Raw genomic sequence first — 57,671 nt, forward strand, 5'->3', positions numbered from 1 at the left:
AGCCCATCCGCTGCTGATCCGTCGGCCCGACTGACCCGTGCCCCCCGCCTGCGCATCGAGCTGCAGTCGCTCTTGCTGGGTGAGCGCCCGGTGCTGCAGCCGCTGAGCCTTTCGCCCGCCCCGCAGGAATGGACGGCCGTGGTGGGCCCCAACGGCGCGGGCAAGTCCACCCTGCTGCGTGCCATGGCCGGCCTGCTGCGCTTCCAGGGCAGCCTGACCCTGGACGATCGTGACTGGTCCTCCTGGCCCGCGCGTGAACGGGCCCGCCACCTGGCATGGCTGGGCCAGCACGAGACCACCGCCGAAGAGCTGACGGCCCTGGATGTGGTCATGCTGGGCCGCCTGCCGCATCAGCCCTGGCTCGCCCCTGCGAGCGAGGCCGACCATGCCGCCGTGTGGCACGCCATGCAGCAGACCCAAAGCTGGGAATGGCGACACCGTCCCTTGGGTCGCCTCTCCGGGGGCGAGCGTCAACGGGTGCTGCTGGCGCGTGCGCTGGCGGTGCAGTCCGGTGTGCTGCTGATGGACGAACCGCTGGCCCATCTGGACCCGCCGCATCAGAGCGACTGGGTGCAACTGGTGCGCGCACGTGTGGCCGAAGGGGCGGCCATCGTCAGCGTGCTGCATGAACTCAACATCGCCCTGCAGGCCGATCGCCTCGTGGTGATGGACCAGGGGCGCATCGTCCACCAGGGCGCTCCTCACGACCCCGCCACCCATGCTGCCCTGCAGACCGTGTTCCACCACCGGCTGCACATCCTGCAGGTGCAGGGCCGCTGGATCGCGCTCAACGCCTGAAGACCTGACCATGAGCTGCTCCATGCTTTTCATCAGTGCTCCGGCCTCCGGCCAGGGCAAGACCAGCATCACCGCCGCCATCGCGCGTTCGGCCGTGCGGCGCGGCCAGCGCGTGCGTGTCTTCAAGACCGGGCCGGACTATCTGGACCCGATGGTGCTGGCACGCGCCAGTGGACACCCGGTGTATCAGTTGGACCTGTTCATGGGCGGCGAGGACCACTGCCGCAGCCTGCTCACAACTGCCGCCGCGCAGGCTGACCTGGTCCTGGTGGAAGGGGTCATGGGCCTGTTTGACGGCGCCCCCAGCAGTGCCGACCTGGCGGCGCGTTTCGGGCTGCCCGTGCTGGTGGTGCTGGATGCTTCGGGCATGGCCCAGACCTTTGCCGCCGTGGCCACCGGCTTGGCCCGCTACCGCAGTGACATCCACGTGGCGGGCGTGGTGGCCAACCGGGTGGGTAGCCCGCACCATGCCCGCATGGTGGCGGAAGGCTTGCCGCCGGATCTGCCGCTGGTGGCCGCCCTGCAACGCCAGGAAGCACTGAGCCTGCCGGAGCGGCATCTGGGCCTGGTGCAGGCCCTGGAGCTGCCGGACATCGACGCCCGGCTGGACGCCTGGGCCGATGCCTGGGAGGCAGGCGAGGCGCTGGGCGTGGGGCTGAGCGCCATCCCTCACAGCCAGATCACCCAGTGCGCCGCCCCGCAGACGGATCCCTCGATCAACACCCGGTTCAGCAGCCCGTCCAGCGCCTCGTCCAGCGCCGCATTCAGCGACCGATTCAGCGCCCCATTCAGCGATCACCCGCTCGCGGAGACACCGCTGAGCGGCCTCCGCATCGCCGTCGCCCAGGACGCCTGCTTCTCCTTCATCTATCCCGCCAACCTCGACACCTTGCGCGCGCTCGGCGCAGAGGTGCTGTGCTTCTCTCCGCTGGCCGGGGAGTCGCTGCCGGCCTGCGATGGGCTGTGGCTGCCTGGCGGTTATCCGGAACTGCATGCAGCAGCCCTGCAGCAGCATGTCACCTTGTTCCCCAGCCTGCGCCAGCATCTGGAAGCCGGCAAGCCGCTGCTGGCCGAATGCGGCGGCATGCTGGTGCTGCTGGACACGCTCACCGATGCCGAGGGCCAGACGCATTCCATGGCCGGCCTGATGCCTGGCAGCGCGCGGTTGCAGCCCCGGCTGGCCGCGCTTGGCCTGCAGTCGGTGGACTGGCCCGAAGGCGCACTGCGCGGCCACAGTTTCCACTACTCCACCATGGAGACCCCGCTCACGCCCGTGGCTCGCGCCAGCAATCCCAATGGGGGCCGCACGGCCGAACCGCTCTATCAGCAGGGCGCGCTGCGGGCGAGCTACCTGCACCATTACTTCCCGTCCAACCCGGCCGCTGTGGCAGCCTTCTTCCAGTCGGTGGATGGCCACCGCGTCCGCCCGGCCTGATCCGGACGCGTTCTTTCAACCCCCTCTGCAACCCCTGCACCCCGCCCCCCCATGGAAATCGAACAACCGCCCGTCGATCGCGAACGCATCATCCCGTCCGGCGAGCGCCGGGGTCTGATCCTGGTTCACACCGGCAACGGCAAGGGCAAGAGCACGGCCGCCTTCGGCCTGGCCTTGCGGGCCCATGGGCGCGGCAAGCTGGTGAAGATCTACCAGTTCATGAAGGTGCCCAGCGCCCGCTTTGGAGAACATCGGATGTTCGAGACCCTCGGCATTCCCATCGAAGGCCTGGGTGACGGTTTCTCCTGGAAGAGCAAGGACCTGGAGCATTCGGCTCAGTTGGCGCGGGACGGCTGGGAACGCGCCAAGGCCACCATCGACGCGGGTGAGCACTTTCTGGTGGTGCTGGACGAGATCATGTACCCGCTCCGGTATGGCTGGCTGCCACTGGAGCCGGTGCTGCAGACGCTGAAGGATCGCCCCTCGCATGTGCATGTGGTGCTGACCGGCCGCAATGCGCCGCAGGAACTGGTCGACCTGGCGGACACGGTCACCGAGATGACCCAGGTGAAGCATCACTTCACCGCAGGCGTGCCCGCGCAGCGCGGCATCGAAGATTGACGCGGAGCAGATGATGACCTCCACCCCCGTGTGGCTCCCGTTGCTGTTGCCCCTGGCCATGCTGGTGGCGATGGCAGTGGACCGCCTGTGGGGCGAGCCGCCAGTGCGGCTCCATCCGGTGGTGGCCATGGGCCGATATCTGGGCCTGTGGCGGCAGTGGCTGCAGTCACGCTCGCCAGGTGGCGCCTTTGTGGGCGGCGCCGTCGCCTGGCTGCTGGGCGCTGCCGTGGTGGTGGGCCTGGCGCTGGGCGCGGAATGGCTGGTCTGGCACCTGATCGCCCCCTGGTCCGGCATGGGGCCGATGCTGCTGGCGGCGGGGGTGCTGGGCCTGCTGCTCAAGCCCATGCTGGCCTGGCGCATGCTGCGAGAGGAAGTGGCGGCGGTGGAAACCGCGCTGGCGCAGTCGTTGGACGCAGGCCAACAGCAGCTCTCGCGCTTGGTGAGCCGGGACACTACGGTGCTGACCGCCACCGAAGTGCGTGAAACCGCCATCGAGACCCTCGCGGAAAACCTCAACGATTCGGTGGTGGCCCCGCTGTTCTGGTTTGCGGTGGCGGGCCTGCCGGGAGCAGCGCTCTATCGCTTTGCCAACACCGCCGATGCGATGTGGGGCTATCGGGGCCCGTGGGAATGGGCCGGCAAATGGGCGGCGCGCGTGGACGACCTCTTGTCCTATCTGCCTGCCCGGCTGACCGGCCTGATGCTGGTGGCTTGGCGGCCCGGCCTGCTGCGCCCGCTGTGGCGGGAAGCCGGGCAGACGCCGTCGCCCAATGGCGGCTGGCCGATGGGCGCCATGGCGCTGCGCCTGGATCGGCGTTTGACCAAGCCGGGGCACTATCAACTCCATGCGGCAGGCGCAGCGGTCCAGGCAGCGGACATGGCCGCCGCCCAGCGCCTGGCCAGCGGGGCCCTGGTGGGTTGTGTGAGTGTCCTGGCCGTCTGGGCGGCCGGCATGAGGGGCCTGACACCATGGTGACCGACGCCACACGCCCTTCCGACCATGGCGGCACCGATGCTGGCCCGCCGGTGCACTACGACTTCTCGACCAATGCGCATCCGCTGGGCCCGCCCCCGGCGGTGCTGGATGCCGTGCTGGCGGCAGACCGTCAGCGGTATCCCGACCCGACCTACACCGCACTGCGGGCCCATCTGGCCGACTGGCATGCGGTGAGCGCGGACCGTGTCCTGCCGACCGCTGGCGGCGCGGAAGCCATCCGCCGGATCAGCCTGGCCGCCCTGCTGGCGGGTGTGACACGTGTGTGTGTGCCACAACCGGGTTTCGGCGACTACCAGGTGGCCGCACTGACACTGGGACTGGCGGTGGTGGGCTACCGGAATCGCCAGGAGCTGGTTCAGACGATGGACCGCCCCTGCCTGGTCTGGATCTGCGACCCCTGCAATCCCACCGGCAGCACCCTGAATGCGGCCGACTGGGCCGCCCTCGACGAGGCGCAGCGTGCCTCCGGCAGCCATGTGGTGGTGGACCAGGCGTATGAGCCGCTGCGGCTGCGGGGTGCTTCGTCCCTGCCGCCGTCGCAGGCGGACCGGCTCTGGCGCCTGATCTGCCCCAACAAGGCGCTGGGCCTGACCGGCGTGCGGGCGGCCTATCTGCTGGCACCGGTCGTCGACGACTGGCGCCCGCGTGTGCAATCGCTGGCGGCCAGCTGGGTGCTGTCAGCCGAGGGGGAAGCCCTGCTGCGCGCCTGGGCCCAGTCGGAGGTTCAAGAGGAACTGGCCGAGTCCCACCGCGTGTTGCTCGAATGGGTGCAGGACCAGCAGTTGCGGCTGGCCACCTGGGGCTTTGAGGCCCTGGCCGGCAGCGTGACGCCGTTCTGGATGGCGCGTCTGCCGGAGTTGGATGCGAGAACAGACCTGGACCTCGATCCGGCGCTGGATCTGAACCTGGACCTGGGGGCGGTGCGGCAGCTGGTGCTGCCGACGCCCCCTCCGTCTGCCACGCCCCCCAGCCCACCCTCGCCCTCACCTTCACCTTCACCCATCGCCCCACCGCCCCCCGCTGCGATCCCTGCGATGCAACCCGCTCGCCTGCTACCGACCACACCAGCCGCTCTGCTGCAGGCCCTGCGCCTGCACGGCATCAAGCTGCGTGACGCCAGTTCCTTCGGCTACCCGGGTTGGGTGCGGCTGTCAGTGCAGACGCCCCAGGCGCTGCTGGCCCTGATGAGTGCGCTGCATCAGGTGCTGGGCCCTCACCATGTTTCCCGTCGGCGCAGTGAAGCCCCTTCGCTGCCGCCCACCCTTGATTCCCCGGAGGATCCCGCGTGACCGTCCCCCCCGACACCTGCACCGCAGGCGCTGGTGATTCAGCCCACCACGCTGGCATGGACACACCCGCCCCCATTCGCCCGGGCACCCGTGGCCGCGCGGTGATGGTGCTGGGCACGACCAGTGGCGCTGGCAAGAGCTTCCTGACGACCGCGCTGTGCCGCTGGTATGCCCGCCAGGGTCTGCGGGTGGCGCCGTTCAAGGCGCAGAACATGAGCAACAACGCCCGTGTGGTGCCCGGTCTGAACGGGCGCATGGGAGAAATCGGATCCGCTCAGTATTTCCAGGCCCTGGCGGCACGTGCCCGTCCGGACGTACACATGAACCCGGTGCTGCTCAAGCCGGAAAAGGACACCACTTCGCAAGTGGTGGTGATGGGCGAGGTGGACGAGGCGCTGACCCGGGCGCCATGGCGCGCCCGCAGCGAATCCCTGTGGGCCCATGCCCGCACAGCGCTGCAGGCACTGCTGGCACAGAACGATGTGGTGGTGATTGAAGGGGCTGGTTCACCGGCCGAGATCAACCTGCATGCCAGCGATTACGTGAACATGCGCACCGCCCTGGCCGCCGATGCCGCCTGCCTGCTGGTGAGCGACATCGATCGCGGCGGAGCCTTTGCCCATCTGTTCGGCACGCACCAATTGCTGCCGGTGCATGAGCGTGCCTTGATCCGGGGCTTTGTGCTGAACCGATTCCGGGGCGATGCCACCTTGCTGGCCCCCGGCCCGGAGATGCTGCAATCCCTCACCGGCGTGCCGACCGTGGCCACGCTGCCGATGTGGCGCGGCCATGGCCTGCCGGAAGAGGACGGCGTCTTTGACGACCGCAGCACCGGCACCGGCAGTCATTGCCGGGTGGCAGTGGTGGCCTATCCACGCCTGTCCAACCTGGACGAATTCCAGCCGCTGCGCCAGTTGGACGGGGTGCGCCTGGTGTGGGCCCGCACGCCAGCGGATCTGATGGATGCCGACTGGATCATCCTGCCCGGCTCCAAGGCGGTGGCGGCGGATCTGGCCTGGCTGCGCGAGCAGCGCCTGGACCGCCGCATTGCCGACCATGCGGCCGCCGGCCGTCCGGTGCTGGGCATCTGCGGCGGGCTGCAGATGCTGGGCGAGGCCCTGATCGATCCCCACGGCCTGGACGGGAATGCGCCCGGCCTGGGCCTGCTGCCGCTGGTGACGCAATTCGAGCGCGACAAGCTGCTGCGCGACACCCAGGCGCAATTCGTCGCTTCGATGACCGGCCCGTGGGCCGCCCTGAGCGGCCTTCAGGCACAGGGTTATGAGATTCACCATGGCCGCACGGCTCAGCACCCCTCGCTCGCGGCGGCCACGCCGGTGCTGCAAGATGACCGTGGCGAGGTCATCGGCTGGCAGCAGGGCCCTGTGCTGGGCCATTACCTGCACGGCATGTTTGAAGACGAGCGCCTGCTCACGGCGCTGTTCCAGCGTCCGGTCCGGCCTCTGGAGCAGGTGTTTGATGAACTGGCCGACTATGTGGACCAGCATTTCGCGCCCGGAGTTCTGGCGGGCTTGCTCAACCCTGTGCCCCCCTCCAACGCCCCACCGCCCCTGCCCCTTCTGCCCCTCCTGCCGGAATGTCCCGCCCCCCATGACATTCCTGCGGCTCCCGATTCCTTACTTCGTCACCGTCATGACCACCGCTGAAGAACTGATTCCCACCATTGCGTCGCTGCAGGACAGTGCCCTGGCCGCCCGGCTGCAGCACCGCATCGATCGCAAGACCAAGCCGCTGGGCTCGCTCGGCCGCCTGGAAGACCTGATGCTGCGGCTGGGGGTGATCCTGGGCACCGAGACACCCGCGCTGGTGGAGCCGCAGATGATGGTGTTTGCGGCCGACCACGGCATTGCCGCCCACGGGGTGTCTGCCTTTCCGCCGGAGGTGACCTGGCAGATGGTGGAGAACTTCCTGTCCGGAGGCGCCGCCGTGTCGGTGCTGGCCCACCAGCATGGGCTGGCGCTGAGCGTGGTGGATGCAGGCGTGAAGCATTTGTTCCAACCGCGCGCCGGCCTGCTGATCGCCAAGATCGCCATGGGCTCAGGGGACATGCTGGCCGGCCCGGCCATGACCACCGACCAATGCGCCACCGCCGTGGCCGCCGGCAAGACCTTGCTGCAGAAGCGTCCCGGCAATGTGCTGCTGCTGGGTGAAATGGGCATTGGCAATACCTCGTCGGCGGCGCTGCTGTTGTCGCGTCTGGGGGGATATCCGCTGGTCGATTGCGTGGGCCGCGGTACAGGGCTGGATGATGCGCAGCTCAAGCACAAGCTGGACGTGCTGACACGCGCCCTGCAGCGCCATCCTCGCGCCACCGAGCCGCTGGCGGCACTGGCTGCGCTGGGCGGCCTGGAGATCGCGATGATGGTGGGGGCGGTCCTGCAGGCGGCGCTGGAACGGCGTGTGATCGTGGTGGACGGCTTCATCACCGGTGCCGCCGTGCTGGTGGCCTCGCGGCTGCAACCGGCGGTGCTGGAGCGTTGCGTGTTTGCCCATCGCTCGCAGGAGGTGGGCCACCGGCTGATGCTGGAATCGCTCAAAGCGCAACCGCTGCTGGATCTGGGCCTGCGCCTGGGCGAAGGCTCCGGCGCCGCACTGGCCTGGCCGCTGCTGGTGTCGGCCTGCCAGGTGCTGTCCGACATGGCCAGCTTTGACAGCGCCGGGGTGAGCGACAGGCACTGACACCGTCATCCTCAACATTGAGGATGCCCTGAGCGTGGCGCGGGCCTCAGGCTTCTTGCTGTGCCGCACCGTACGTCGATACGGTGTGAAGCCATCTCAGGGAGTGTCATGAAGAGTTCCATCAGCAACCTGGTCCCACGGTTTGAACGGTGGGCTCGGCTCGCGCCGTTGGCCCTTGCGCTGACACTGGGCATGGGCTCCGCCCTGGCCCAATTCAACCGACCGCCGGATTCCTTCCAGAGCGTGACGGTGACGGCGGGCGGCAACAGCCAGAGTGATGGATCCACCGGCAGCGGCAGCGCACCGTCGTCGGCCTTTGCGGCGGTGATCGGCGGGGGCGCTGGGGAACCTTCCGTCTCCAGCGCCTTTGCCACCACCACCCTGGGGGTGGGGTCGGTGTCGGGGTCCCTGGGCACGGCCTTCGCCGGCCCGGGGTCCGCGTCCGCACGGGCCGAGGCCTATCTGGGCGACGGGCTGACCCTGAACGCCAACACCACCGAGGGTGTTGCACGGCTGCACTTCAGCGTGATGCTGCTGGGCACCAGCGAGACGTTCCTGGATTCGACCGCCGTGCCGGGGGGTGTGCAGGGCAAGGCGGGTGATCTGAACACGCTGTTTGTGCTGGGCATCGATGATCACTTCGCGTCCTGGGACACCTACAAGACACTGAATTACGACGGCTCGACCCTGCTGGAAAGTTATCAGACCGGCAGCGGGCCGAATGGCCGGACCTATGGGGTGTTCAATTTCGTCGCCGAGCTTCCGCTGGGTTATGAGGTGCCGCTGGACTTCTACATGCTGCTGACCAGCGATCTGAACGCTGCCGGCATCTCGACCAACGGCGCGGCCTACACCGATGAATCCCCCGGGCTCTATTGGAATGGCATCTCCCAGGTGACGGCGCGGGACGGCACGGTGCTGGATTACTCGGTGTCGTCGCGCACCGGGGTCAACTATCTGTTGTCGGTGGCCCCGTTGGTGACACCGGAACCAGCCACCTGGCTGCTGGCCCTGGCCGGATTGCTGCCCTTGATGCTCTGGCGGCAGCGGGCGGCACGTGATGCCGCGCAGGCAGCGGAATGGCCGCAGAACCCCTGACGAGGGGCGATCGATCGACCGGCGTCCGGACGATCGGCGCAATGACTGGGCACACTAGGTCGACAACCAGCGGCTAATCAGCCGGGTGTAGCGCGGCATGATCACGTAGGTCATCAAGCCCACCGTGATGGTGGCCACCGACAGGTTGCCGGCCAAGCGCCCCCAGGGGCTGGGCAGCCATTCATGGAACTGGGGCGCCAGCCACCCGCCCAGCAGGGACGTGAGCGGAAAGATGACCGACAGGGTCGCCAGCGCCTGCTTGAGTCGGCGTGGGGGCGGCACCGACGCGGGTGACTCAAACCAGAATTCGAGGCCGGTCACCGTTTTCACTTCCTCCGGCGCGTCCAGCAGCGGTTGCACCTGCTGCAGCAAGGCTTGCCGCGCTTCGGAGCCGAACCAGTCCTCGGCATGGGCCAGGGTGTCGAAGTGGATGGTGATGGTGTAGTCCAGCGCACCAGGCCCGGGCGGCACGATCTGCACACCACGATGGCCCGGAAAGCGGCCCGCAATCGGGATGACTTCACGCAGCCAGGCCTCGTAGGCGGGGCGGTGGTCGGCGCGCACCCGCTGGCGAATGACGGCAGTGATCATGTCCGGGCGCGGCAAGGCGCGGGCGGCCACTTGCGGCAGCGCGGCCGTCCGCAGCGACGGCTGGCGGTCGTCCGTGCCGTGGCCGTCGGCGTCAGGGAGAGTCGGGTTCATCGCCGGATCGTGCATCGGGATCGGCACATCGCCCACCCCAGGATGGAGGAGGCGGGTCTTCCACTGGCGGGGATGCCATTCACCCATCCCGCATGCGGCACAGGCCCCGACAACAAAACGGGGACGTCCCGGCTGGGCACGTCCCCGTGGGCTCCACAGTCGGGCACCTCATCGGCATGCCCCCTCACTGGCGGGCGATGCTGAATTCAGCGCCTGGTTGCAGCGCTGCGGCAACTCAACTGCAGCTCAGTTGCAGCTCAAGGTCGCCAGCGACTTGCCGGCGCCCGCCACGCTGGGCAGCTTGGCTTTCACACAAGCGGCATCATGCGGGGTGTAGCTGTAGGGAATGCCCACCGGGAAGGTGGCGGTGCTGACCCAGTCCGTGGCGTCGCGGGTGGGCGACGAATCGCTGGCCACCCACTTGATGCCGTAGGTGGCAAAGTCGGCCTTGGACTTGATGTTGTTGTTGCGCAGTTCCCAATAACCGATGGCCGAGCTGTCACGCGAGGTGACCGGGTTCTGCGAGTTCTCGAAGTAGTTGGCCTCGATCAGAGAATAACCACCCATGCGGATGTTGGCGCCGGAGGTGACGATGTTGGAGAACAGGTTGTTGTAGATGTGGGTGTAGCCGCCACGTTGCAGCGGCACGCGCGACCCGACGTTGTAGTAGTAGTTGTGGTGGAAGGTGATGTAGCGGTCGCTGGCATCACTGTCGCTGGAGCCGATGAGGCCGACCTTGTGGTGGTCGTGGATGTAGTTGTAGCTGTAGGTCAGGTGGTGTGCACCGGCCTTGTTGTCCACCAGGCCGTCAAACTCGAGGTCACCCGCACCGGAGCATTCGGCCAGCGAGCTGAACAAGGTGTTGTGGTCCACCCAGATGTAGCCCGGATACTTGCCGCTTTGGCCTTCGATGCCGATGGCATCGATGGAACCCGGCAGCAGGCCGATGGTCATGTTGCGGATGATGATGTTGCTGGCCGCCGCCTTGATCGCGAGGCCAAAGTTGGCCGCAGAACCGTCCACGCCCTGGATGGTGATGTCGCTCTTGTTCTTGATTTCAACAATCGCGCCAGCCGCCTTCTTCCACTGGGTGCAGGGGTCGGGGATGGTGTTGAAATCGAAGGTACCGCTGTAGTTGATCACCAGACCACCGGTACCGCTGTAGCTGTCGATGGCCGCCTGCATGGCGGCTGCGGTCGTCACGGTCACAGGCGTCTTGCTGCCACCACCGGTCACGGTGCCGGCAAAGCCGCCGCTGGCGCCCGAAGGGGCCGGAGCCGGAGCGGGAGCAGGCGACGGAGCCGGAGCCGGGGAAGGAGCGGGGGCCGGGGACGGTGCCGGAGCCGGAGAAGGTGCAGGAGCAGTGGTCTCAGGACCCACAGCGCATTTTTCAGCCTTGCCGCTGTTGGGATCCGCATTGCCAAAATTGGCACTGGTACAGGCAATGGAAGTGCCGGTGAAGGTCTTCAACACCCACTTGTCCTTCAGGCCAAACGACACCTGACGCGTGGTGCTGGTAGAGCCGAGCTTGCAGGTGCCGCCTTCATCAGCGCACTTGGAGAAACCAGACGGCCAGTCCGCCGCAAAGGCAGCAGGGGCCATGGCGCCACAGGCGATGGCGATCAGCGCCAGACGGTGGCGCGGTTGCATTGCTTTCATGAAAACTCCCAGAGTGCTTCGTTTCATTGATCCGCCCACGCTCGCGCCGACCCGAGCCATCAGGGATTCGCTCCAAGGCTCGCGTCAGACCAGGCGCCTGCCGCTCCAGACAGGTCAACCGGTTGCAATGTGGACAGGGAATGACCGGTTCCGTCAGCAAGTCATGCAAAGCGGCTCTGCAGGGGCCACCGGACTGCACTGAAAGGCGGGTCGGCCATGATTCGGTTGGCGACCTAAGGGTGCCTTGCCGAGATCGACGCGCAGGCTATCGGAGCAGACTGCGCGCGGCCAGTGTTTGTATCCCGACTGCTTCGGGTTTTACCGAAACTGACACTCGAAGTAGGGGCTTGGAGGAATGGGCGGGGGAGTGGTACGGCAGTGGACTGGGGGTGGGCTAATTTGAAGAATTCCGGGGCTGACTCAGCGAAGCACTGGAGGACGTGTGCGAATTGGATTCCACCATTTCCCAGCCACCACCCAATGCGCGAATCAATTGAATCGAGGCGCGCTGCTGGCGGGTTGCCAAGTCATTCGCGCTGCGCTTGGCAGTCAACCCCGCGGTTTGCGACGTCACCACTTCCAGATAATTCGCCGCCCCCGCCTTGTAGCGGTTGGTGGCCAGCGCCAGGGATCGGTCCGACGCCGCCACATTCGCGCGTTCGTTCTCCAATGCCTGACCATAGCGGTCCAGCAGCGCCAATTGGTCTTCCACTTGCTGGAAGGCTGTCAGCGCCGTGCTCCGATATCGCTGCGTGGTCTCATCCAATGCCGCCGTGGCACGCGCCTCCTCCGCCTTGCGCCGGCCTCCATCAAAGAAGTTGAAGGCCAAGGTCGGGCCCAGTGCCCAGAACAGGTTGGGCGCCTCCACAAACCGGCCCAGGTCGCTGGTCTGGAATCCGCCCTGGGCACTCAGGGTGAAAGACGGGTAATACGCCGTGCGCGCCACACCCAGGGTGGCCGTTGCGGCCTCCACCCGCCGCTGCGCCGCCGCAATGTCCGGGCGACGTTGCAGCAACGTGGAGGGCACCCCCGTCGGAATCACCGGAATGCCCAGGTCCATCACCTTCGGTTCCATCGAGAAGGTCGACGCATTGGCCCCCACCAGCGCGGCAATGGCGTGCTCCAGCACCGCCCGCTGCGCCTGAGACTGGCGGCGCTGGGAATGCGCGGCTTCCAGTTGCCCCTGCGCACGCGCCAGGTCCAGGCCCGAAGCAATACCGGCCCGATGCCGTCGCTGGATGAGGTCCAGCGCCCTCGCATAGGCCTCCTCGGCTTCCTTGAGCAGCGCATCGTCGCGGTCCAGGCCGCGCAGCGCCACAAGGCTGTCCGCCAATTGCGCCTGCAGTTGCAGCCGCGCAGCCGCCAGGTCGGCACGAGCCGCCTGTTCGGCCGCGACACCCGCCGCGACCTGCTGACGCACCCGCCCCCACAGATCCAGCTCATAGCTGGCATCCAGGCCCAGCGTCGCGCTGTTGTACCAATCCGGAGAGTTGGGGCCCAGCACCCGCAATGGACGCAATTCGGACTGGCGGTCCCGCTGGACATTCAGCGAGCTGTTGAACGTCGGTGATTGCGCAGCGCGCAATGTTTCCGTGGCGGCCCTCGCCTGGTCATAACGCGCCAGTGCCGCCGCCAGGTCCGGGCTGTTGTCGATCAGCCGTTGCTGCAGCCCATCCAGTTCGGCGTCCCCATACACCTTCCACCATCCGTCCCAGGCCAGCGGTGCTTCGGAGCCCGCGACCACCCAGGGGGACTGGGCTTCCTTGAAGGCCGTCGCCTGCGGCAATGCCGGCATATCCACCTGGGGCGCCTGCGCGCAGCCGGTGAGACCAGCCCCGACGACCAGCGCCGTCAGTGCCGCCAACACGGGCAACGCGGGCAACGCGGGCAGCAAGGCTGCAGTGATGCGGCGCGGCCTCACGTGCGCCCCTTGGCGGCAGGCACCGCTGCCTCGGCGTTCACCCGCACCGTGTCGCCATTGGAGATGCCATCCGGCGGGTTCTCGATGACGCGGTCCTGCGCGCTCAGGCCCGCACTGATTTCAATGACGTTGCCCAGGTCACGGGCCATGGTCACCTTGCGCAATTGCACCCGGTTCTGCGCATCGACCGTGGCGACCTGAACGCCGGCCTTGTTGATGATGACTGCGCCCGGCGGCAGGCTGACGCTGGGGGCGGTGCTGGACACTGCCGCCTGCGCATCACCCGCGAAGCGCACCGTGGCAAATCCGCCGGGCAGCAGCTCGCCCTTTGTGTTGTCGACCACCAGTTGCACCAGCATGGCGCCCGTGCCGGTGTTGATCGACCGGGACAAGGACTCCACCGTCGCGCTGAAGCTCTGCCCCGGCCGTTCCGGCACCATGAGCTGGGCGCGCGCGCCGGGTGTGACCAGGGTCACCTGGCGCTGCGGGACATTCACGTAGACCCGCAACTTGCGCACGTCCGACACCACAAACAGCTCGCTGCCGGGCGTGCCGCCCACGTTGATCAGCGCCCCCACGTCGGTGTTGCGCGCGGTGATGATGCCGTCGAAGGGGGCCGTGAGACGAGTGAACTGCTTGAGCGCCTGAATGCGGTCCACATTGGCCTGGAGCGCATTGGCGGTGGATTGTTTGGCGGCAAGGTCACCGCTGCGCTCATCCACTTCCTGTTTCGAGACGGAGTCCGATTCCAGCAGCGACTGCCACCGCTTGGCCGTACTGGCCGCCAGGGACGCGTTGCTGCGCGCCGTGGTGAGCTCGGCCCGTGCCTGCGCCAGTTGCTGGTCCAGATCCGGTGTCTCGATTTCCGCGAGCAGTTGGCCGGCCTTGACCGGCGCGCCGATGTCCGCATTCCAGCGCTTGAGGTAGCCGCTGACCCGGGCATAGATCGGCGCCCGGGACCAGGCTTCAATACGGGCCGGCAGTTCCAGCGTGCCCGCCGTCATCGGCTTGGGCGTGATGACGTTGACGCTGGGCTGGCCGCGTTCGTCGGCACTGGCTTGCAGCTGTTGCGCGCTGGACTGGCGCGCCCACAGCCCGCAAGCAACGATCAGCACCGCCACGGCGGCAGCAAGGGCAGCGGCCAGGGGCAGCCGGGAAGTAGTGGGGGCGTCAGTTCGCATGGGAAGCATCTCCTGCCGGCAGCATCGCGGCGGCTTCGGCGGACGGGTCGGAAGTCTTGGGACGGTGGTGGCGATGCACCAGGCTGAACACCACCGGCACAAACACCAGCGTGGCAAAGGTGGCCAACACGAGGCCGCCGATGACCGCGCGGCCCAGCGGAGCGTTCTGTTCACCGCCCTCACCCAGGCCCAGCGCCATCGGCAGCATGCCGATCACCATGGCCAGGGCCGTCATCAGCACCGGACGGAAGCGCACGAAACCCGCCTCCAGCGCCGCCGCCGTGGCGTCGCCCAGTTCGTCCAGCCGTTCTCGTGCAAAGCTGATGACCAGCACGCTGTTGGCGGTGGCCACGCCCATGCACATGATGGCCCCGGTAAGCGCCGGCACCGACAAGGTGGTGTGGGTGGCAAAGAGCATCCACACAATGCCGGCCAACGCCGCCGGCAGCGCGGAGACGATGACCGCCGGGTCCAGCCAGGACTGGAAGTTCACCACGATGAGCAGGTAGATCAGCACCACCGCACCCAGCAGGCCAAAGAGCAGGCCGGAGAAGGCCCGGTCCATGGTGCGGACCTGGCCCAGCAACTGCACATTCGACCCCTTGGGCACGTCAGCCGCGCTGTCCGCCAGCACCTTGCGGATGTCGCGGGCCACGGCGCCCAGGTCGCGGTCCTGCGTTGTGGCGTGGATCTGCACCATGGTCTGCACGTCGTATTGGCTGACCAGCGCACTGCTGGTGGTGCGTTGCAGCTCGGCCAGGCCGCCCAGCGTGGTCGTGGCCGCCGCACTGCCATTGCCCACCGGCAGGTTGCCCAGGGCCGCCAGCGAGTCCAGCTGATGCTGCGGTGTCTGCATGACGATGGCGTAGCTGACGCCATTGGCCGGATTGAGCCAGTAGGTCGGCGCCACCTGGCTGCTGCCGGCCAGGTTCACCACCAGGCTGTTGGCCACATCACGGGTGCTCAGGCCCAGCAGTTGGGCCTGGGTGCGGTCCACATTGACATTGAAGGTCGGCGCCTTGTTGGATTGCTGGATGCGGGCATCGGCCACACCAGGAATCGCCTTGATGCGCTTGAGCAGTTGCTGCGCATAGGCAAAGTTGCCTTCCACATCACGGCCACGGATCTGCACGTCAATCGGCGCCGGCGAGCCGAAGTTCAGGATCTGGCTGACGATGTCCGCTGGCGGGAAGGAGAAGGTGGTGTCCGGAAATTCCCGTGGCAGCACCTCGCGCAGCCGGCGTACATAGTCCGCCGTGGGCGCATGGCCCTCCTTCAGCGCAATCTGCACGTCACCATCCTGCGAGCCCATCACACCGGTGTTGTTGTAGGTGAGGTTGATGCTGGACGGCGGCAGGCCGATGTTGTCCACCAGGGTTTCGATCTGGTCGGAAGGAATGACCCGGCGGATGGCGTCTTCGATCCTGGCGAAACGCGCAGCCGTTTCCTCCACCCGTGTTCCCACCGGCACCCGGGCATGCATCAGGATCTGGCCGGAATCGACCTGCGGGAAGAAGTTGCTGCCGATGAAGGGCACCAGCGCGAAGGAGGCCAGCACCACCACGACAAAACCAATCAGGAAGATGCGGTGACGTTGGAGCGCCACCACCAGCAGCCCGTGGTAGCCCTCACGCACCCGCTCGAAACGCGCCTCGAAGTTGCGTTGGAAACGCACCAGCGGATTCAGCGACGGTGCCGCCGCCAGGTGGCCATGGCCATCCGTCAGCGGCGCATGCGGCTTGAGCAGGTACTTGGCCATGGTCGGCACCAGCGTGCGCGACAGGATGAAGGAGCACACCATGGCGAAGATCACGGCTTCGGCCATGGGCACGAACAGGAAGCGCGACACGCCTTCCAGGAAGAACATCGGGATGAAGACGATGCAGATGCACAGCAGCGACACAAACGCCGGTGTGACGATCTGCCGGGCCCCGTCCATGATGGACGTCTCCACATCCTTGCCGTGCTCCAGGTGCCAGTTGATGTTCTCGATGGTCACCGTGGCGTCGTCCACCAGGATGCCCACCGCCAGCGCCAGGCCGCCCAGCGTCATCAGGTTGAGGGTCTCTCCCACCGCTGCGAGGGCAATGATGGAGCCGAGGATGGACAGCGGAATCGACACCGCAATGATGATGGTGGACCGCCAGCTCCCCAGGAACAGCAGGATCATGGCGCTGGTGAGCGCCGCCGCAATGGCGCCTTCAATGGCCACCCCCTTGACCGCCGCCCGCACGAAGATGGATTGGTCGTTGATCGGCTTGACCTCCAGCGCCTCCGGCAGCGAGGACTTGAGGTCCCCCAGCTTGGACCGGATGCCGTCCACGATCGCCAGTGTGGAGGCCGCCCCGTTCTTGAGCACCGACATCAGCACCGACCGGCCGCCATCCACATGCACGATGTTGGTCTGGGGCGCATTGCCGTCATGGACGTCCGCCACATCGCGCATATAGATGGTGCTGCCATTCACGACCTTCACCGGGATCTGGCCCAGTTCCTCGATGGCGGACGGTGCACTGTTGAGCTGCAGGGTGTATTCCAGCTCACCGATCTTTTGCGTGCCGATGGGCGTCAGCACATTCTGTGTGGCCAAGGCCGTGGCCACGTCCTGCGCAGACAGGCCCCGCGCCTGCAGCGCCGCAGGGTTGACGTCGATCTGCACCTGGCGCTGCTTGCCGCCATAAGGCAGCGGAATCGCCGCGCCGGGCACCGTCACCAGCGGCGTGCGGATGGTGTTGAAACCCAGGTCAAACAACTGCTGCTCGGACAAGCCCTTGCCCGACAGCGCCAGTTGCAGGATGGGCACCGTGGCCGCGTTGTAGTTCAGGATGAGCGGCGGCGTGATACCCGCCGGCATCTGCCGGGTGACCACCTGCGACACGGCCGTGACCTGCGCATTGGCTACCGCCACATTGACCCCGGGCTGGAAGAAGATCTTGACAACGCTCACCCCAGGGTAGCTGTTCGCCTCGATGTGCTCGATGTCATTGACCGTGGTGGTGAGCGTGCGCTGAAACAGCGTCGAAATGCGCCCCGCCATCTGGTCCGCCGGCAGACCGGTGTATTGCCAGGCCACCGCAATCACCGGCACCTTGATCTCCGGAAAGATGTCGGTGGGTGTGCGCAGGGCCGCCAACGGGCCGATGATCAGCAGCAGCAGGGCCAATACCAGGAAGGTGTAAGGGCGCCTCAATGCGACGCGAACGGCACCCATCAGCATGATCTGATTCCCAAGGTCATTCTCATTGTTGAATTGTCTGTACGACGCCAGACACGCTTGTTGCTGGACAGTAATCGGAGCCCATTGCGGGGCGATTTCAACGTGATTGCGGAGCGGTGACGGGGGTGTTTGAGGAGTGTTTGCGAGGTGTTGGCGAGATCTTGGCGGGGCAACTTCGGAGCCACTGAAGTTGAACGCGGCGCGATTGCAGCACGCCACCAATTGCGCCCGCGCAGCATGCGCACGCGTTCAGCCAGCGGGGGCGACAAACGCCCGCTTGCGTGCCCGTGTTATCCCTTAGAGCATGCAATCACCTGAGGGTCCCCACTCGATCCCACCAGGATGGCCCCGGACAAATTCCAACCTGCCTCTCCCACACCCTTCTCACTTGTGCGGCGACTGCCGCCAGCCCGGATGGCCCCATTCGGGAGCCGTCCGCGCTCCGTACTGCGGGCGGTACTTTCCGACAGGTCGGCCAACCTTGTGCAGCACAGGGAAATTCCGGGGCCTCTGAGCGGGCAGATGACCATCTGCTCGCCAGCTTCTCTTCGTAATATGCGGCCCGAAAGACATGAGCGCCGTGGGCAATGCTGATGGCAGTGCGTGTCGGCAATGCGGTCGGCAGGGCCGTCGTCAGACAAGGACCGCAGGCAGTATGAAGGGGTTGTCGTTGTTGGATCATCCTCCACAGGAGCGGCGAAATTGGGGGCAGTACCTGCTGGGTGCTGCGCTCCTCAGCATGGTGCTGGCCGCAGAGCCCGCCCAGGCTGCCGGGGCGTCCCAGACCTCATCCGGGGCCACATCCGGGGTCACATCCCGGGACGTCAGGCAGGTGGACGTGCATGGCGCCGTGGTGTCGCCGGAGGCGCTGCAGATGGCGCAACTGGCCTTCGAGTACGGTGATGCTCAGGGGCTGCCGTTTGCGGTGGTGGACAAGAAGGAAGCCCAGTTGCTGGTCTTCCACGCTGACGGCCGGCTGGCCGGTGCCACACCGGCCCTGCTGGGCCTGGCGCGCGGCGACACGCTGGACCCGAATGTGGGCCAGAGGGTGCAGACCGGCATCCCGCCCGCCTTGCGCACCACCCCGTCGGGCCGTTACGACAGCCAGCCCGGACGCAATCTGAAGGGCGAAACCGTGATCTGGGTGGATTACGACGCCGCTTTTGCCATCCATCGCCTGCGCCCCTCTCCGGCCAGCGAACGCCGGCCCGAGCGGCTGGCCTCTCCCTCCCCGGAGGACAACCGCATCTCATTGGGCTGTGTGATCGTCACCGGCGAGTTCTTCGACCAGGTGGTCCGCCCGGTGCTGGGTCAGGGCGCCGGGGTGGTGTATGTCATGCCCGAACCACCTCCACCGGCCGGTCCGGCCGTGGCCATGGGCCAGACCGGTGCGGGCAACGCCGCCGCAGGCAGCCCCGTACCGCCGCGCCCCGCCGTCCGGCCCCTGTGATCACCCCGCTGCGGTGGCTCATCCGCTTGCCGCTACACTTCCCTTTTTTCGCAGCCACTGGATCTACCCCATGTATCGCTGTGCCATGCCCGCCCGGCCAGGCTCCCGCGCACCCCGTCGTGCCCTGCAAGCCCTGGCTGCCAGCATCGCCGTCCTGACCGCCACCGTTGGCACCGCCCTCCTGCCGCAGACCGCGCAGGCGCAGGCCGCCAGCGGTCATCGTTTCTTCCCGGCCAAGGCCCTGCGCGGCACGCTGGTCGTCGGCACGCCGCCGGAAGTGACGCTCAACGGCAAGGACACCCGGCTCGCCCCCGGCGCCCGCATCAAGGACGCCAACGACATGGTGGCCCTGTCCGCCAGCCTGTCCGGCCAGAAACTGGTGGTGCACTACACCACCGACCTCAGCGGCCTGATCATGGATGTCTGGGTGCTCAACAGCGTGGAGCTGGAGAACAAACCCTGGCCGACCACGACCAAGGAAGCGTCGGAATGGTCGTTTGATGCGGCCAACCAGAAATGGTCGAAATCGTCCTGGTGGTGATCTGCGCATCGGGGCCCGCGCCTTGAAGCGGTCCCGCTGAAGTCACCCCACTGAATCCCGTTTGCAGGGTCCGGGCTGTTGCAGCACCGGGCCTGGAGTCCTTGCCATGACGAAAAAAGTCTTCATCAAGACCTTTGGCTGCCAGATGAACGAGTACGACTCGGACAAGATGGCGGATGTGCTGCGCGCCGCCGAAGGCTACGAACCCACCACCGATGTGGAGCAGGCCGACCTGATCCTGTTCAACACCTGCTCGGTGCGGGAAAAGGCGCAGGAGAAAGTGTTTTCCGACCTCGGCCGCATCAAGCATTTGAAGGCCAAAGGCACGCTGATCGGCGTGGGCGGTTGTGTGGCCAGCCAGGAGGGCGCCGCCATCATCGAACGCGCGCCCTATGTGGATGTGGTGTTCGGGCCGCAGACGCTGCACCGCCTGCCGCAGATGCTGGCCCAGCGCCAGCAAGAGCTGCGCCCGCAGGTGGACATCAGCTTCCCCGAGATCGAGAAGTTCGACAACCTGCCGCCGGCCCGGGTGGAAGGCGCCAGCGCGTTTGTGTCGATCATGGAAGGCTGCTCCAAATACTGCTCCTACTGTGTGGTGCCCTACACCCGCGGCGAGGAGGTGAGCCGCCCCTTCGAGGACGTGCTGGAAGAAGTGGCCGGGCTGGCGGACCAGGGCGTGAAGGAAGTGACGCTGCTGGGCCAGAACGTGAACGCCTATCGTGGCCGCATGGGCGGCACCGACGAGATCGCCGACTTTGCGCTGCTGCTGGAGTATGTGGCGGAGATCCCGGGCATCCAGCGCATCCGCTACACCACCAGCCATCCGAATGAATTCAGCCAGCGGCTGATCGATGCCTACGGCAAGATCCCGCAGCTGGTGAACCATGTGCATCTGCCGGTGCAGCATGGCAGCGACCGCATCCTGAGCGCCATGAAGCGCGGCTACACCGCCCTGCAGTTCAAGAGCATCGTGCGCCGGCTGCGCGCCGTGCGTCCGGACATCCGCATCGCCAGCGACTTCATCGTGGGTTTCCCCGGCGAAACGGATGAGGACCATGCCAAGACGATGCAACTGGTGCGGGACGTCGGTTTCGATGCGTCCTTCAGCTTCATCTTCAGCCCGCGGCCCGGCACGCCGGCCGCCAATCTGCAGGACGACACGCCGCATGAGGTGAAGGTGCGCCGCCTGCAGGAGCTGCAAGCCGAAATCGAGGCCACGGCGCTGCGTTACAACCAGGCGCTGGTGGGGCAAACCGTGCCGGTGCTGGTGTCCGGCCACGCCCGGCGCGACGCCACCGAGCTGATGGGCCGCACCGAATGCAATCGCATCGTGAATTTCAAGGGCCATGAGCGGCTGATGCACCAGCTGATCCCGCTGCAAATCACCGAGGCCTTTGCCCACTCCTTGCGGGCGGAAGTTCCGCTGACGGAAACCTCCTCCGTCTGAGTCAGCTGTTGGGGGACGTCCGCCAGGTCAGCCCCCACTGCGGCAGCGTGACACCGGCCAGGATGGCCGCGTAACCGCCCATGCTGCCGTCCCGCCCGATCAGCAGCACCGCAAACACGGTGGCCATGGAGCCGCCCGCCGCGCCCCACAGGGCCAGATGGGCCCAACGGATGCCTCGGGCCCGCTCCCGCCACAGCAGCTTGAGGGCGCCGGCCATCAGCGCGGCCACCGCCCAGGCGGGCAGAAACAAATTGCACAGGTGCCAGACGACGTCCAGTGGGTTCAAGAGCGACTCATTCCGGTTGATGACAGGGCGGCTATCGCCTTCGACGCCGAAAAACAACCGCCCAAGCGGGAGAAGTCGCTGCTTCCTTGACGGATCATTGCGACGCTTGCCCCTGGCAGGTGCGGGAGTTCGTCAGGAATTTTATAATCGCCGACATCATGACGGTCTTCGCTCTTGGCTTGAACCATCAGTCCGCGCCGTTGGACCTGCGCGGGCGGTTTGCGTTCACCCTGGAGCAACTGGCCCCCACGCTGCAGCGCTTCACCGATCAACTCGGTCAGGGCGCGTCTGCGGCGGCCCGCCGGGCCGCCAATCTCCCCGAGGCCGCCCTGCTCTCCACCTGCAACCGCACCGAGCTGTATGTGGCCGGCCATGCAGACATGGTCCGCCCGGCGGTGGACTGGCTGGCGGGGGTGGGCGGCGTCGGCAGCTCCACCTTGTTGGACCACGCCTATGTGGCGGAAGACGGCAAAGCTGCCCGCCACGCCTTCCGCGTGGCCAGCGGTCTGGATTCCATGGTGTTGGGCGAACCTCAAATCCTCGGCCAGCTCAAACAAGCTGTGCGCGAGGCGGATCAGGCAGGCACCCTCGGCACCACACTGCATCAACTGTTCCAGCGCAGTTTCGCGGTGGCCAAGGAAGTCCGCAGCTCCACCGAGATCGGCAGCCACTCCATCAGCATGGCAGCGGCGTCGGTCCGGCTGGCCTCGCAGCTGTTTGAAAACCTGTCGGACATCCGCGTGCTGCTGGTCGGCGCCGGTGAAATGATCGAACTGGTTGGCACCCACTTCGCAGCCAAGGGCCCCAAAGGGCTGGCCGTGGCCAACCGCACGCTGGAACGGGGCCAGAAACTGGCCCAACACCTCAGCGGGGAAGCGGTGCGCTTGGTGGACCTGCCGCAGCGCCTGCATGAATTCGACGCGGTGATCTCCTGTACCGCCTCCAGCCTCCCGCTGATCGGCCTGGGCGCCGTGGAGCGGGCGCTCAAGCGCCGTAAACATCGGCCCATGTTCATGGTGGATCTGGCCGTCCCGCGGGACATCGAGCCTGAAGTCGCGCAGCTGGACGACATCTATCTCTACACCGTGGATGACCTCTCCCAACTGGTGCAAACCGCTGGCGAGAAGCGTCAGGCGGCGGTGCAGCAGGCGGAAGCCATCATCGAAAATGGCGTGCAGAGTTTTGTGCACTGGCTGGGCCAACGTCACACCGTCCCGCTGATCCAGGCCCTGCATCAGCAGGCGGACGCCTGGCGCCAGACCGAAATCCAACGCGCTCGCAAGTTGCTGGCCAAGGGCGAGGACATCGACACCGTGCTGGAAGCCCTCTCCAAGGGACTCACCCAGAAGATGCTGCACGGTGCCATGGCCGAGCTGAATGGCAGCGATGGCGAACAGCGGCTGGTGATGGCACAAACCGTCTCCCGGCTGTTCCTGCGCAATACCGCGCTGGATGTCGCTGCGTCCGGTGTATCCGCTGCGTCCGCTGTGTCCGGTGTATCCGCAAGGGCCTCGGCGGGCTTCACCGCCGGCCATTCATCCAACGCCTCTGCGGCAGGCGCGTCTCACGAGTCTTAGCGACGCTCCTCGTGTCGCCGCCGCAGTCGGACGATCTCCAACCGTGGCTTGCCCCGACAGGGGCCCCCTCCATGGCCTTGGACAGCTCCGCGTCACCGCCCTGAGCCGAACCCGGCAACAAAACGGCCCAATCCAGCGATGCGCAGCGCTGCAAGCCCCAGCTGCCGCCCGAATCCGCCACCGAGCGGCGTTGATCCAGGCGGCCTCTCCACGCCGCAAACGGCTCCCGTCGCCAGCATCCAGAATCGCCTCAACATGCCAGGGGCGGCCCGCTCCAAACCGGAGCCGCCCGCCTCCAGCACCCACGGCCACCGGCCCATCGCCCTGCATTTCCATGAACGACACCCTTCGCCAACAATTCGAACGCCTGGCCTTCCGACTGGTGGAGCTGGACAGCACCCTGGCCGACGGCAGCGTGGCGGCCGACATGAAGCGCTATCGCGCCCTCACCCGTGAGCAGGCGGAGGTGTCTTCGCTGGTGGAGCGTTATCGCCGCTATCAGCAGCGCGAAAGCGACCTGACGGCCGCCCGCGACCTGCTGGACAGCGGCGACACCGACATGATTGCCATGGCCCGGGAGGAGATCGCCAGCGCCGAGGCCGACCTGAGCGAGCTCGACCAGGCCCTGCAACTGGCCCTCATCCCCAAGGACCCGGACGATGAACGGCCCGCTTTCCTGGAAATTCGCGCGGGGACCGGTGGCGACGAATCCGCTCTGTTTGCCGGCGATCTGGCCCGGATGTACATGCGTTTCGCCGAGAGCCAGGGCTGGCGCCACGAAGTCCTGTCGTCCCATGAATCCGACCTGGGCGGCTACAAGGAACTGGTGCTCCGGCTGGAAGGGGACGGTGTTTATGGCCGGCTCAAGTTCGAGTCGGGCGGTCACCGCGTGCAGCGTGTCCCTGCCACCGAATCCCAGGGACGCATCCACACCAGCGCCTGCACGGTCGCGGTGATGGCCGAGCCGGACGAAGCCGAAGAGATCCAGCTCAACCCCGCCGATCTGCGCATCGACACCTTCCGGGCCAGCGGCGCGGGGGGGCAGCACGTCAACAAGACCGACAGCGCCATCCGCATCACCCACCTGCCCACCGGCCTGGTGGCCGAATGCCAGGACGACCGCAGCCAACACCGCAACAAGGCCAAGGCCATGGCCGTGCTCGCAGCCCGCCTGCGGGACAAGGACCGCAGCGAACGCGCCGTCAAGGAAGCCGCGCAACGCAAGAGCCTGATCGGCAGCGGCGACCGCAGTGACCGCATCCGCACCTACAACTTCCCGCAGGGGCGGCTGACCGATCACCGCATCAACCTCACCCTCTACAAGCTGGGGGCCATCATGGACGGAGACCTGGAAGACGTGATCCAGGGGCTGCAACAGGCTCAGGCGGCAGAGCAACTGGCGGCTTTGGAAGGACGGGCATGACGCCCCTCAAAGCGCCAGTCACCGTCGCGGAGGCCCTGCGCCACGCCGCCAGCGCCGGCCTGCCCCGGGCGGAAGCCCAATACCTGCTGCAAGCCGTGCTGGACTGCACCCGCAGTTGGCTCATCGCCCATGACACCGACCTGCTGAGCGACACCCAGCAGCAGCGCTTCCAGGACTGGCTGTCCCAACGGCTGGACGACGTACCGCTGGCCTATCTGGTGGGCGAAAAGGAATTCTTCGGCTTGCGGCTGCAGGTGACGCCAGACACCCTGGTGCCCCGCCCCGACACCGAGGTGCTGGTGCAGTGGGCACTGGAGCAGCTGCAGGGCCTGACCGCCCCGCGCGTGGTGGATCTGGGCACCGGCAGCGGCGCGATTGCCCTGGCGCTGGCCTCGCAGCGGCCGGATGCAAACGTCCACATGGTGGATGTCAGCCCCGGCGCGCTGGCGGTGGCCAGCGGCAATGCGCAACGGCTGGGTTTGACGGTACACGCCCATCTCGGCAGCTGGTTCCAGCCCCTGGAAGGGCAGGCGCCGTTTGATCTGATCGTCAGCAACCCACCCTATGTGGCGGGAAACGATCACCATCTTCGCGCATTACGTCACGAACCCCGCTCCGCGCTCACACCAGGAGGTAACGGCCTGAGCGACATCGCCCACTTGACAAAACAAGCGCCGGCCTGGCTGAAACCAGGTGCCTGGCTCTTGATGGAACATGGCTGGGACCAAGCCGAATCTGTGGCGTCCTTGCTGCATGAACAGGGTTTCAGGGACGTGTCCCTGCGCCGTGATCTGGGTGACCAGCCCCGGGCCAGCGGCGGCCGGTGGGCGGGCTGAGGCCACAGCGGTGCAGCCTGCAACCAACACTGCGGCCCGCCAGCCGCCCCAATGTGTCAGAAGCCGTAGCCAAAACTGCAACAGGCGACGAATCCCCTTTCAACTCAGGCTACACAAGCCGGGGACCACCGCGTAGCATGGTTTCTATCGGGCTCGGCATGGGTCGAGCCGGACTGGGAGACCTCCAATGCGCGCCGCCCCTCTGCTCCTGCGCCTGGCCTTGGTCCTGGCCGGTGCAACCTCGGCCGGTTCCGTACTGGCTCAGCAGGGCCTGCAATTGAAATCGAATGCCTACACGCAAGGGTATGCGAATGCCTATGGCCAGGGCCTCGGCCGCGGCATGGATGACGCCAGCGGTAGCGCGGGGCCCCGTCCCAGCGCCTGGCAAGCCCGCGTGCAACTGAACCAGTCCCAGGACAATCCCAACGGCAGCTACGACGCCCGCAACGGCAGCCGCATCCTGAGCGCCAACCTGCTGGGTGACTATTACCTCACCGGTTCCGGCCTCGGCCGCGGCACCCGGGGCGGCCTGCGTGCCACCGGCGGTTTGCTGGTGGGCCCACTCTCCCTGGTGCAAAGCAGCTCCGGGCTGGCCCTGGGCGGTGGCGCGAGCCTCACCCCTTATCTCTCCGTCGGCCAGCGCAGCCTCAGCCTGCTGACCGCTGCCGAGCGCGAGCCCAGCCTTTCCATGTCCTATCTGGGGGTTGGCTACACCAGCTATTCGCTGCGCGGCGGCTGGGGCTTCAGCGCCGACCTGGGCATGCTGGCCAACGGCGCCCCCGGCCTGCGCCTGGGCAACAACGCCCCGCTGGACGAGACGGGCCGCGACGCGCGGTTCAAGCCGGTGTTGCAGTTCGGCGTCAGCTACAGCTTCTGAGGGTGGATGGCCGCCTGGCGGCCTCTCAATGACCTGGGCGCGCACGGTCTTGACGCGTGGTCGATAATCCTGCGATCGAGCCCATGGGCCTCGCGGGCCCACGCATTCAAGAAAGGATTCCCAGATGAGCGACGTTCAACAACGCATTGATGACCTGGTCAAGAACAACCGGGTCATGCTGTTCATGAAGGGTACCGCTCAGTTCCCGATGTGCGGCTTCTCCGGCCGTGCCATTCAGATCCTGAAGGCCAGCGGCGCCGCCGACCTGAAGACCTTCAACGTGCTGGAAGACGAAGCCGTGCGCCAGGGCATCAAGGAATATGCCAACTGGCCGACCATTCCCCAGCTCTACATCGGCGGCGAATTCGTCGGCGGTTCGGACATCATGATGGAGATGTACGAGAGCGGCGAGCTGCAACAGCTGCTGGCCAAGGCCTGAACGCGATGACACCGGCCGGCCACGCCGCGCCAGCCCCCCGCCCCCGCCTGGTGGTGGGCATCACCGGCGCCACCGGCGCTGCTTATGGGCTGCAGTTGCTGCGCCGGGCTCGGGCGCTGGGTGCGGAGACACATCTGATCCTGAGCCCTGCCGGGGTGCTGAACGCCCATCATGAACTGGGCCTCAACCGCGACGCGCTGGAACGGGAGGCCGACCGGGCCTATGCGCCGGGCGATGTGGGCGCCTGCGTGGCCAGCGGCAGCTTCTCCACCGCCGCGATGGTGGTGGCGCCCTGCTCCATGCGCACGCTGGCTGCGATTGCCCACGGGCTCTCCGACAACCTCATGACCCGCGCGGCCGATGTGACATTGAAAGAGCGCCGCCGGCTGATCCTGATGGTCCGGGAGACGCCGTTCAACCTGGCGCATCTGCGCAACATGACGGCAGTGACCGAGATGGGCGGCATCATCTTCCCGCCGCTGCCGGCGCTGTATCTGAAACCAGCGTCCATCGACGAGATGGTGGCGGAGACGGTGGAACGGGTGCTGGAGCTGTCTCAACTGCCGGGGGCCACGCCCCAGGCCTGGAATGGGCTGAAGTAAGCAGGACTCCTGCGCCCGCCTGGCGGCGGCCAGACTGCTGCTGGCGCTGCTTGCGCTGCTTCCGATTTCATGCGCCCGCAGCCCCTCAGCCCGGCGGCAACCACCGCTTGCGGGCGCCGAACACCAGGTCCGGATATTCCCGTTTGCCCCGGCTGCCGTTATAGCGGCCCAAGGCCAGGAACAGGTCGCCGTTTTCCCGGTCCAGGTAGTGGCGCATGATCACGCAGCCGAATCGCAGGTTGGTCTGCATGTGGAACAGGCGCGAGGCTTGGCCGTCCCCAATCAGACGGGTCCAGAACGGCATCACCTGCATGTAGCCCCGGGCGCCCGCCACGCTGATGGCGTATTTGCGGAAGCCGCTTTCCACCTGAATCAACCCCAGCACCAAGGCGGGCTCCAGCCCGGCGCGGGTGCTTTCGTACCAGACGGTCTCCAGAAACTCGATGCGGGTCTGGGCCTCGGCCTTCTGGCGCTTGAGCCGCTCGCTCATTTCCCCCAGCCAACGCAGATAGACCAGGCGCGGTTCGATGCTTTCGAAATGCGGCTTCGGGGGCGCGTCATAGGCAATGGCGGCGGACAGGACCGAACGCACCGCATCGGCCAAGGGCTCTTCCACTTGAGCACCGGCCCAGGCCGGGCGCGGCATGCCGCCCAGGCCCGCCATCAGGGCAGCGGCACCGCCGCCCAACAGCAGCCGACGTCGAGACGTCGGCGCCCCATCGGGGGACCAGATCGGAACAGAGGGAGATCGGGACACAGGCTTCATGAATTCAACGGGACATCCAGGCTTCCAGCGGCAGACGCCGCGAGCCCAGCTTGTGTGCCAGCATCAGGCCGGCGCCCCAATACAGCAGCGCCAGCAATAGCGAGACAGCGGTGCCCGGCTGCCACGCCAGGCCGGCTCCACTGAACAGCAGCAGGCTCAACACCGAACTGCCGATGTAGAGCGTCAGCGTATGGCGGCCCATCGGGGCCAACAGCCGCAGCCAGTCGGGCCGGCGGTGCAAGGTGAGCACCAGCGCGGGCACCACCGCGCTGAGCAGCAGCAGCGTGGGGTAAAGATAAGCGATGGCGAAGCGACTGGTGTCGCGGACATCGCCCACCAACAATCCAGGCCACAGCAGCGTGACACCCACCACATTCAGCAGCAGGGCCGGCAGCCACCACCGCCGAGCCCAGTTCGCCAGCATCGGTCGCCAGCGCGGATGCGAGAACAGCCGAAGCCTGCCCGCCATCAGCCCCAACGTCATCAGCAGCAGCGGAAGCGGCAGGCCCAGGATCAGGACCATCAACAGGGTGAGCAGGTAGTGGCCGGCATTGCGGAGGACCCAGTGCCCCCACGGGGCCGGCAGGCTGAGCGACGGGGAGGACGGCCCGCCCAACGGCAACTGGGACAGCATCACCGCCAACAGCAGGATCAGCACATTCAGCGCCACCACCACTCGCAGCCGCACGCGCAGGTCTCGCATGCTGCGGGCCATCCAGCCCAGCATCAGCCAGCCGCAGGCGGCATAAGTGGTGAGGATGTCGCCCATGTAGAGCAGGCAGCCGTGCAGCAGGCCCAGCAGGGCCATGCGCTGCAGCCGCTGGCGGCGGTGGGTCAAAGCACCGTCCGACTGCGAACGCTGCGACAGCGCCTGGCTGTAGCCAAACAAAAAGGCCAGCAGGCTGATGCCCTTGCCGGCCACCAGCGCATACAGCAGCCAGGAAAGGCTCTGGGCCAGCAGTGAATCGGCCGGCGCGGGCGCACTCAACGGTCCGCCGTCCGGCAGGGCCGCATAACCCACCCAGTTCACCACCACCACTGGCATCAAGGCGATGGCACGCAAAGCGTCCACCACCGCAACGCGGGGGGATGGCGAAGCCGCCAGAGTCACTTCAGACGCTGCTGCAGATGCGTGACCACGTCGGCCAGCGCCAGCTTGGTAGCGGCCGGCTCACGACGGCCCTGGTATTCCACCTGGCCTTCTTTCAGGCCCCGGTCGGAAATCACCACGCGGTGCGGCACGCCCACCAGTTCCCAGTCGGCGAACATCGCGCCCGGGCGCTCGCCACGGTCGTCCAGCAGCACATCCACGCCCAAGTCCAGCAGGTCCTGGTAGAGCTGGTGCGCGGCGGTCTTGACCTCGTCGCTGCGGTCCATGCCGATGGGGCAGACCACCACGGTGAACGGCGCAATCGCGTCCGGCCAGATGATGCCGCGCTCATCATGGTTCTGCTCGATGGCCGCCCCCAGGATGCGGGTGACGCCGATGCCGTAGCAGCCCATTTCCATCAGCTGCGGCTTGCCGTTTTCGTCGAGGTAGGTGGCATTCATCGCGGCGGAATACTTGGTGCCGAGATAGAACACATGGCCCACTTCGATGCCGCGCTGGATGGCCAGCACGCCCTTGCCGTCCGGCGAGGGGTCGCCAGCAACCACGTTGCGGATGTCGGCCACCACATCGGGCTCGGGCAGGTCACGCCCCCAGTTCACGCCGGTGTAGTGGGCATCCGCCTCGTTGGCGCCGCAGACAAAGTCGGCCATCAGGGCGACAGTGCGGTCCGCCACGATCTTGACGCTGCCGTCGCCTTCGCGCTTGAGTCCGATCGGGCCCAGGTAACCGGGCTTGCTGCCGAAATGCTGCTCGATCTCGGAGACGGTGGCAAAGCGGAAGCCGCCCTTGAGCCCGTCCACCTTGCCGGCCTTGACTTCGTTGAGATCGTGATCACCGCGCACCAGCAGCAGCCAGACTTGCGTCTTCACCACTTCGCCGGCTTCATTGGTCTGGTCCGCCGCCAGCACCAGCGACTTGACGGTCTGCGTCAGCGGCAGTTGCAGCAGCTCGGCCACATCCGCGCAGGTGGACTTGCCCGGCGTGGGCGTCTTGGCGAGCGCCTGCGTGGCGGCCGCCCGGGCAGCCAGCAGCGGCAGCGCTTCGGCCAGCTCGATGTTGGCCGCGTAGGTGCCTTCGGGTGCGTAGATGATGGCGTCTTCGCCGGTCTCGGCGATGACCTGGAACTCATGCGAGCGGTCCCCCCCGATGGCGCCGGTGTCGGCGGCCACGGCGCGGTATTCCAGGCCCAGCCGCTCGAAGATGCGGCAGTAGGCCTGGTACATGTTCTCGTAGCTGCGGCCTGCGGATTCCACGTCACGGTCGAAGGAGTAGGCGTCCTTCATGGTGAACTCGCGGCCCCGCATCACACCGAAGCGGGGGCGGCGCTCGTCCCGGAACTTGGTCTGGATGTGATAGAAGTTTCGGGGCAGTTGCTTGTAGCTGCGCAGCTCCTGGCGGGCGATGTCGGTGATGACTTCTTCCGAGGTAGGCTGGATGATGAAGTCGCGGCCGTGGCGGTCTTTCACGCGCAGCAGCTCGGGGCCCATTTTGTCGAAGCGGCCCGTCTCCTGCCAGAGCTCGGCCGGCTGCACCACCGGCATCAGCAGCTCGATGGCGCCAGCGCGGTTCATCTCCGAACGGATGATGGCTTCCACCTTGCGGATGACCCGCAGCCCCATTGGCATGTAGTTGTACAGGCCAGCGCCCAGGCGCTTGATCATGCCGGCACGCATCATCAGCTTGTGGCTGGCGATTTCCGCGTCGGCGGGGGCTTCCTTGAGGGTGGAGATAAAAAACTGGGAGGCTTTCATGGGCTCGGGAGGGTCTGCGACCGCGCTCGGCCGGATCGACGGAAGGGCCCGTCGGCACGCGGGGAAAAAGAGCGGCAGGACTGAGGGTTAGCGACAATCGCCCCGGTTCTTTGCCCCGGTGCAATAATCGACTCAACGAATGATTTGAGGTTGATTATGCTCGACCGTGAAGGCTTCCGGCCCAACGTCGGCATCATCCTGCTCAACCACAAGAACGAGGTGTTCTGGGGCAAGCGCATACGCACCCATTCTTGGCAGTTCCCTCAAGGGGGAATCAAGCATGGAGAAACGCCCGAGCAGGCGATGTTCAGAGAGCTGCATGAGGAAGTGGGCCTCACTGCAGACCATGTGCGCATCATTGCGCGCACCAGGGACTGGCTACGTTATGAAGTGCCAGACCATTTCATCCGGCGGGACGCACGGGGGCACTATCGCGGGCAAAAGCAAATCTGGTTCCTGTTGCAGCTGACCGGCCGCGACAGCGATATGAACCTGCGTGCCACTGACCATCCGGAGTTTGATGCCTGGCGTTGGAATGAATATTGGGTGCCGCTGGAGGCGGTGATCGAGTTCAAGCGAGGCGTCTATCAGATGGCCCTGACCGAACTTGCACGCTTCCTGCCACGTCTGAATCATCACAACCGCTACCTGCGGGCTGGCATGCGCCCGCCTCCACGCGGCGACCGGCCAGATCGGCATGAGCGGCATGACCACGCCAGCCGCGGCCACTTTGACGAGCACCACGGGCACGGGCACGGGCAGTTTCAGGACCCGCCTGCAGGGCCTGAGGTGGTCGGGCACGCGACGGGGCCTGCGCCGGGCAGCGCCACGGCCACCCCCGAGAGCTCTGCCCTGCCACACGTCAACGGCTCTGAACCGCCCACAACCGACTGACACCGGACCGCCCCTCGAAAAGCAAAGAACCCGCCACTCCATCGGATTGGCGGGTTCTTTTTTTGAGGCTGCCCCTTGGAGGGGCGGGCGCGAGATCAGCGCAGGACCAGGTTGTCCCGATGGATCAGCTCCGGCTCGGCCGCATAACCGATGATCCGCTCGATGTCGAAGGACGGCTTGCGGGCGATCAGGCGGGCCTCGGCGCTGGAGTAGTTGGTCAGGCCTCGGGCCAGTTCGTGGCCGGACGGGTCCAGCACGGCAATCACGTCGCCACGGTGGAAATCGCCCTGCACTTCCTGCACGCCGATGGGCAACAGGCTCTTGCCTTCATCCTTGAGCTTGATGGCGGCGCCGGCATCCACACGGACCGAGCCGCGCAGTTGCAGATGGTCCACCATCCACTGCTTGCGGGCGGCCAGCTTGGCGGTGCTGGCCAGCAGCGCGGTGCCGATGGTTTCTCCATGGGCCAGACGCAGCAACACATCGGGCTCACGGCCCCAGGCGATGACGGTGGAGGCGCCACTGCTGGCGGCGCGCTTGGCCGCCAGAATCTTGGTGATCATGCCGCCGCGCCCGATGCTGCTGCCGGCACCGCCGGCCATCACTTCCAGTTCCGGCGTTCCAGCCACCGCCTGGTCGATGAACCGCGCGGTGGGGTCCTTGCGCGGATCGGCCGAGTACAGGCCCTTCTGGTCGGTCAGGATCACCAGCGCATCCGCCTCCACCAGATTCGCCACCAGGGCACCCAGCGTGTCGTTGTCGCCGAATTTGATTTCGTCGTTGACGACCGTGTCGTTCTCGTTGATCACCGGCAGCACCCGGTGCTGCAGCAGCGCCAGCAAGGTGGAACGGGCGTTGAGATAACGCTCGCGATCCGCCAGGTCGGCATGGGTGAGCAGCACCTGTGCGCTGGTCAGGCCGTGCTCGCGCAGCTTGGTTTCGTACATCTGGGCCAGGCCCATCTGACCAACCGCCGCAGCTGCCTGCAACTCGTGCAATTCCTTCGGGCGGGTGGACCAGCCCAGGCGCTTCATGCCTTCGGCAATCGCTCCGCTGGACACCATGACCACTTCGCGCCCTTCCAGGGCCAGTTGCGCCAGCTGGCGGCACCAGTTGCCAATGGCCTCGGCATCCACACCGCGACCTTCATTGGTCACCAGGCTGGAACCGACCTTGACGACGATGCGCCGGGCGCCCTGGAGCACGCTGGTCATGATGCGGGGTCGAAGCGGGGATCGCGCTCAGGCGCCTTCTCGGCCTTGTCAGCCTTCTTGCCCTTGGCGCCCTTGCCAGCCGTCTTGGTAGCGACCTTGGGGGCGGCTTTGGCAGCGCTGTTGGTGGCGGTCTTGGTGGCGGTTTTTGCGGCGAGCTTGGGGGCCGCGGCCGGGCTCGCCGCCACGGCGTCTTCACCCGCTGCCGCCGCTTCCTTGGCCTCCTTCGCCAGCTTCAGCGCCTTCGCCTTGGCGGCACGGGTAGCGCGGGTTTCCTGGAACGCCTTGGGCGCTTCCGGCACCGGTTCATCGAACCGCACATCAGGATCTTCCGGCGGCGGCGCCTTGATGGCGGCGACGTGGTCGTAGATGGCGCGGATCAGCGGCTCACACCCTTCGCGGGTGAGCGCCGAGATCTCAAAGACCGGGCCCTTCCACTTGTAGCGCTTGACGAAGTCCTTCACACGCTCGGCACGCTCCTCGGCCGGCACCATGTCCAGCTTGTTCAGCACCAGCCAGCGCGGCTTTTCATACAAAGTCTGGTCGTACTTCTGCAGTTCCTTGACGATGGCCTTGGCTTCCTTCACCGGGTCCACGTCCGGATTGAAGGGAGCCAGATCCACCACGTGCAGCAGCACACGGGTGCGCTGCAAGTGACGCAGGAACTGGTGGCCCAGGCCGGCACCTTCGGCCGCACCTTCGATCAAGCCGGGGATGTCGGCAATCACGAAGCTCTTTTCCGGGCCCACGCGCACGACGCCCAGGTTGGGGTAGAGCGTGGTGAAGGGATAGTCGGCGATCTTGGGACGTGCATTGGACACGGCGGCGATCAGCGTGGACTTGCCCGCATTCGGCTGGCCTAGCAGGCCGACGTCGGCCAGCACGCGCAGTTCCAGCTTGACCTTCTTGACCTCACCGGGCCAGCCGGGCGTTTTTTGACGCGGGGCGCGGTTGGTACTGGTCTTGAAATGCAGGTTGCCGAAACCGCCGTCACCGCCCTTGGCCAGCAGCAACGGCACATCCGGCTCCAGCAGTTCGGCGATGACTTCGTCGGTTTCCAGGTCGCGCACGATGGTGCCGACCGGCATGCGCAGGATGATGTCTTCCGCTGCGGCACCGAACTGGTCCGAACCGCGGCCGGCTTCGCCATTGCGCGCCTCATGGCGGCGGGCATAGCGGTAGTCGATGAGGGTGTTCAGGTTGCGGTCTGCCACCGCATACACGCTGCCGCCCCGGCCGCCGTCGCCGCCGTCCGGCCCGCCGAAGGGGATGAACTTCTCGCGGCGGAAACTCGCGCAGCCCGCGCCGCCATTGCCGGCGGCGATGTCGATGGTGGCTTCGTCAACGAATTTCATGGATGGCCTTCTGTCCCGGAGCGGAACAATCGTAATTCATGGTCCGACGCTCCCGCGCGGCCCGAGGTTTCACAAATCGCGCGGTGCGCATTCGTGAGAAAAACAAAAGCCCCGGGCAATGCCGGGGCTCTGGCGTTGCGCAGCGCCGGGACGAACCCGGCCACTGCACATCAGGAACTCAACAACAGATTCAGACCGGCGTAACGACGACGGTGGAACGGTTGTTTTCGCCCTTGACGGTGAAGGACACTTCGCCGTCGATCAGCGCGAACAGCGTGTGGTCCTTGCCCATGCCCACGTTGGTGCCAGCGTGGAACTTGGTGCCACGTTGACGAACGATGATGGAGCCGGCCGACACGGCCTGACCGCCATACACCTTCACGCCCAGCATCTTGGGCTTGGAGTCGCGGCCATTTCGTGTTGAGCCGCCGCCTTTTTTCTGTGCCATGGATTACTCCTTAATGGTTGCGTGGATCAGCCGACGGATCAGCCGTTCACCGCGCTGATTTCCAGCTCGGTGTAGGTCTGGCGATGGCCTTGGCTCTTCTTGTAGTGCTTACGACGGCGCAGCTTGAAGATGCGCACCTTGTCGTGCTTGCCATGAGCCACCACAGTGGCCTTCACGCTTGCGCCAGCAACCAAGGGAGTCCCGATCTTCAGGTCGCCACCGTTACCCACGGCGAGCACCTGCTCGATCACGATCTCTTGGCCAACTTCCGCAGCAATCTGTTCTACCTTGATCTTCTCGCCAGCAGCAACCTTGTATTGCTTGCCACCGGTTTTTATGACCGCGTACATATCAGCCCTTTCAACTAACAACTTTGACTTCACTCAACCACCAGAATCGGCGGTTAGCGCTCCCAGTTCGCTGGCTCGGCATGGTTTTAGCCATGGCGCCAGGCTGCTGGTACTTTTTCTTCGCCAAAGAAAACACTCCGCCAAAAGCGCGGAAGCCGCAGATCCTAGCACAAGGGGTTTCCCGCAGGCAAGCCAAAGGCCCTGCAGGGGCGCAGGGCTGGGGCTTGGCGTCGGCTTTGCGGGTGTCACCGTGCGTCACCGGACAACACAGGGCGAAACTGGGCCACACAGGGCATCGGTAAACCGGCATGGAGGTCGCCGCTGCCGGACCCACGGGGCTGGAAGCGCTACCCAGCCCCGAAGCATTCGCGTGAATTTGTCACACCAAGGATTTGCCGGTGCCATGCCGAGTTCTGAGCGATGGTGCCACGAGGCCCTTTCCCTGCACTGACAACACCCGACCCTCGACGTGAAGGGTCGCGAGATCACGTCAACAAGCGTGCGAGAAACCGCACCCCTCCCCCGGCAAGTCGACAGGCCTTTCTATAATCCGCGTTCCCCCCTTTTGTGAGCCAAGAGTGCAGCCCATTGCCTCTACCCCTGTTGCCGAGGTCCTCGCTGCGCTGAATGCGCAGATGGAAGAGGTCGATGCCGTCATCGCGCGCCGCCTGTCTTCTGACGTTGCCCTGATCAACCAGATCTCCGCCTACATCATTCATGCGGGTGGCAAGCGCATGCGGCCCAAGCTGGTGCTGATGTTTGCCAATGCGCTGGGTGCCGACAGCCCAGCCAGCCGTGAACTGGCGGCGGTGGTTGAATTCATCCACACGGCCACGCTGCTGCACGACGATGTGGTGGACGAGTCCGAGCTGCGCCGCGGCAAACAGACCGCCAACGCCATGTTTGGCAACGCCGCCAGCGTGCTGGTGGGTGACTTTCTCTATTCCCGCGCCTTCCAGATGATGGTGTCGGTGAATCGCATGCGGGTGCTGGAGGTCCTGGCGGACGCCACCAACGTGATTGCAGAAGGGGAAGTCCTGCAGCTGATGAACATGCATGACCCGGATGTGGCGGTGGACAGCTACTTGCGTGTCATTCGCTACAAGACGGCCAAACTGTTTGAAGCCAGCGCCCGTTTAGGTGCGGTGCTGGCCGATGCAGCCGCCGATCTGGAAGATGCCTGCGCCGGTTACGGCCGCGCCCTGGGCACCGCCTTCCAGCTGATCGATGACGCGCTGGACTATGAAGGTAGCAGCGAATCGCTGGGCAAGAACGTGGGGGATGACCTGCGCGAAGGCAAGCCGACGCTGCCGCTGCTGATTGCGATGGAGCGTGGCACCGAGCAGGAACGTGCCCTCATCCGCCACGCCATCGAGCATGGCGAGGTGGAACGGCTGAAGGACATCGTGGAGATCGTGCGCCGAACGGGCGCATTGGAAGCCACCCGTGATGCCGCTCGCGCGGAGATCGAACAAGCGAAGCAGTGCTTGTCTCATTTACCTCTTAACAAGTGGCGAGAAAGTCTGCTAGAATTTGCGGCTCAGTCGGTAGAGAGAAATTCCTGAAGCAGCTCGGTAGTTCAGAGCGGTTTTCAAGAGATTGAACTGATCGATTGAAGCAAAACCATCAACAGATTGCGATCAAACATTGATCCATCCATTGATGGGCACCATCGGGGTGTAGCTTAGCCTGGTAGAGCGCTACGTTCGGGACGTAGAGGCCGGAGGTTCGAATCCTCTCACCCCGACCAGGAATTTCCTTCTAGATCAAGCATTTATGCTGAACTACTCTGCATAGGCATTGATGCCAAGTTAGAGTAAATTCAAGATCTGGGTGTCCCAAAGATGTCCCAAGACCGCAGAGGTTCTTGGGACATTTTTTTTGCGGACTCGCCTACTTCTCGGCTGTGGCGCATAGCCCGAGGCGGAACACCCAAGCAGGATGCCAACCCTCACGCCTCGTTCGGCGCATAACTTCGGACCGGTAGGCAGTCGGTTCGGGAGGGGCTCTACGCCTGTGTCTGGTGCAGTTGCAGTGCAGGCATGCGGCAACAACATTTTCTGGTGCGTCGCGGCCGCCGCTTGCCCGAGGCACCAAGTGCTCTGCGGTACACCTCAAGCGAGATAAACCCGATCGCCTTGCAACCGATAGCTCGTCAGGGGAGGCGAGCCACATGTGGACGCCGCAATACCAGCAGCGCCCGTCCTGATGGTCGAAGGCTTTGCGGCGGAGGGTTTGGATCTTTGATGGCATAGGGACTCCAGGATGGAAAGTCCCCGCTACCGATAGCCGGCCATCACGGGCGCCGTCGCTAACGCGTATCGGCTGTACTGCCCCATAGCGGGTTCAGCGGGCATGGCCTCCCGGCCACGCGCGGCTCCATTTTGCTAAATGCTGCGGCCATCGGCAATGTGGCCGGCCGGGCAAAGAAAAATCCGCCCAGCTTGCGCATCAGGCGGACGAGAAACCAAAGCCGTCGTGCAATAGCCCGCTCAGGGAGGGAAAGCGGGGAACTTGCGTTCAAGAGGAAACATGCCACAGCGAAGCGAGGTGTCGGCTTGGGGCCTTCGATACCATGTCGCAAATGCCGTCGACAAGTAGGGGACGGTTACCCGGGTCTACGATTCCGATGCGCCATGACAGGCCCGGCCTCCCTGTTCAATCTTTGCCTGGCGCTGCAAACGCGAGACTCGCTTGTGACGCGGTCTGCATGACCTTCGCAGACAGGTCCGCGCCGGACACATCCTCGTAGCGTGCCGGGATTCGCTCTTTCAAGCGGAACAACCGCTGATGAGCCGACCGCGTGAGCTGGCCATAGGTCACGGCCTGCACCCTGCCACGCAGCACGCCCTCTTCTTTGAGTTCGATCTCGCGCGTGGTCTTCGCGGTGATCTCATGCCCGACGACGAACGCGCGGAACATCGGCGTGCCGTCGAGCGCGCCGCTGCCAAGAAAGTCCTGGACATAGCCATTGCCCTGGTTCATCTCCTCGCGGCCGATCGCGGAGCGGCCCTTCTTCAGCTCGATGATCAGGACGTTTTGGATCCGCGTCAGCGTGGGATCGGCCGCGTCGAATCCTTCGGTGCCGACAATTGAGCAGGTTGCATCGGCCAACGTCATGATGTCGGGGCGCTGCTTGGCGTTGATGAAGGCCTCTGTCGACAGTCGCTTCTTGAAAACCTTCTCGGCGGCAGTGCGCAGGCTGACGTTCGACGAATATTCGCTACTGTCGAACTCGGGGCCGAATAGCCATCGGGCCTGAGTCACCAGCGGGTGCAGCGTGTGCAGTTCGTCGGCCGCTTCGTCGCCAGCGAGCTTCTCGATGGCCACGATCACCGCCAGGCGATGGTCGATTTCATCCAGCACTGACAGCGCGTCGCGAACCGTCCACTGGCTAAGCAGACGATCGAGCCCCTCGATGTCCGATTCGTCCAGCTTGGTGAGCTTTTCGAGCAGCGCCGCGCCGCCGCGCGCCTTCTCGATGTTGATCAGCGCCTGCACTGCGGCCGATAGCACGTCCTGGGAGACGGTAGGCGTGGCTTTCACCAGATCGCGAGCGAAGCTGGCCACCTCCGCTCGGCCCAGGGGCGAAAGCTCCTTGAAGTCCTCGCGGTTCTTGACGAGGGCTTCTTCGGAGCTCTCCTCAACCAGCGTCGCGGAGAGCTGCGCGAAGACTTTCTTGGCATAGTCGCGTGCGGCCTCGAAGAGGGCATCGACCTTCTTGCCGCTGCGGAAGCGGACCCAGTCTTGCTCGACTTCAGGCAGCCAGCCGTCATCGGCCTTGATGACGATTGAAAAGCGCTTGGCGAAGCGCGCCCGGCCGTCGATCACAGCCTCCGCGCCGACAACCCAGCTTGGCACTCCGACCAGGCGCCCGTTCACCCAGAATGCAATGCCTTGGTAGAGCGTGTATTTGGCCGTCCGCGTCGTGTCGACTACGAAGGCCTCGGCCGGCGGGCAACCAGGGATCTCAAGATCCTGCTTCTCGATGAGTCCCGTTTGGTCGGCCAATGCGACCGACACCCCATTGACCCGGACGACGAACTGAGGATCGTGGACGAAGCGGCCTGCCAGGATCTCCCGGATGGCGTCAGCGTCGGGCAGGTGCCGCTTGACGATGACGGATAGCTTGGTCCCATGCCCCTTCCGGAGAAACGAACCCTCCTTCTCTATCTTGAAGGGGTTCTCTTCGCTCTGGGTGCCGATCTCGAAGCTCGCTCCCTTGTCCTCCCGCCAGGTCTCCACCGAATACTGGTCGGCGAAGCACAGCAGTCCGTGACGGCCGACGCCATTGCGTCCATAGGCCCTGCGACGCCAGCCTTGGCGCTCCGGCGGGAACTCGACCTGCGAGCTTTGATGCTTGAGGCGGTCGTAGCCCAGCTTCATCCATCGGCCTTTGAACTGGCCCGCATTCATGCCATGGCCATCGTCCTCGACCGTCAGAGCAAGCTCATCGGTGGGCGGGATCGTCAGATCCACGAGCGACGCGCCCGCATCCCATGCGTTTGCAACGAGCTCGGTGAGGGCGACCTCAGGGTCTTGGGCGATGCGCCCAAGCGTTCGGACGAGATAGTTCTCCTCGAAAAGCGATCCGGTCGCCGCGTCCGCCTCAGGTTTCGTCTTTGCCACCATGCCTCCCCTTTTTGTTTGAGCCGATAGTTAGGTATCTCACGAATCGTCGTCCATTGGATACCAAGCCTGATAGCGCGCCGATGTGATGGCGACTCGATCACCCTTCTCTTTGAGGTTGCAAGGGCCGCACAGTAACTGCAGATTGGTGACATCGTTGAGGCCCCAGCTCGCCAGGGGCACGATGTGGTCGTAGTGCTCGGTGTCTTCCAGGCTTGCCATACGACTCAGATTAAGATTGCACATCACACAATGGCCGCGGTCGCGATGGAAGACAGCGTCCTTGGCCCACTTCGGCGGTTTTACGCGGACCAGCATTCGATCGTCCATCAGCAGCGACCTATCCAAGTCATCGGCCTCATCAAAGTTAACGCGTCCGAGGATGCGGGAGATGTAGGCATTGAAGTCACGCATCACCATCCGGTTCTGAAATAGAACGTGGAACACCCCGTCGACAGTGATATTCATGAACTTCTCGTAGGCCTCGGAGAGCCAGACTTCCGACATGAATTCGTAAATATCGTCATCGTCGGCATCCGCAAAGCTCTTGCCCATGTCAGCGAGATGCTCGATGAAGCTTTGATGGCCGATGCCGTGATAGTCGAAGGCCTCTTCGATCGGAAGCTTGCATGGGCGCATGTGGGGGAGTGCTTCGGGGATCCGTTCGAAGGACTTCAACATCCTCTTGCGTTCCTCCAAATCCACGCCATCGGATTCCTCTGCATGGACCTGTCTGACCGAGAACTCGATGAACTGGTGGAGAACGGAATACTTCTGAAAGGGCCTCAGCCATCCCGCCCATTGCCCGTCGCAGTGAAAGCCATCCAGTATGCGCAGGTGGTCGGAGGTGTTCCTGATCACTCCATCGACGATCGAGCACAGGCTGTACGTTTCATAGTGCCTCGCCTCGAAGATCAAACCTGCCTTCATTGATCCACCCCTCCAACACGCTGCGCGCGCAAATCCCTGTTAACGCAGATCGGCAGCGCTGACGCCCCACCTCCCAGCGCGTCGGCCCCGAACTCTGACAGATCTACATCTGGTCCTTTGACACGAAGGCACTGTCACGAACGGACGGCTGATACCGATCTGCATCTGGCACCTCGATCGCCCTGACGATTGATCCAAGTGTGGTGTCGCCGTTACCGGCTAGGCTCAGTCCGTACGCTACTGAGAGCCGATCAAAGTCGTCAGCATGCCAGCCGGACTCCACGAGATCCGGCGGTAGAGGCAGGCGCATGCTCTCGACACTGACGTCCCAGCCTCGAGTTCCGTTGATGGAGTCACTGATGGTTCCGTAATACCGCATCCGTGATCCGCCTCCGCACAATAGAAGCGGAATGCGGGCGAGTTGGGTCGATGGAATGCCCTTACCCACCTTTGCATCGTTGATAGTGCCTGCAATCTGCGCGCGGTAGCGCTCGTTCCGGAACCGATCATCTACGTCAGTTCCGACTAGCTCGATGGTGTATCCCCCAAGATATTCGCGAACCGACTCCGGAATGGGTCTCAGTCGGTCGGTCGGCTTTCCTATCGCTTCCAAGTGTTCGAACGCATCGGCGTGTTCCTGCCCTTTGGGCAAATGCGCCTGCAACCATTCGACTCTCGACCTATGGAGACACATAGCTCCATTGAGCTCGACCCTGCTCGAATAGAAAGTAAGGACGCCCTGCCCACGCTGCGGGGCACGCACATGAAAGAGCGCCGAATCCACAGTGCCAGCGCCGACATCGACGAGCATCATCACGGGGCGCGAATTCCAGTCCCAGCGTGCCGATGACATGAAACCCTGCAGCTGCGCACTAACTTCGGGTATGGCGTCTACATCGCTCCAGGCGAACTCGCCCCGGCCAACGGGCTTGCCCAAGGCTTCATCCAAAGAAGCGAGCCTGTACTTATCAACCGTCGCTACAGTTATCGCTGCAGCATCGCGGTCACTAGCGAGATTGGCGGCCGCCCAAGCCAGTCGACGGAACAGCGCTACCGTGGCCGCGTCTTCGTACGAGCGAGTAGCCAGCCCTAGGTTCAAACGCCAGCCAAGTGCATGCCGAGAGTACACATCCCTGTGCTCGGAGAGCATCCAGCCTCTGACGCGTCGGATGACTAGAGCCAGGAATGCGCAACAGTCATTGAACTCTGTCACCGGACTCCGCGCCTTGCATGCGAGCAGCCCCAGCTTCAGGTCCGTGATCCGATGCGCTCCCTGCACCAGCGAGTAGACCTCGCCGGTCCGGAAAACCCGCGAGGGCAGTAGGTAGCCGTCGATGCCTGGAAGCCCCCGACTCAGCGGAACTGGAAAGACGCCGGTCGCCGCGAAGGCATCTCGCACGACAACCTTCGTCGCCGATGTGCCGAAGTCGAGCCCGATGATGAGGTCCGTCGCATTGTCCGGCTCCTCGGTGAGCTGCCCCTCGATGCCGCCGTTGGGAAGGTCAGGCAGACCAGCCGGCTCCGAGGGATCCGGCTGGAAGAGGGGATGCGAGTGGAATGGCGACACTCGCACGAGCCGGGTCACCGGGCGCGGCGGCGCAGGTGCAGGAGCCTGCGCTGTCGGAGCCATCTTCTCCGGCGTACTGACAGTCCGCGCAGCTTTGCGCGCCCCCTTCGCCTCAGCCGATCTCTCGGCGGGGGCCGGCGACGCACGACGGACCTGATCCTTCCAGTACGCCAACTCGCCAGCCGGCCGCTCTGCCTTGCCGATCCCCGCGACTCCTTGCGAATGCGAAAGCGCCGCTGTCTCTGCCGGGCGACCGGGTCTCGCCAGTTCGGCCCCTTTCGAGCCGCTCAGGCCCAGCGCCTCTAGTGCATCCCTCAACTGGGTTCCGAGCTTCATTCTTTCCCCCTGCGCCCCTCACTCCACTAGCACCACCCCGGCACAGACCAGCGTCGAGTCGTGCGCAAGATCCCTGCGCTTGCGGAGTCGGGCTCGCCGCTCTTCCGCACGCTCCTTCACCTTGGACAGCCGCCCCTCGTTGGCCTTGATCGTTCGCGTCTTGCCCTGCGCACGCAGACGATGAATGAGTTCCTGGAGACGCAGGATTTCGCGCGCCTCCTGACGGTCGATCTGGTCCAGCTGGAATGCGATCCGGTCCCGGTTCTCGCGCCCCGCATTCGCCGTGAACGCCGCATAGCGGCGATCGAGCGCCTCCGTCACGAGATCGAATGCATCCCCGACGGCATCGCCGTTCAGTTGCCCGGTTGCGGCCGGCCAAGGCTGCCCGAGCATCGCGGCCACCGTAACGAGGCGTTCGGCGGAGTCTGGATCGAGTCCACGAGCTTCGCCAAGACGAACGGCTTCGAAAGCAAGGCGCTCCGAGTCCTGCTCGCCGCTCAGGCACCACCGGTGGACCGCGAAAACGTGGACCCCGGCAGCGGCGCCTGGCTCGTCCGTGGAAGCCAGCCGCATCGCCGAAACCACAGCGGTGCGGTGCCGATCTTCGGCGTCCAGCCTGCGGCGCACGAATGAGATGAGCGGGTGGTACTGGGAAATCGACTCGGCGTCACTCCGGCTCCTCTTCAGGAGGTTCTCGAAGACGCAGGGCTGGCGTCCGCTAGCCGCCACCGCTAGGCGGGTACGGCTTTGCAGACGCTCCCTCTCGAGGAAATCAGCGAAGTCCGCACGAACGGCCGGGCCGAGATCGATCTCCCATACAGGTTGCTCGCCGTCGCGGATGCGAACCAGCTGGGCACCCTGACAGTACTCGTCGATGAAGTCGCTGACATAGGACTGAATATCCTCGGATGTCACGTATCGGTTCAACTGTCGGGCTGCCGCGATACGCTGCTGCAGATAGTCACCATGCGCCACGAGCCGCCCGGCCTCCTGCTCCAGGTTGTCCTCGATGCGAGACCGTTGCTCGACCGCGACGCACGTCTGCTCGATGACTTCGTTCTCCTCCTCGTCGGACAGCTCGTGCCGGAGCAGATCGAAGCTCATCTCGCGGATCATCTCGCCGAGGATGCCTTCAATGCTGCCCAGCGCGCGCTCGAAGATCCGCAATCGTTCGAAGAGCCTGACGTAGACTCGCTCATCGAGCGAACCGCCGAGGAAGAGATTCAGGATCACGATCCGCTCGGCCTTCTGGCCGATGCGGTCGATCCGACCGATGCGTTGCTCGATTCGCATCGGATTCCACGGCAGGTCGTAATTGACGAGGAGCGCCGAGAACTGGAGGTCGATGCCCTCGCTGGCCACTTCCGAGGCGAGCAGGAGCCGCGGCCCGTCCGGTGCCTTGAACTTCGCAAGAGCCGACGGCTTGTCCATGCCACCCATCAGCACCACCGAGTCGACACCGATCTCTGCGAATCGCTCGGCCAGGTACGTCAGCGTGTCTCGGAAGTACGCGAAAAGCACGACCTTCGCACCTCCCGTGCGCTTCCAGTACTCGAGCAACTGGTCACGCAGCTTCTCAAACTTCGAGTCGTGCCTGCGCAAGGCGTCAAAGTCGCCGACTTCCCGTGCGATGCGCGACAACTGGGCGATCAGGCTGTCGGCATTGACCCGCTTCCCGCCCCTGCTGTCGAACGAAGGGTCGTCGCCGAAGGCGTCCCACAGGATCTGGTCGATCTCCTGTTCCAGGTCCCTGCTCCGGCGGGACCAGGACCTGCAGGCAGCAGCCATGGAACTGCACATCTGTCGCTGCGGGATCGTGAGCAGGAAGCCCTCGGCCATGTCGAGGTTCCTGCAGTACTTGCGCACGGCCGCGGTGACCTGGTCATAGAACTCCGCCTCCACGGACGACATGTCGGCTCGCAACGCCACCGGCTGACGAACGACCCTGCGCTCGTGAACATCCCGCTTCCGCGTCCGGGTAACAACCTTGGTGATTGGATTGATCCGGTCGATCTGCTCGGCCAGCGAGAGCCTGCGACCCACATCGATGAGCGTCTCCTCGTCCAGTGGGGACGCCAGCAGGAACTGGAGAGCTTCGCTCCGCTCGGCGACCTCCGACGTGCGAACGTCCTGCAACGCCGCCTCGATGGCCTCGATATCGGGCTTGCCGCGAAGCAGTAGATCCCGCAGTTCGATCAGTGGTGCGTTCTGCTGCAATGCGTGATCGAAGGACCATTCGTGGGGGAAGGAATCGCTGTCCACCAGGTTGAGCAGATGGAACAGATCCGAATTGCGAAGGTGGACAGGCGTCGCCGAGAGAAGCACCAGATTACCGGCCATCCCGCGCAGCATCTGCCCCAGCTTCGCAGTCTGTGTCTCCGGATTCCGCATGTAGTGCGCCTCGTCAATGATCACGAGGTCGAGCGGCGCATCATCGCCGGCACTGTCGTCGGCGATGCGCCGGAAGCGCGCGGCCAGCGACTGCTCGTCATCGTCGTCCTCGACGTCCGCCAGCGCTCTCAAGCCCTGCATGCTGGCGATCATGGCGAAGGAGGTCCTCAGGTTGCCCGCCGCGTTTTCCAGAGTTTCCACGGCTTCTTGCGCATTGCACTTCCGCGCTTCGACGCCGAACCGGTCCGCCAGTTCCTGCTTCCACTTATCCTGCAGCATCGCGGGGCAGAGCACGAGCAGACGGCGTGCATCTTCCCTGCTGCGAAGCTCGGTCCAGATCAGTCCCGCCTCGATCGTCTTGCCGAGGCCCACCTCGTCGGCGATGAGAATGCCCCGCGAAGGCGAATCGAGAAAAGAAAGGACAGGCTTGAACTGATACGCGTAGAAGTCGGTGTTGGTCGTGTATAGGCTGTAGATGAGATCGGCCAGCTTGCCGCCCAAACGGGCGTGCGTGAGCGCCGAACGCAGGTCTCTTGGCCGACCGAAGCGCAGCTGGCGCATGTCGGCGAAGGGGTTAGCACCTTCGTCGGCAACGGGTTCCAGCGCAAGACCAGGAACGAACTCCGTACGGTCCGGGAAAATCACCTGCCAACGAGGTGACGCCGGATTGCCCGCAGTCTGGCCCGAAAGCACACCGACCCGCACCGGATTGGACTTCAGGCGTACCCGCTGGCCGGCTTGGTATCCAGAACTCATATGTGGCCGACCCTTTGCATGAGGCGATGATCTCCCGCGGGTGGCTCACTGGATGAGCCATGCTGTCCGCGCTGCCCGCCTGCGTTCATGGGAGGGCATTCCACTTCGCGAGCCGCCCGATGGCCCTGAGCTTGCCCATTCCCAGTACCCCAGGGACAAGTCCCGGGACAGCTACTCATCCTTAGCGCTCGCTGCCATCCTGGATGCGAACGCTGCGGCCTGTCCGGCATAGGCCGGGCGAGCGCTGTCCTGGAGGAAGGTGTGGAGGAGACAACGGGCTCGTGACAAGCCAGCGTAGTGCAACATCGTCCGGTCGGGCTGTCCGATATCTTCCATGTCGATGGCAAGCACCACCATCCGCTCAAGACCCTTAAAGGAATGCATCGTCGCGAAGACCAGATCTCCGTCTTTCGCCGCAGCAGCATCGACCAGCGGGACCCCTCCGAGGCTACTGACGTCTGAAACAAGGGACTTGTCGCGGGCCCGTGTCGAGAGGATGGCGATGTCCTGAGGGCGGATGTCCTGCCTGAGCAGCCTTGACACCGTGGCTTCGAGCAGTGCCAGCAGCGCCTTCCGATCACGCGCGTAGGCGTTTTCGCACTCGGGCCCTTCGGGCGCTCCCTCGATCGCGAGATCGATGCCCGAGATGATCGAGGCCTGTACCGCGACCTGGCGCGTGTTGCGGCAGTTTTCGAACAGATCGTCGAATGCCGGTTGCGCTTCGGCCAGTCGCTTCTCGACGAGATCCTGGACCTCGACGCCGTAGATATTCTGGTTCCGATCTAGAAAGATGTGCCATCGCCCACGATTGATGCCGGCATCGCCGAGCATCAGGTCGAAGGCATCGATGTTGTCGGGCGTGAGGAGATCCTGCGCTTCGTCGATCACGAGCGCGTCCCAGGACGGGAGTCCGATCTCCAGCGATGCCTCCACGAAGGTCCTCGGGAAAACTTCGGCGAACAGTTCCTGGTCGTTGGACGCCGCTCCTAGCCTGTCCAGAAGGCCAGCCTTGGAGATCACCTCCCGATACAGCAAATGGACGTGCCTGACGTCGATCCTTTCGGCAAGAGGGTCGGTCGCGAGGCCCGAGCAAACATGTCTGGCCAGCAGCTGATTGAAGCAGAGGAAGAGGACCCGGAGACCTTGAGCAGCGAGCTGTCTTGCTCGTTCGACAGCGATCACCGTCTTGCCGGTGCCGGCCTTGCCCCTCACGATCGTCCGCGGGTTCGCAGACATGCGCCGCGACGCGCGGATCTGGTCTTTGGACAGCTGGACCAGCTTGGACTCGACGCCGGTCAGGTAGCTTCCCAGGCTGAAGGCCGACTCGACGTCGGGTCGCAGCACCTGCCGCGCTCGCTGGATGTCGCTCTTCGTCGGCATCCTCGGCGTGCGGCCGTGCTTTGCCTGGTATGTTGCTATCCAATGCCTCTGCAACCGCCCGATGTAGTAGCCGAGGTTTGCCCTGAACTCGCGCTTGTCGAGCAGGACCGCAGGCTCGATCTCCGCACCTGTGGTCGTGAACGTTTCCATGGGCATCACGACACCGAAGCCATCCAGGATGCTTTCGAAGGCCGGGGCGGCCTCGATCAGCTTCTTGCGGACCGCGAACATGGTGCCCTTGGCCTGCGTCCACGGATCCTCACGCTTCTCGTACGAGCCGCTGTCAGGGTTGCCGAAGGTCCAAACGCCATCGAGGCACGAGACCCGGCCCCCCTTCACCTCGAGCGAGAAGAACCCCTTGGTCGACAACACGACGATGTCCGCCTCGCCCCAGATCTTGGTCTCGTGGCCGTGCAGCCCGAGCGAGTGCAGCACGATCCAGTCCGCATCGAGATCGCGCCCCAGCTTCTCGTAGACGATCCGCTCGCCATACGGGCACTTCTTGGGCTGGTCCGGAATGAGGGTGGCCATGTTGTCAGTCCGCGAGGTCGTCGAAGTAGCCCTGCCAGTGTCCGAACTCGGATGTCTCCGGCGAACCGACGAGCATGGTTCGATCAAGCTCGCGGTTGAACTTCTCGCAGGCGGTCTCCGGGACCAGCAGACAGCAATGGCAAGCAGCGCCGCTGACGCGGTCACCGGACTGGGCAGGATCGGTCTCAAGACACACCGGATCGCTGCCGCACCAGCGCGCGTTCCTGATGGTCTGCAGAACGATCCTCTCGAGCTGTTTCGGGTCGGCCAGGCGCACCAAGCCGCCTAGACTGCCCTCGGAGTCGGGCGACCCTGTGTAGATCAGGACGCCGTTCATGGCTGGACGCAATGGATCGGCGTCGCTCACGTAGAGCCTCTCGCGGAGCGCCGATGAAGAGTAGCCGCAGTCGATCGAGATCGTGCGGATCAGCGCATGCGCGAAGGAGTGGACCAGCAGCAATCTTGCCGTGATCCGGTAGTCGCGGAGATAGCCCCGATCGTTGGCGATCGCCGCGGAGCGCGTCTCCAGGACACGGACCCGCGCCGAGATGTCCGGATTGGCTTCCACCCAGGCGTCCACGGTCTCGGTCCGGAACCGGAGGAACATACCCTCGCCGCGGATCTCGGCCGCCGGCAGCCAATTGCGAGCCGTCTTCGACAGTGGCGAGACCTGCCCGTCCTGTATCGCCTTGGCGATGCGTTCACCGCTGACCGGAAAGGGCTCGATGCGACTGAAGCCTGCGAGCGCCCTCACTTCGCGCAGACGCGAGACCGCACCGACGAGGTCGAACCATCGCGCGATCGCCTCAGGCGGGTCCGACACAGCATTGCAGAACTGCGGCGCAATGCCTCCCACGATCGGATCGTCACGGTCGTTCGAGAGAGCCGCATACTCCTCGGCCCTGGAACCCGCGTCGGTGAACTCGCCATGCGTACCTTCGATCTTCTGCTTCTCGCGGTAAGCGGCCATGAGCGCGTCGAGCGGAATGTCATAGGTGTTCGCGAGGTTCGTGAGAACGGGCGCAACAGCTTCGGCCGGAAGCGCACCAAGGGTCATCCAGTGCCCCTCGATGATCTGGAACGTGGCCTCCGAGACCGGTGGAATGGACAGCGCGGACGCCACCACGGGAAAGTGTGCGTTCGATGCGCCGCGCTGGATCACGCGTGGCGGCGAGTCACAGCCCGGTTGCCTGTCGTGCAGCCAGGGACGTCTGCCGTAGCAGTTCGTGCCCTTGAGACTCTCTGGCCTGAACGCATCGCCCATGGACTCCGAGGAGCCGCACTTCTGGCAGTGCACGTATAGATCGGCAAGCGCGGCCGATTTGCCTCTTGACTTGAGTTCGAGTGTGGGCCGGTCGCACACGCCTCCGTCGCGCCTTCGATGCGCCCACCATGCCCACGGAAACTCATCCATGTGGCCCTTGCGACAGGCGAGGACGAAACGGACTGGCGTGGTGAATACCGGTCTGCCGTGCGCGGTGCACTCCAGCTGGCTTCCGTCGGCAGACAACTGGAACGGGTCGCCCTCGGTTCCGATGCGATGGCACTTCGGACACTCGTGCCACGCCGGGAATCGAATGGCAGGCGCCGAGTGCGCAGGATCGACACGGCCCGATGGACCGAGATCCTCAGACACGGGAGGCAAGCGGAAGTGGCTGACCCCGAGCTGTGCCTGGAGCCGTGCCTCACCGATGGTGAGCGAGGGCAACCTGGTCGCACTCTCCCAGTCCTCCAGGCCCATGGGCATGAAGGACCCCTTCTCCAGATCAATGATGGCACCGATGCCGTAGGTGGCGATCAGCTGCGATCGGCGCACCTTGCCCAGAGGCTCCACTCCCGCGACGGCCGCCGGACCGGCCTTGGCGGGCGCTCTTGACCGGAAGGTCTTCTTCGCTGTGGCCACTACGCACCTCCTGTCTTGCGAGGAATGACCTTGAGGACGAACGCTGTGGACGGCTCGACCTCGCGCATCGTGTTCGGTGTAGGCCACGCGAGATTGCCGGCAGCGACACCCTCTTCCGCCGAGTACATGAGATGCGGAGCCGTGCGTCCGAATGGCGCTTTCTTCTCCCAGTACCGGAGGCGACCGGACGCGGATCGCGCGTCATGGCTTCTGCGTCCCCACGTCTGGAGGATGGCATCAAGGTCCGCCTTTGTGTCCTCGGCTTCCATGCCTTCGGAGACGGCCGACACGCGCAACAGGATCGCCTGGACCAGATCGTGGACCGCTTGACTGGACGGATCGAAACGCGTCGCGTCCTCGTCGCCTCCCAGACCGGGCACAAGGTGCCTCACGACGGAGGCGACCACCGCGTGCAGCGCCTTGTCCCTGGCACGCGGCGCCCATGGCGTGACACTCGTGGCCTCGACGCTTCGATAGAGCGCACTGTGATAGCTGCGGAAGTGTTCGAAGTGGGACAGGTCCCTGGGCCGTCCGAAGTTGTAGAGCGTGATCACCAGGCCCGGGATGCCGCGACCGACCCGGCTGCTGGCCTGGATGTACTCGGCAGTCGACTTGGGTTGTCCGTTGACGACCATCAGCCCGAGCCGCGGCACGTCCACGCCAACCGAGATCATGTTCGAAGCGAGGACGGCATCCTTCGGCGCAGCGAATTCGAACGGATCGGCCTTGAACTGCGCGAGTGTCGTCGAGAGCGCATGGAGCAACCCCGGCAACTCGCGCGACGACTTGCGGCTGCTCAGCTCCTCGGGTTCCAGCTCGAGATCGCGCCTCTTCGCGGCGAGACGCCCCGCGAGGAACTGCATCTGGCGCGGGACGTCATCCTGCATGAGGACATAGGCACCGCCCAGCTCTCGTAGGCTGTTGAAGTACGCGACGCAGGTCCAGTACGCGTCGATCGATGCATCGTCGGCCTGGCCTCGCTCGGCAAGCGTCGCCGCCGATTGGAGCAGTGCCGCTATCACGGCCTGTAGTGCGAACTTCGGGCTGCGCCCTGCAGTCGGGATGCCGATGTAGAGCCTGTCAGGACCGGCGGAATCGCGGACCGCGAAGAAGGAATCCGACGCATCGAACCCGGGTGGCGGGAACTGCAGAACACTCCTGTCGAAGAGGGCACGCACCTGCTCGGCCGCGTGACCAATGGTGGCTGTCGAGCCGATAACCTTGGGCCGCACCTTGCCCCGGGTGCAGATGAGATCGACGATCGTCTCGTAGAGACCTGCCATCGATCCGAGCGGTCCCGATATGAGGTGCAGTTCGTCCTGGATGATGAGCCCCGGCGGCAGCCCGCCATCGAGGCCGAAAATGCGCCTGATGTCGGTTCGTCTCGGCAGCTGTGCGAACTTGTCGATGGTCCCGATCAACAGCGACGGTGGAGACTCGTAGATGGTGGCATCGACGGTCAGGACGGGCAGCGGCCGGCCACCCGTCTCGCAGTCCGTCTGGCCGCAAGTGATGTCGATCCGTGGCTGCAGGGGATCGGCCCGGTACGCGGTCCCCCTGAGCTCCGATCCGCACACCGGGCAGCGGAGCAGTTGCCGCGGCGTGGACTTGGGCTTCTGGTCCGCGTGCTCCTGCTCTAGCGCCTCCCGCGCATCCTCCATCAGGTTCGGCGTTGCTTCGCCGCCGACGTAGAGCCCGAGCGAGATGCGCGCCTCACCCAGACGCATGTCGGACTCGCGGATCGCGTCGCACGCGGAGATGAGGGATGCGGCGCGCTGAAACTGCTGCACGGTCAGCAGCCGAAGCGTGTAGCGCATCAGAACGTCAACACCACCATGCTCGCGACGGTGTCCGTCGGTCAGCCGCCGGTGGAAGATCTGGAATGCCGTCAGCGCGAGATAGGCTTCGGTCTTGCCGCCGCCGGTCGGGAACCAGAGCAGGTCCATGCATTCGCGATCGTCCAGGCCAGGATCAGCCAGTCCGGGAATGACCAGCAGCATGAAGGCCAGCTGGAAGGGGCGCCACTGAAGCGGTCTCGGATGTTCTTTGGCGCGATATCTCGACTGTCGATCCATTGCGGCATTAGCCAGCGCGAAGGCGCTCCAGGCAGCGCCATCGCTGCGGAGCTTGTCCACGCCAGCTCGGATGCGATTCAGGGTCGAACTGCATCTCTCGAGGTTGTATTCGGCTGCTTTCCGCAGATCCCCATGGAACTCCGCGAGGCGAGCGCGCAGGTGCCGGTCGATCCACTCCGCGTACCTATCCGCGAAAGCCGCGAGTGCCTCGACGACGGCCGCACGCTCGGACTCCCGTGAGAGGAACTCGGCCTTCAGCGCATCCGGATAGGAAGTTCTGAACTCGTCGAGGAAGGCGTGGCCGTCAGGACTAGTGCCAAGCACGCGGGTGTCGGGCAGCCAGGCCGTGCTCACATGGCCGACGGCCGCGATCGCATCCGGCGGCCAAGTGGCGGCCACACCGTGTCCCACCGCGAACTCGCGAACGTCCCGGTACAGCAGCGAGTTCACCAGCGAGTCCTCGTCGCCGCCCGTGACCGGCGGCGCACTCCGGGGGTAGATGCCCGGCGACTCGTCAACAGTCGCTTCGACCACGATGCCCGCCTGGAACAGGCAACGCGCATCACGGGGTCCGGCATCCTCGTCGTCAGGCTCCTCGTTGATCAGCGTCACGGTGTAGACATGCTGCGCAGGTCCGATGCGCCTTCGGACGTGGAGCGCAAGGCGCTTGTCCGTGATGCTCACTCCTCGGGCGTCGACGAACTCATTGATGCGGAGGGTTCCCGACTGCTCTGCCGGCGACAGGCGGACCGAATAGCCCAGCGGACTGCGCTTCCACGCCTTGCGAACCTGTGCGACCTTTGGCGCTGGCTCCTCCGCGGCGGAGGCCGGGTTCGAATCGGGGGCGAGCTCCACCGGCGCGTACCGGGAGGTTTCCCCTAGGCCGATCGTGACCGTCGCCTCCTTGGCCACGGCGAACGTGATCCCGATCGAGCACGGACGGATGGCGCGGTATCCAGGGATCGAGGCCTCCACCGCCGACGCCGGATCACTGCCGCTGTCGAGCCCGGCGTCGTCGTCCGTTCCGTCCAAGGCTGCGCCGCGCGGCCAGAGGATGCCGGTCAGGTAGGTGTCCACTGGCGCGGACTCGATGATCTCGTCGGGAGCCAGCGGCCCCATGAGCAGTGCGCTCGCTAGTCCGGCGAGATCCGCCCTTACCTGCTCCTGTTGCTTGTGGTCATTTGCCATTGCGCTTCCAGGTCTTGAAGTCACCCGTGCCGAAGAGCGTGATGCCCAACCACAGGCGGCTTGACCGCCAGGGTTCCGGGACCGCCTCGTCAGCGTCGCCCCGGGCGCACAGGGTGACGATCTCGCCGATGCGGAGATTGAAGATCGTGTTCGGCAACCACAATCCTTCGTTCCACAGGTACGCGAGGAGATCGTCGGTCACCTGCTGGGTGGTCCGTGCGAGCCTCCGGCCGGCCTTGGTGCCTTCCTGCAGGCAGATTTCCCATCGCGCATCCCGCATACGGGATTCCTCTTCATCGGAATCCAGCCGCTTCAGTATGACCTTGTGCCCGCGAAGCTGCGCCGCTGCGGACGCAAGCATCTGCTGCAGTTCGGTGACCTTCTCGCCGCCGCCATGGAATTCGGCGTCCACGAGGCTCTGAGGGTCGATGTCCCCCGCAAGACCGAACTGGAAATTCGTCAGCCTTCCGGTCTTGCCGGGTGACCCAAGCATCGCGAAGCGACTTCGTCCGGTTCGGAGCGATTCGTCGTACGGTCCCGCATACACGCAATCGGACGGTATCCTGTTCAGCACCTTGCCCGCCCGTGTCACCGCGACGAATCCGACGTTCGCGAGTTCCAGCGGATCCTCGGGTTCCTTCTGATTCTTCCTGGCGCGAGGGTCGAGAAGCGACACATTGTCGAACTCCATACCCTTGGCCTGGTGGACGGTCGTGATGTAGACAACGGCTTGCTCAATCGTCTGATCGTCGGGAAACGAATCGGGCCATGGGAGCCGTTCGCGCAGATCTCCCATGTCGATCGACGTGGTGTCGTCGCTCGCGCCACTGGCACGCGCGAGCCTGCTCCAGCAAGCCTGAAGGGATGGCATGTTCAGCGCCGTGCGCGCCTCCGGAGCAATCTCTTCCAGCGCCTTTTTGTAAATCAATTCGAACGTCGATCTAGCGACGCTCTGGGGCTTGAACCGCCAGAGTAGTGCAGCGATCCAGGCAGGTGCCGGCGGCGTCTCGCCCGCGGTCCGAAGTCGAACCGACACCGTCGGGCCTTCGACCTTATCCCCAAGCAGCATCTTCGCAACTCGCAGAGATTCGCCGTTGGTGCGTGTCAGGATGGCTACGGAGCCCGCAGGCAGACTCGCGAGCCATTCAGAACTGAGCTGAGTTTCCGCTGGCATTCCAGGGATCCGCTCCAAGAACCGCTCCATAGCGGACAGCTTCCTGGGGGCGGTGAGATCCTCACTCTGCAGGATCTTCCGCAGACTTGCCGCCATGATGGCCAGTTTCTCGGTGGAACGATAGTTTCGCGTCAACGACACCTCGCGCAGCTCGGGCCCCATGACAGTCTCGAGCCGTTTCCATGGATCCTCGTCCAAGCCGTGACCGCTCGCGCGTGCCGCCCATCTATAAATCGATTGAACGGGGTCACCCAGCACCGTGAAACCTACACGTCGGCCATCCACATTTAGGCGAGATAGAAGCGCGATGACCATAGCTGCGCGGACACCGGGCAGGTCCTGAAACTCATCGACAATCACATGGCGAATGCCTGCAAGTCGATCGGCAACGACTGAATTCGCTCGGTCGGCTAAGGCGGCTGTGGCCGCCTCGATGTTCTCGTCGTGCTGCCGGCCCAACAGTTGCGGCACGGCCGCACCGCACTGCCTGAGGATTCGGAACGCCCAGGAGTCGAAGGTGCGGATTGCCAAGTGCCGGAGGTCCTCCACGACGTGCTCGTCAGCGAGATGCAGTCGGGCAATGCGGCGGGTGAGCATGGCGACCGCACTTCGAGAGAAGCTGAGGACCAAAATTTGCGCCGGCAGCAGGCCCGTGCTGATGAGGTGCGCAAGCCGCATCGACGCGACCTGCGTCTTCCCGGTTCCAGGTCCGGCTACGACCAGCAACCAATCCAAAGGCGAAGCGCTGATAACAGCAGCCTGCTCGGGATCAGGTACGAACTTTTCTACCGCAAATGCACGAGGGCCGAGCCCCGCCGGCTGATGAAGACTCGCACCGCCGATGCCTGTAACCTCGTCAATCTGTCCGGCTCCCCCCACCCTGAGTCACCCTTTTGTTTAGTTATGCGTCTTGCTTTACAAAGAGTATCACGGACTTTTCCGTAGTCTGAAGCATCGCGTTGCGCCAGTCATCTATGTACGCATAGCGTATCGTGCTCACCATGGCCGATATCGTCAGCCCAGCCAAGCGCAGCCAGATGATGTCCGGCATCAAGGGCAAGAACTCTCTACCTGAGATGCTGGTCCGCAAGGCGCTGTTCGCGATCGGGCACCGCTTCCGACTGCATCGGCGTGACCTGCCAGGCACGCCCGATATCGCCATGCCGGGCCGCAAGATCGCGATCTTCGTTCACGGCTGCTTCTGGCACGCGCACCAGGGGTGCAAATACGCCAAGATGCCATCAACGCGGCCTGAGTTTTGGGCGGCCAAGCTCCAGGGCAATGTCGATCGTGACCGACGCGCTGCCGACAAGCTCGCGGAGATGGGCTGGCGGGTGCTCAATGTCTGGGAATGCTCAACGCGTGACCCGGGGTCCGCTGCGGAATTGCCTTTGGCGCTCAGAGCTTGGATCGACAGCGGTGCACCTGCGGGTGAAATCAGCGCTCAAAGCCTCGCAGCGGCCTCCTTGCGATAACCTGCAGTCCCACCACTCCCGGCTGCCAAACCGGCGGACACGCTTGCCGTTTGCAGCCGGGCCTCATATCACCATCGTGATCGCCAAAACGCTAGCTGACATAATGCCCAGAAAGGTCTTCCAAAGAGCGTGACAGGATGACGCCGTATTTCGAGTCGAGCTTCGCCTGCTGCGCGTGGGAGATGGCTGCCTTCTCGGCGATGACACGGTCCGAATATGGAATCGCGGTATAGAAGGACTGCATGTCCAGAACGTCGTTAGCCGAGAGAGTCCCGGTCTTGGCTTCCAGGCGCGTAGCCATTTCAACTTCCACATTCATCGTCGGCACGTCCTCAAGCAGAGCTCGCATGGTGCTGTCGCCGAGCGCTGACAAGTCGTCGAACGAATACCCCAACGCAGCCACAATCCGGTTGAGGACGTCCAGATGGTCCACCCATGATTGCGCCGCGTATATGCGCCGACGCATATCGAGGGACTCGCTTGCAAACCGTGCGCGCCGGCCCTCGATCTGTGCGACCAACGCCGAAAGTCCTTCGCTCAACTTGGCATTGGCCTCTCTGCGGCGGGTATCGTCCTGCGTGACCATGTAGTTCAGGTAGAGCGCCGCGGGGTCTACGAGGGACGTCATCCGTCGTACGCGTGCAAGTTCTCCTGGGGACGCCATCAGCTCATCCATGGGCTCGAAGGCCTGCATAAAGCCCGGTGCAATCGCCCAATGGGTCGGCATGCGCTCAGGCTCAATGCCGAATCGGCGTTGAATTGCAGCTCGCAGCTCCACCTCTATCCGGGCGGCCCGGCTTCGATGGACATAGCCGAGACTGAGCATGGCCTGTGTTTCGGCGATGAGCCGCCTGCTGACATCGTCGTTGCGCTTTGCGGTCTCCATGATGTTCGCCACCGATAGCGGAAACAGAACGCGCCCCTCCCGTACGGCTGCGACGAGCCGAGGGAACAACTGGGCGATCGGGCCGCCCTTAATTCGACCGCTGTGCACTTGAGCCAGCTCGATCCATTTGTTCTGGTCCAGAAAGATGATTTCCATACGGCTGGCCGTCTCGGGTTCTCTTGCAGCGCTACACGGAACTCCATGGCAGCCGTGGGATCAGGCTTGGCCCGAATTTGCCGACGGGACCGCCAAGTCATGGAAAGGGCCACCTCGCTCAGACCCTCACCGCCTACGCGGAGAAATCATGAGATCGCGGATGATTTCTCCAATCTGTTTGGCCAACAGCGGCGGGACGGCGTTGCCGATCTGGCCGTATTGCTCGGTGCGGTTCCCCTCAAAAAAATAGTTGTCGGGGAAGGTCTGCAAGCGAGCCGCCTCGCGCGCGGTGAGGCTGCGGCACTGGCCCGGATCCGGATGGATGTAGTAGTGCCCGTCCTTCTTAATGTGCGCGACCACCGTCGACGAGGGATGCTTGCCCAACTGGACCCGAAAACGGTCTTTGAAAGGGATCGTCTCCTCGTCCACGTTCACATGGTCGGGCAGCAGCTTGGGCGGGAAATTGCGCAGGTCCGGGGCGTATGTCTGCGTCGCCGCGAAGCAGGCGGCGAACATGTAACGATGCAGATCCGAGCGCATGTGGCTGCGGGTCTCATGATGCAAGACGCCGCCTAGCCTCGGATCCAAATACCAGTCACGCAGATCTTTGGGCATGTAGTTGCCAGGTTCGACGGCGGTCTCGATGAATGGCCCGCCGAATGTCTTCTGCTTCTCGGCTCTCTTGATGAACTTCTCCATGGCCGTCTCAATGACGGCGCGCAGCGGCAGGCGCCACCCCACCAAGGCGCTTGGAGACTCTTTGACGGCCTTGATCCAGGCTTCCTGCGAGTCAGGCTCTTTGGACAAGCGGCTGCGAAGCTCTGGCAGGCCGGCCAGGGCCGCGCTCACGCCAACCTTCTTGGGCTGTTTACGAAGCAGGAAGTCCTCGGGGCGCTCCCTGAGTGCAGGGGTCGCCGCCGCCACGTCCGATCGGACGCCGAACAGTATCACCCGATGGCGGCTTTGCGGGATGCCGTGGTCGTCAGCCTCGATCACGTAGTCGTTAGGATCGAGTTCGCCTTCCGACTTGTGGACCACCAGCGAGCGCACTTCGTAGCTCAGGCCAGCCTTGGGCGTTTTCAGATCGGCGAGGATCTGCTCGAAGATGCGCTTGCCGGAGTTGGTCGAATTCAGCATCCCCTTGACGTTCTCCATGACGAACACCGCTGGGGCGAACCGCTGAATGATTCGAAGGTATTCGATGTAGAGGAAGTGCTTGGCGTCGGCCTCGAACTTCTTCACGTCCTTGCTGCGCAGGCGCGACCGGCCAGCCAGCGAGTAGGCCTGGCAAGGCGGCCCCCCGATGAGCACC

Annotated in this window: 42 protein-coding genes, 1 tRNA gene and 2 pseudogenes (2 of these 45 cut by a window edge); 21 read left to right on the forward strand and 24 right to left on the reverse strand. The window is 64.9% G+C overall.

Annotation, left to right across the window (positions count from 1 at the left end):
* The 8 genes and pseudogenes from OU995_RS27105 to OU995_RS27140 form a co-directional block, all read left to right on the forward strand.
* Window positions 1–798: the 3' portion of an ABC transporter ATP-binding protein gene (locus OU995_RS27105; RefSeq protein ID WP_267833256.1), read on the forward strand. 39 nt of this gene lie to the left of the window's left edge; 798 of the gene's 837 nt are visible here — the last part of the coding sequence; the start codon falls outside the window, past its left edge; it ends in the stop codon at window positions 796–798.
* Between the two features lie 22 nt (window positions 799–820).
* Window positions 821–2,233 (forward strand): cobyrinate a,c-diamide synthase, encoded by a 1,413-nt coding sequence (locus tag OU995_RS27110; RefSeq protein ID WP_267833257.1) that lies wholly within the window; start codon window positions 821–823, stop codon window positions 2,231–2,233.
* A gap of 51 nt (window positions 2,234–2,284) precedes the next feature.
* Window positions 2,285–2,854 carry a cob(I)yrinic acid a,c-diamide adenosyltransferase gene (gene cobO / locus OU995_RS27115; protein WP_267833258.1) on the forward strand — a complete coding sequence of 190 codons (570 nt, stop codon included), beginning with the start codon at window positions 2,285–2,287 and terminating at the stop codon, window positions 2,852–2,854.
* Window positions 2,855–2,864: 10 nt separating this feature from the next.
* Window positions 2,865–3,830 carry an adenosylcobinamide-phosphate synthase CbiB gene (cbiB, locus tag OU995_RS27120; RefSeq protein WP_420714780.1) on the forward strand — a complete coding sequence of 322 codons (966 nt, stop codon included), beginning with the start codon at window positions 2,865–2,867 and terminating at the stop codon, window positions 3,828–3,830.
* Complete coding sequence (locus tag OU995_RS27125; protein ID WP_267833260.1) at window positions 3,824–5,140, forward strand: aminotransferase class I/II-fold pyridoxal phosphate-dependent enzyme; 1,317 nt, start codon at window positions 3,824–3,826, stop codon at window positions 5,138–5,140. The genes cbiB and OU995_RS27125 overlap by 7 nt, the downstream gene beginning before the upstream one ends.
* Before the next feature lie 56 nt (window positions 5,141–5,196).
* Window positions 5,197–6,678, forward strand: a pseudogene (locus OU995_RS27130) (cobyric acid synthase); the annotation flags it as partial.
* Window positions 6,679–6,793: 115 nt separating this feature from the next.
* Window positions 6,794–7,840, forward strand: coding sequence for a nicotinate-nucleotide--dimethylbenzimidazole phosphoribosyltransferase (gene cobT, locus OU995_RS27135; protein ID WP_267833261.1), 1,047 nt, complete (start codon window positions 6,794–6,796; stop codon window positions 7,838–7,840).
* Window positions 7,841–7,948: 108 nt separating this feature from the next.
* On the forward strand, window positions 7,949–8,938 hold the full coding sequence (locus OU995_RS27140) for a hypothetical protein (protein ID WP_267833262.1): 990 nt from the start codon (window positions 7,949–7,951) through the stop codon (window positions 8,936–8,938).
* A gap of 54 nt (window positions 8,939–8,992) precedes the next feature.
* Here the strand turns inward: OU995_RS27140 and OU995_RS27145 are convergent, their stop codons facing one another.
* The 5 genes from OU995_RS27145 to OU995_RS27165 form a co-directional block, all read right to left on the reverse strand.
* Window positions 8,993–9,640, reverse strand: a complete 648-nt coding sequence (locus OU995_RS27145; protein ID WP_267833263.1) for an antibiotic biosynthesis monooxygenase — start codon at window positions 9,638–9,640, stop codon at window positions 8,993–8,995.
* Window positions 9,641–9,886: 246 nt separating this feature from the next.
* Entirely contained in the window at window positions 9,887–11,299 is a 1,413-nt protein-coding gene (locus OU995_RS27150; RefSeq protein WP_267833264.1) for a pectate lyase family protein, read from the reverse strand.
* A gap of 394 nt (window positions 11,300–11,693) precedes the next feature.
* The gene (locus tag OU995_RS27155) at window positions 11,694–13,220 is read right to left on the reverse strand and encodes an efflux transporter outer membrane subunit (RefSeq protein ID WP_267833265.1); all 1,527 of its coding nucleotides are present in this window, start codon (window positions 13,218–13,220) and stop codon (window positions 11,694–11,696) included.
* The gene (locus tag OU995_RS27160) at window positions 13,217–14,401 is read right to left on the reverse strand and encodes an efflux RND transporter periplasmic adaptor subunit (protein WP_267833266.1); all 1,185 of its coding nucleotides are present in this window, start codon (window positions 14,399–14,401) and stop codon (window positions 13,217–13,219) included. The genes OU995_RS27155 and OU995_RS27160 overlap by 4 nt, the downstream gene beginning before the upstream one ends.
* Window positions 14,391–17,615, reverse strand: coding sequence for an efflux RND transporter permease subunit (locus OU995_RS27165; RefSeq protein ID WP_267836401.1), 3,225 nt, complete (start codon window positions 17,613–17,615; stop codon window positions 14,391–14,393). The genes OU995_RS27160 and OU995_RS27165 overlap by 11 nt, the downstream gene beginning before the upstream one ends.
* A 658-nt stretch (window positions 17,616–18,273) precedes the next feature.
* Between OU995_RS27165 and OU995_RS27170 the strand changes: the two genes are divergently transcribed.
* The 3 genes from OU995_RS27170 (at window position 18,274) to miaB (ending at window position 21,056) form a co-directional block, all read left to right on the forward strand.
* Window positions 18,274–19,068: a hypothetical protein gene (locus OU995_RS27170; RefSeq protein ID WP_267833267.1), complete on the forward strand. Its 795-nt coding sequence runs from the start codon at window positions 18,274–18,276 to the stop codon at window positions 19,066–19,068.
* Window positions 19,069–19,138: 70 nt separating this feature from the next.
* Window positions 19,139–19,609, forward strand: coding sequence for a hypothetical protein (locus OU995_RS27175; protein WP_267833268.1), 471 nt, complete (start codon window positions 19,139–19,141; stop codon window positions 19,607–19,609).
* 106 nt (window positions 19,610–19,715) lie between these two features.
* Entirely contained in the window at window positions 19,716–21,056 is a 1,341-nt protein-coding gene (gene miaB / locus OU995_RS27180) for a tRNA (N6-isopentenyl adenosine(37)-C2)-methylthiotransferase MiaB (protein WP_267833269.1), read from the forward strand.
* 1 nt (window position 21,057) lies between these two features.
* Here miaB and OU995_RS27185 read toward each other — a convergent pair whose 3' ends face one another.
* On the reverse strand, window positions 21,058–21,342 hold the full coding sequence (locus OU995_RS27185) for a hypothetical protein (protein ID WP_267833270.1): 285 nt from the start codon (window positions 21,340–21,342) through the stop codon (window positions 21,058–21,060).
* Window positions 21,343–21,500: 158 nt separating this feature from the next.
* Here OU995_RS27185 and hemA point away from each other — a divergent pair, with 158 nt between their 5' ends.
* The 6 genes from hemA to OU995_RS27215 all read left to right on the forward strand — a co-directional run bounded on the left by hemA (window position 21,501) and on the right by OU995_RS27215 (window position 27,096).
* On the forward strand, window positions 21,501–22,919 hold the full coding sequence (hemA, locus tag OU995_RS27190) for a glutamyl-tRNA reductase (RefSeq protein ID WP_267833271.1): 1,419 nt from the start codon (window positions 21,501–21,503) through the stop codon (window positions 22,917–22,919).
* A 334-nt stretch (window positions 22,920–23,253) separates the two neighbouring features.
* A complete protein-coding gene (prfA, locus tag OU995_RS27195) occupies window positions 23,254–24,342 on the forward strand; it encodes a peptide chain release factor 1 (RefSeq protein WP_267833272.1) in 1,089 nt (362 codons plus the stop codon).
* On the forward strand, window positions 24,339–25,178 hold the full coding sequence (gene prmC / locus OU995_RS27200; RefSeq protein ID WP_267833273.1) for a peptide chain release factor N(5)-glutamine methyltransferase: 840 nt from the start codon (window positions 24,339–24,341) through the stop codon (window positions 25,176–25,178). Before prfA ends, prmC begins: the two co-directional genes overlap by 4 nt.
* 187 nt (window positions 25,179–25,365) lie before the next feature.
* Window positions 25,366–26,055: a hypothetical protein gene (locus OU995_RS27205; RefSeq protein ID WP_267833274.1), complete on the forward strand. Its 690-nt coding sequence runs from the start codon at window positions 25,366–25,368 to the stop codon at window positions 26,053–26,055.
* A gap of 124 nt (window positions 26,056–26,179) precedes the next feature.
* Window positions 26,180–26,494 carry a Grx4 family monothiol glutaredoxin gene (gene grxD, locus OU995_RS27210; RefSeq protein ID WP_267833275.1) on the forward strand — a complete coding sequence of 105 codons (315 nt, stop codon included), beginning with the start codon at window positions 26,180–26,182 and terminating at the stop codon, window positions 26,492–26,494.
* 5 nt (window positions 26,495–26,499) lie between these two features.
* On the forward strand, window positions 26,500–27,096 hold the full coding sequence (locus tag OU995_RS27215) for a UbiX family flavin prenyltransferase (protein WP_267833276.1): 597 nt from the start codon (window positions 26,500–26,502) through the stop codon (window positions 27,094–27,096).
* 85 nt (window positions 27,097–27,181) lie between these two features.
* On the opposite strand, the gene OU995_RS27220 is transcribed toward OU995_RS27215, so the two are convergent.
* The 3 genes from OU995_RS27220 to OU995_RS27230 all read right to left on the reverse strand — a co-directional run bounded on the left by OU995_RS27220 (window position 27,182) and on the right by OU995_RS27230 (window position 30,724).
* Complete coding sequence (locus tag OU995_RS27220; protein WP_267836402.1) at window positions 27,182–27,760, reverse strand: lytic transglycosylase domain-containing protein; 579 nt, start codon at window positions 27,758–27,760, stop codon at window positions 27,182–27,184.
* 106 nt (window positions 27,761–27,866) lie between these two features.
* The gene (locus tag OU995_RS27225) at window positions 27,867–28,973 is read right to left on the reverse strand and encodes a DUF418 domain-containing protein (RefSeq protein WP_267833277.1); all 1,107 of its coding nucleotides are present in this window, start codon (window positions 28,971–28,973) and stop codon (window positions 27,867–27,869) included.
* On the reverse strand, window positions 28,970–30,724 hold the full coding sequence (locus OU995_RS27230) for a proline--tRNA ligase (RefSeq protein ID WP_267833278.1): 1,755 nt from the start codon (window positions 30,722–30,724) through the stop codon (window positions 28,970–28,972). Before OU995_RS27230 ends, OU995_RS27225 begins: the two co-directional genes overlap by 4 nt.
* Before the next feature lie 156 nt (window positions 30,725–30,880).
* Between OU995_RS27230 and OU995_RS27235 the strand changes: the two genes are divergently transcribed.
* Window positions 30,881–31,618, forward strand: a complete 738-nt coding sequence (locus OU995_RS27235; RefSeq protein WP_267833279.1) for an RNA pyrophosphohydrolase — start codon at window positions 30,881–30,883, stop codon at window positions 31,616–31,618.
* A gap of 95 nt (window positions 31,619–31,713) precedes the next feature.
* On the opposite strand, the gene proB is transcribed toward OU995_RS27235, so the two are convergent.
* The 4 genes and pseudogenes from proB to rplU all read right to left on the reverse strand — a co-directional run bounded on the left by proB (window position 31,714) and on the right by rplU (window position 34,982).
* Window positions 31,714–32,832: a glutamate 5-kinase gene (gene proB, locus OU995_RS27240; RefSeq protein WP_267833280.1), complete on the reverse strand. Its 1,119-nt coding sequence runs from the start codon at window positions 32,830–32,832 to the stop codon at window positions 31,714–31,716.
* Window positions 32,833–33,122: 290 nt separating this feature from the next.
* Window positions 33,123–34,184, reverse strand: a pseudogene (gene cgtA, locus OU995_RS27245) (Obg family GTPase CgtA); the annotation flags it as partial.
* Window positions 34,185–34,374: 190 nt separating this feature from the next.
* Window positions 34,375–34,632, reverse strand: a complete 258-nt coding sequence (gene rpmA, locus OU995_RS27250) for a 50S ribosomal protein L27 (protein WP_058934001.1) — start codon at window positions 34,630–34,632, stop codon at window positions 34,375–34,377.
* A gap of 38 nt (window positions 34,633–34,670) precedes the next feature.
* Complete coding sequence (rplU, locus tag OU995_RS27255) at window positions 34,671–34,982, reverse strand: 50S ribosomal protein L21 (RefSeq protein WP_058934000.1); 312 nt, start codon at window positions 34,980–34,982, stop codon at window positions 34,671–34,673.
* Between the two features lie 635 nt (window positions 34,983–35,617).
* Between rplU and OU995_RS27260 the strand changes: the two genes are divergently transcribed.
* Together OU995_RS27260 and OU995_RS27265 are read left to right on the forward strand one after the other, a co-directional pair.
* The gene (locus OU995_RS27260) at window positions 35,618–36,547 is read left to right on the forward strand and encodes a polyprenyl synthetase family protein (RefSeq protein WP_267836404.1); all 930 of its coding nucleotides are present in this window, start codon (window positions 35,618–35,620) and stop codon (window positions 36,545–36,547) included.
* Window positions 36,548–36,655: 108 nt separating this feature from the next.
* Window positions 36,656–36,732 (forward strand) — tRNA-Pro (locus OU995_RS27265).
* A 143-nt stretch (window positions 36,733–36,875) separates the two neighbouring features.
* Here the strand turns inward: OU995_RS27265 and OU995_RS27665 are convergent.
* The 9 genes from OU995_RS27665 to OU995_RS27305 all read right to left on the reverse strand — a co-directional run bounded on the left by OU995_RS27665 (window position 36,876) and on the right by OU995_RS27305 (window position 54,721).
* Window positions 36,876–37,235 (reverse strand): HNH endonuclease, encoded by a 360-nt coding sequence (locus OU995_RS27665; protein WP_420714781.1) that lies wholly within the window; start codon window positions 37,233–37,235, stop codon window positions 36,876–36,878.
* A 405-nt stretch (window positions 37,236–37,640) separates the two neighbouring features.
* Window positions 37,641–39,614, reverse strand: a complete 1,974-nt coding sequence (locus OU995_RS27270) for an ATP-binding protein (protein WP_267833282.1) — start codon at window positions 39,612–39,614, stop codon at window positions 37,641–37,643.
* Between the two features lie 36 nt (window positions 39,615–39,650).
* A complete protein-coding gene (locus OU995_RS27275) occupies window positions 39,651–40,541 on the reverse strand; it encodes an HNH endonuclease (protein WP_267833283.1) in 891 nt (296 codons plus the stop codon).
* 103 nt (window positions 40,542–40,644) lie between these two features.
* Complete coding sequence (locus OU995_RS27280; protein ID WP_267833284.1) at window positions 40,645–42,444, reverse strand: hypothetical protein; 1,800 nt, start codon at window positions 42,442–42,444, stop codon at window positions 40,645–40,647.
* A gap of 18 nt (window positions 42,445–42,462) precedes the next feature.
* Entirely contained in the window at window positions 42,463–45,591 is a 3,129-nt protein-coding gene (locus OU995_RS27285) for an SNF2-related protein (protein WP_267833285.1), read from the reverse strand.
* A gap of 171 nt (window positions 45,592–45,762) precedes the next feature.
* Window positions 45,763–47,502, reverse strand: coding sequence for a nuclease-related domain-containing DEAD/DEAH box helicase (locus OU995_RS27290; protein ID WP_267833286.1), 1,740 nt, complete (start codon window positions 47,500–47,502; stop codon window positions 45,763–45,765).
* A 4-nt stretch (window positions 47,503–47,506) separates the two neighbouring features.
* Window positions 47,507–49,405 carry a DUF1998 domain-containing protein gene (gene drmB, locus OU995_RS27295; protein WP_267833287.1) on the reverse strand — a complete coding sequence of 633 codons (1,899 nt, stop codon included), beginning with the start codon at window positions 49,403–49,405 and terminating at the stop codon, window positions 47,507–47,509.
* Complete coding sequence (locus OU995_RS27300) at window positions 49,405–52,668, reverse strand: helicase-related protein (protein ID WP_267833288.1); 3,264 nt, start codon at window positions 52,666–52,668, stop codon at window positions 49,405–49,407. Before OU995_RS27300 ends, drmB begins: the two co-directional genes overlap by 1 nt.
* Window positions 52,658–54,721: a UvrD-helicase domain-containing protein gene (locus OU995_RS27305; protein WP_267833289.1), complete on the reverse strand. Its 2,064-nt coding sequence runs from the start codon at window positions 54,719–54,721 to the stop codon at window positions 52,658–52,660. The genes OU995_RS27300 and OU995_RS27305 overlap by 11 nt, the downstream gene beginning before the upstream one ends.
* Before the next feature lie 122 nt (window positions 54,722–54,843).
* Between OU995_RS27305 and OU995_RS27310 the strand changes: the two genes are divergently transcribed.
* Window positions 54,844–55,317, forward strand: a complete 474-nt coding sequence (locus OU995_RS27310) for a very short patch repair endonuclease (protein WP_267833290.1) — start codon at window positions 54,844–54,846, stop codon at window positions 55,315–55,317.
* A 91-nt stretch (window positions 55,318–55,408) separates the two neighbouring features.
* On the opposite strand, the gene OU995_RS27315 is transcribed toward OU995_RS27310, so the two are convergent.
* Both OU995_RS27315 and OU995_RS27320 read right to left on the reverse strand, forming a co-directional pair.
* Window positions 55,409–56,359, reverse strand: a complete 951-nt coding sequence (locus OU995_RS27315; RefSeq protein WP_267833291.1) for a hypothetical protein — start codon at window positions 56,357–56,359, stop codon at window positions 55,409–55,411.
* A gap of 126 nt (window positions 56,360–56,485) precedes the next feature.
* Window positions 56,486–57,671, reverse strand: the 3' portion of a protein-coding gene (locus tag OU995_RS27320; protein WP_267833292.1) for a DNA cytosine methyltransferase. The gene runs 380 nt beyond the window's last position; 1,186 of the gene's 1,566 nt are visible here — the last part of the coding sequence; its start codon lies off the right edge, out of view; it ends in the stop codon at window positions 56,486–56,488.

The sequence above is a fragment of the Roseateles sp. SL47 genome (assembly GCF_026625885.1).
In the GTDB taxonomy this organism is placed as follows: Bacteria; Pseudomonadota; Gammaproteobacteria; order Burkholderiales; family Burkholderiaceae_C; genus Roseateles.

Excerpts from the sequence above, each read along its gene's own strand:
- OU995_RS27110 (WP_267833257.1), top strand. The coding sequence starts at position 821 with ATGCTTTTCATCAGTGCTCCGGCCTCCGGCCAGGGCAAGACCAGCATC.
- cobO (WP_267833258.1), top strand. The coding sequence starts at position 2,285 with ATGGAAATCGAACAACCGCCCGTCGATCGCGAACGCATCATCCCGTCC.
- cbiB (WP_420714780.1), top strand. The coding sequence starts at position 2,865 with ATGATGACCTCCACCCCCGTGTGGCTCCCGTTGCTGTTGCCCCTGGCC.
- OU995_RS27125 (WP_267833260.1), top strand. The coding sequence starts at position 3,824 with ATGGTGACCGACGCCACACGCCCTTCCGACCATGGCGGCACCGATGCT.
- cobT (WP_267833261.1), top strand. The coding sequence starts at position 6,794 with ATGACCACCGCTGAAGAACTGATTCCCACCATTGCGTCGCTGCAGGAC.
- OU995_RS27140 (WP_267833262.1), top strand. The coding sequence starts at position 7,949 with ATGAAGAGTTCCATCAGCAACCTGGTCCCACGGTTTGAACGGTGGGCT.
- OU995_RS27145 (WP_267833263.1), bottom strand. The coding sequence starts at position 9,640 with ATGAACCCGACTCTCCCTGACGCCGACGGCCACGGCACGGACGACCGC.
- OU995_RS27150 (WP_267833264.1), bottom strand. The coding sequence starts at position 11,299 with ATGAAAGCAATGCAACCGCGCCACCGTCTGGCGCTGATCGCCATCGCC.
- OU995_RS27160 (WP_267833266.1), bottom strand. The coding sequence starts at position 14,401 with ATGCGAACTGACGCCCCCACTACTTCCCGGCTGCCCCTGGCCGCTGCC.
- OU995_RS27170 (WP_267833267.1), top strand. The coding sequence starts at position 18,274 with ATGAAGGGGTTGTCGTTGTTGGATCATCCTCCACAGGAGCGGCGAAAT.
- OU995_RS27175 (WP_267833268.1), top strand. The coding sequence starts at position 19,139 with ATGTATCGCTGTGCCATGCCCGCCCGGCCAGGCTCCCGCGCACCCCGT.
- miaB (WP_267833269.1), top strand. The coding sequence starts at position 19,716 with ATGACGAAAAAAGTCTTCATCAAGACCTTTGGCTGCCAGATGAACGAG.
- hemA (WP_267833271.1), top strand. The coding sequence starts at position 21,501 with ATGACGGTCTTCGCTCTTGGCTTGAACCATCAGTCCGCGCCGTTGGAC.
- prfA (WP_267833272.1), top strand. The coding sequence starts at position 23,254 with ATGAACGACACCCTTCGCCAACAATTCGAACGCCTGGCCTTCCGACTG.
- prmC (WP_267833273.1), top strand. The coding sequence starts at position 24,339 with ATGACGCCCCTCAAAGCGCCAGTCACCGTCGCGGAGGCCCTGCGCCAC.
- OU995_RS27205 (WP_267833274.1), top strand. The coding sequence starts at position 25,366 with ATGCGCGCCGCCCCTCTGCTCCTGCGCCTGGCCTTGGTCCTGGCCGGT.
- grxD (WP_267833275.1), top strand. The coding sequence starts at position 26,180 with ATGAGCGACGTTCAACAACGCATTGATGACCTGGTCAAGAACAACCGG.
- OU995_RS27215 (WP_267833276.1), top strand. The coding sequence starts at position 26,500 with ATGACACCGGCCGGCCACGCCGCGCCAGCCCCCCGCCCCCGCCTGGTG.
- OU995_RS27220 (WP_267836402.1), bottom strand. The coding sequence starts at position 27,760 with ATGGCGGGCCTGGGCGGCATGCCGCGCCCGGCCTGGGCCGGTGCTCAA.
- OU995_RS27230 (WP_267833278.1), bottom strand. The coding sequence starts at position 30,724 with ATGAAAGCCTCCCAGTTTTTTATCTCCACCCTCAAGGAAGCCCCCGCC.
- OU995_RS27235 (WP_267833279.1), top strand. The coding sequence starts at position 30,881 with ATGCTCGACCGTGAAGGCTTCCGGCCCAACGTCGGCATCATCCTGCTC.
- proB (WP_267833280.1), bottom strand. The coding sequence starts at position 32,832 with ATGACCAGCGTGCTCCAGGGCGCCCGGCGCATCGTCGTCAAGGTCGGT.
- rpmA (WP_058934001.1), bottom strand. The coding sequence starts at position 34,632 with ATGGCACAGAAAAAAGGCGGCGGCTCAACACGAAATGGCCGCGACTCC.
- rplU (WP_058934000.1), bottom strand. The coding sequence starts at position 34,982 with ATGTACGCGGTCATAAAAACCGGTGGCAAGCAATACAAGGTTGCTGCT.
- OU995_RS27260 (WP_267836404.1), top strand. The coding sequence starts at position 35,618 with ATGGAAGAGGTCGATGCCGTCATCGCGCGCCGCCTGTCTTCTGACGTT.
- OU995_RS27665 (WP_420714781.1), bottom strand. The coding sequence starts at position 37,235 with ATGCCATCAAAGATCCAAACCCTCCGCCGCAAAGCCTTCGACCATCAG.
- OU995_RS27270 (WP_267833282.1), bottom strand. The coding sequence starts at position 39,614 with ATGGTGGCAAAGACGAAACCTGAGGCGGACGCGGCGACCGGATCGCTT.
- OU995_RS27275 (WP_267833283.1), bottom strand. The coding sequence starts at position 40,541 with ATGAAGGCAGGTTTGATCTTCGAGGCGAGGCACTATGAAACGTACAGC.
- OU995_RS27280 (WP_267833284.1), bottom strand. The coding sequence starts at position 42,444 with ATGAAGCTCGGAACCCAGTTGAGGGATGCACTAGAGGCGCTGGGCCTG.
- OU995_RS27285 (WP_267833285.1), bottom strand. The coding sequence starts at position 45,591 with ATGAGTTCTGGATACCAAGCCGGCCAGCGGGTACGCCTGAAGTCCAAT.
- OU995_RS27290 (WP_267833286.1), bottom strand. The coding sequence starts at position 47,502 with ATGGCCACCCTCATTCCGGACCAGCCCAAGAAGTGCCCGTATGGCGAG.
- OU995_RS27300 (WP_267833288.1), bottom strand. The coding sequence starts at position 52,668 with ATGGCAAATGACCACAAGCAACAGGAGCAGGTAAGGGCGGATCTCGCC.
- OU995_RS27310 (WP_267833290.1), top strand. The coding sequence starts at position 54,844 with ATGGCCGATATCGTCAGCCCAGCCAAGCGCAGCCAGATGATGTCCGGC.
- OU995_RS27315 (WP_267833291.1), bottom strand. The coding sequence starts at position 56,359 with ATGGAAATCATCTTTCTGGACCAGAACAAATGGATCGAGCTGGCTCAA.